Origin of the sequence: Streptomyces sp. NPDC050619 (assembly GCF_040654815.1) — a bacterium.
Lineage (GTDB): Bacteria > Actinomycetota > Actinomycetes > Streptomycetales > Streptomycetaceae > Streptomyces.
This window is the reverse complement of the sequence record NZ_JBFAIR010000041.1, coordinates 56,970-103,637: the sequence shown is the minus strand read 5'-3', so window position 1 is coordinate 103,637 and position 46,668 is coordinate 56,970. Positions and strand designations below refer to the sequence as shown.

Sequence of the window (46,668 nt, the reverse complement as noted above, 5' to 3'; positions counted from 1 at the left end):
GCCTCCTCCGGGCGGCGCGCCGGCCGCTGCGGCGCGGGGGCGCCGGGTGTGGCTGCTGCGCTCATGGTGGCTGATGTGCCAGGTGTGGCCGCTGCGGTGGTCCGTGTACGGCGTCGGCGCTGCGGCAGCCCGCCCGGGTCGCCCGGCGCGTGATGCCCGGACACGGCGGTGGAGGCGTCCTCGTCCCGTTCGGCCCGGTAGGCGTGCGAGGTGGCGGGCGGCGAGGCGGCGGGTGGCGAGGTGGCGGGCGCCTCCTTCGCCGTTGCGCGGGTGGAGCGCGGGGCGCTGGCCGCCGGCGGCTGCTCGACGGGGTCGATACGGCTGAGGAGATGACTGTCGACGCGCAGGACCGCCCGCACACCGCCGTACGGGGACGGCGAGGACAGATCCACGCCGAGGTCGAACTGCCGGGTCAGCTGACCGATCGCGGCGAACCCCATGCGGGGCGGATCGCCGAGGTCGGTGAGCAGGATCGGATCGGAACCGGCCGTCAGCCGCTGGGCGTGCGCCCGTTCGTCCTGCGTCATGCCCACGCCCACGTCGTCGACGCTCACGCAGACACCGTGATGGACCTGCTCCAGGTTGACCACGACATCGGTGTCCGGCGCGGAGTGCCGCAGGGCGTTGTCGAGGAGCTCGGCGACGATGATCGCGACCGGCTCGACGGCGTGCGAGACCAGAGCGGTCCCCGTCCGGAGGTGGTTGTGGACCCGGACCCGGTGATAGCCCGCGAGCCGGGCCTGTCCGCCGGTCACCGCGTCCACCACATGCGACTCCTCGCGGGCGAGTCCCACCCACGCCCCGCACACGACCGCGGCCACCTGCGCCCGGCGCAGCGACTGCTCGTTCTCGTGGTCCAGTTGGAACAGGGTCTGCGCCAACTCCGGGTCGTCGTAGCGCTGTTGCAGTACTCGCAGGGCGTCCTGAAGCCGGTACAGCGCCGCCTGGATCTCGCGGGTGGCCCCGCGCATACCGGCCTGCGCGGCCGCGTCGATCCGGGCGCGCTGGGCGGCCAACTCGTCGCGCAGTCCGCCGAGTACGTCCTCCAGGGCGGTACCCAACGGCGTTCCGTCCACCTCCGGCTCCAGGGGGCCCGGCACCGTCACGTGCGGATGGGCCAGCTGCCGGGCGGTGGCGGGAAGGCGCTGTGCGGCCAGATGCTCGATCTCGGCGGTGAACGCCTCCAGCGCGCCGTCGAGCCGGCCGCGTAACGCCGCGATCTCCGCGCGCTGCCTGACCTGTTGTCGCCGGGATCGCATCAGCCCGCCGGCGAGGGCGAGCGCGGACAGTGTGCCGGCGGTGAGACCACCGGCCACCAGGTCCGGTAATTCGATCATCGAATCGAGTCCAAGAAGGGGGTGGGGTGCAGGGCCTATGCGTGAGGCACTCGGAGCACAGTACACACCGTCATTGATCGATCTCGCACGGTTGAGGAAGACTTCACTCCGAAACTGCCCGGGCACTGTTCGCTTCTGTGGCAACTGTCTGAATTGCCTTAGGGCAAAGGCGAGTTGATGCCGTCCGAAGGCCGTGGCGCCCGCCGTGTTCCGGAGCCGGTCGGAGGGGTACTCGACCGGCTCCGGAACGACAACCGCTGGAGGAGGTCCGAATGACCAGCGCCACGGAGACCGGCGGCGTGACGGGTACGCCGGACAAGGACTACAACCTGATCTGGTATGTGGAGGCGTGCCTCAACAACGCGCTGCGCCTGGAGACGTACATCCAGGACGCGGAGCGCGAGAAGGACACCGAAGTCGTCGACCTGTTCCGCAAGGCTCAGGCGGACAGCCGCAAGGGTGCCGAACTCGGCAAGGGACTCCTGCGCGCGCGACTGAACGGCGGCTGACACCGGCGCGTCGCGAAGACCCGGCCACCGGCGAAATGCCGGTGGCCGGGGGGTCGTTGACGTCGAAAGCTGGTGAACAGGCGGTCACGTACCCTTTGACACGCAGGATTTACACTGTCCCGACCGGCGCGGCCGAGCACCCTTGCTAGGGTGGGTTACCCGCCGGTAGCGAACTGCACGGGACCACGAGGAGCCGGTGGACGAGCGCCGCGACTCCTGGAATCGGATGGTGCCCTCGGACTACGGTTCCTCGCCCACCGATCCAGACAGGTGAGACTGCTCATATGGCTCGTTCTTTGGTCGATCTGCTGACCAAGCACGCCACACACCAGCCCGACCGGACCGCTTACCGGTTCCTCGTCACCGGCGACTGCGACGGAGAGATCGAAGACATCTCCTACGGTCGGCTGGCCGAGCGGTCCCGGGCCATCGCCGCCTGGTTGGAGGAGCGCGGTCTGGCCGGTTCGCGCGCCATGCTGCTGTACCCGCCCGGCCTCGACTTCATCTGCGGCTACCTGGGCTGCCTCTCGGCCGGCGTGGTCGCCGTACCCGGCGTGCCCCCGCAGGGCCGGTCGCAGAACCACCGTGCCCTGACCCGGATGAAGCGCCTGGTGGCCGACGCGGACGCCAAGGTGATCCTGGGCGGCCGTGACGTGATCGGCGCCCTGGCCGGCATGACGGAGCACCTGCCCGAACTGGCCGACATCACCTGCGTGGCCACCGAGGACATCCCCGACGAGGCCGCCGCCTCCTGGCGCGAACCCGACCTCACCGCCGACTCGGTCGCCTTCCTGCAGTACACCTCCGGCTCCACCTCCGCCCCGCGCGGCGTGGTCGTCACGCACGGGAACCTGCTGGACAACGAGCGGGTCATCACGGAGCGGATGGGGCACACCCCGGACGTCATCGCCCAGTACGACCACGAACTCATCGTCAGCTGGCTGCCCGTCCACCACGACATGGGACTCATCGGCCCGGTCCTGAACACGGTCTACCTCGGCCTCACCACCACCCTCTTCTCGCCGCTGCACTTCCTCCAGCGGCCCGACCGCTGGCTGAAGGCGATCAGCCGCTACCGCCCGCACACCAGTGGTGGCCCCAACTTCGCCTACGAGCTGGGCCTGAAGCACGCCACCCCCGAACTCGTCGACGGCCTCGACCTCAGCAGTTGGAAGGTCGCCTTCAACGGCGCCGAGCCGGTACGCGCCGCCACCCTGCGGCGGTTCGGCGACACCTTCGCCCCGGCCGGCTTCCGCCGTGAAGCCTTCTATCCCTGCTACGGCCTGGCCGAGGCGACCGTGATGGTCACCGGCGGCTCGGTGGACAGCCCGCCCGCCCTGGTGGAAGCCGCCGGGTCCGGGCCGCACGCCGGTGCCGCCGACGCCGCGGCCGTCGGCTGCGGCCGCCCCGGCTCCGGCCTGACCCTGGCGATAGCCGACCCCGAACGCCACGAAGAACTCACCGAGGGAGAGATCGGCGAGATCTGGGTCAGCGGCGCGAGCGTCGCCAAGGGCTACTGGCGCAACACCCTCGCCACCCGCGAGACCTTCCGCGCCACCCTGGCCGGCCACGAGGGCCGCTTCCTGCGCACCGGCGACCTCGGATTCCTGCGCGAGGGCGAACTGTTCGTCACCGGCCGGCTCAAGGACCTGATCGTCATCGACGGCCGCAACCACTACCCGCAGGACCTCGAGCTGTCCGCCGAGATGTCCCACCCGGCCCTGCGCCCCGGCTGCACCGCCGCCTTCTCCGTCGAGGGGGGAGCCGACGGGGGAGCGGACGGCGAGCAGGTCGTCCTCGTCGCCGAGGCGGCCCCTGAGGCCGCGGGCGAGACCGAGAAGATCACCGACCTGATCCGCAGCACGATCGGCGAGGCCCACGGCCTCGCCGTGCGCGACGTCGTCCTGGTCCGCCCCGGCACGATCCCCAAGACGTCCAGCGGCAAGATCCAGCGCCACGCCTCCCGGGCGGCCTATCTCGGCGGCGCCCTCTCCACGGTCGCCGCACCCGCCACGCGCTGACCCCGCCCGCCGCCGGCGCAACAGCCGTACGCCTGCCGCCGCCCGTTCGGCCATACGCCGGCCATGTCGCCGTATCGCCATGGCTCGTACGGGACACGCACCCGAGCCCGAGTTCACGAGGACACCTGCCCAGATGCCTGCGAACGAGTCCCCGAAGCAGTCCGCCGAGCCGTCCATCACCACACCTCAGGGCGTGCGGGCCTGGCTCGTGCCGGCCGTCGCCGAGGCGGCAGGGCTCGACCCGCTGACCGTCGACCCGCACCGGCCGATCGCCGAATTCGGCCTGGGCTCCCGCCAGTTGGTGACCCTGGCCGCGGACCTGTCCGAACAGACCGGGCGGATCCTGAACCCCTCGCTCGTCTTCGACCACCCCACCGTCGCGGCGCTGGCCGAAGCCGTCTTCCACGACGCGCCCGCCCCGGCCGCGGACCCCGTGCTTTCCGACGCCCCGGTGCGCGCGGACGACGACATCGCGATCATCTCCATGGCCTGCCGGTTCCCGGGCGGCGCCGACGACCCCGAGGCGCTGTGGCGGCTGCTCGCCGAGGGCGAGGACGCCGTCACCGAGGTGCCGCCCGGACGGTGGAACACCCAGGGCCTGTACGACCCCGACCCGGCGGCCACCGGCACCGCGTACTCCCTGCGCGGCGGCTACCTCACCGGCATCGACCGCTTCGACGCGGCCTTCTTCGGGATATCCCCGCGCGAGGCCGCGGCCATGGACCCGCAGCAGCGCCTGCTGCTCCAGACCGCGTGGGAGACGATCGAACGCGCCGGAATCGTCCCCGACACGCTGAACGGCAGCTCCACAGGCGTCTACGCCGGCCTGTACGACAGCGGCTACCTCGCCTCGGCGCCGCTCGGCCAACTCGACGGGCATGTCGCCACCGGCTCGGCGTCCAGCGTGGCCTCCGGGCGCATCGCCTATACCCTCGGCCTCCAGGGCCCGGCGGTCACCGTCGACACCGCCTGCTCCTCCTCCCTCGTCGCCCTGCACCTGGCGGCGCGGGCGCTGGCGGGCGGCGAGTGCGACCTGGCGCTGGCAGGCGGCGCGACGCTGCTGGTGACGCCGCGCGGGCACGTCGAGTTCAGCAGGCTGCGCGGACTGTCGCCGTCCGGGCGGTGCGGGGCGTTCTCCAGCGACGCGGACGGCGTGGTGTGGGCCGAGGGCTGTGGCCTGGTCCTGCTCAAGCGGCTCACCGACGCACGCCGGGACGGCGACCGGGTCCTCGCGGTGATCAAGGGCTCGGCGATCAACCAGGACGGCCGCAGCCAGGGCCTGAGCGCACCCAACGGCCCGGCACAGGAGCGGGTGCTGCGCGCCGCCCTGGACGCCGCGGGACTCCGCCCCGACGACCTGGACTACGTCGAGACACACGGCACCGGCACCCCGCTCGGCGACCCCATCGAGGCCGGCGCACTCGCCGCCGTGTTCGGTCCCGGCCGCCCCGCCGACCGCCCCCTCGGCATCGGCTCACTGAAGTCCAACATCGGCCACACGCAGGCCGCCGCGGGCATCGGCGGCATCATCAAGACGGTGCTGGCCCTGGGCCACGAGGTACTCCCGCCGTCCCTGCACGCCAACACCCCGACCAAGCACATCGACTGGCCGCACAGTGGCTTGCGGCTCCTCACCGACGCCGTGGCCTGGTCCCGGAGCGGAGAGCGGGTACGGCGGGCCGGGGTGAGCGCGTTCGGGATCAGCGGCACGAACGCACATGTGGTGCTGGAGGAGACCCCGGTGGGCAGCTCGGTGCCGGCACGGCCGCGTGTCGAGGGCCGGCCCGCCCTGAGTGCCGAGAGCTGGCCTGTGCCGAGTGCGGAGGACCAGCCTGCGCCGAGCGTCGCCGACCGGGGCGCGCCGAGCGACGCGGACCGGGGCACGCCGACCGCAGCAGACCGGCCCGCCCGGACCCTCTTCCCGCTCTCCGCCCGCACCCTTCCCGCCCTCCAGGGGCAGGCCGACCGCCTCCACAGGGCCCTCGCTGCCCAGCCGCAGGCACCGCTGCCCTCGGTGGCCGCCACGCTCGCCCACCACCGCACGCACTTCGAACACCGCGCCGTCGTTCAGGCCGGTGACCGCGACGAGTTGCTGGCGGCGCTGCGCGGGCTGGCCCAGGAGCAGCCGGACCCGGAGCGGGTGGTGGGTCCCCAACTCGCCCTGCCGCACGGCAAGGTGGCCTTCGTCTTCCCCGGTCAGGGATCCCAGTGGGCCGGCATGGCCCGCGACCTGCTCGACCGCGACCCGGTGTTCGCCGACGAACTCGACCGCTGCGACGCCGCCCTGCGCCCCTTCACCGGCTGGTCGGCGGCAGCGGTCCTGCGCGGTGACGCGGGTGCCCCGTCCCTGGACCGGGTGGACGTCGTGCAGCCGGTCCTGTTCGCGGTGATGGTGTCCCTGGCCGCCGTATGGAAGGCCCGTGGCATCCGGCCCGACGCGGTGATCGGGCACAGCCAGGGCGAGGTCGCCGCGGCCTGTGTCGCCGGGGCGCTCAGCCTCAATGACGCCGGGGCCGTGGTCGCCCTGCGCAGCCAGGCCCTGACCGAGCTGTCCGGCAGCGGCACCATGGCCGTCGTCGCGCTGCCGCACACCGAGCTCACCGCCCGCCTCGCCGGCCACGGCGGCCGTATCTCGATCGCCGCCGTCAACAGCGGCCGTTCCACGGTGCTCTCCGGTGACGTGGAGTCCGTGGAGACCCTGCTCGCCGACCTCGACCGGCAGCAGGTCTTCGCCCGCCGCCTCGACGTCGACTACGCCTCCCACAGCGCCCAGGTCGAGCCGGTCCGCACGACGATCCTCGACGAACTCGACGGCGTCACCACCTACCCGACCTCCGTCGCCTGGTACTCCACCGTCACCGGCGAGCCGGTCACCGACGAACTCGAGGCCGACTACTGGTACACCAACCTGCGGGAACCCGTCCGTTTCGCGCCCACGGTCGAGCGCATGGCCGCCGACGGCTACCGCCACTTCGTCGAACTCAGCCCGCACCCAGCTCTGTTGACCGCGGTGCGCACCGTAGCGGAGGACTCCGGCCACGAGCTCCTCGCCGTCGGCTCACTGCGCCGCGACGAGGACGGCCCCGCCTGTCTCGACCGCGCCGCCGCCGAACTCCACGTCCACGGACGGCACATCGACTGGCGCCGCCTCGTCCCCGACACCCCACAACCCGCCGACCTGCCGACCTACACCTGGGACGCGCAGCGCCACTGGACCGAACCCGCCCCGGCCACGGGCACCCCCGGCCTCTTCGACCGCGCCGCCCACCCGCTGCTCGGCATCCAGCTCCAGTCGGCGGACGAGACCCGCTGGACCTTCCGCAACGAGTGGTCCACGGCCACCGCCGACTGGCTGCCCGACCACACGGTGTTCGGACGGACCGTGGTCTCGGGCACCACCCTGATGGAGCTGTGCCGCGCCGCCCTCGCCGTGGCCCGCCCGCATGCCCCGGGCGACATCACCGGCCTGCTCCTCCTCGCCCCCCTCACCCTGCCCGCCGCCGGCCCGGTCGAGGTGTCCGTCGAGGTCTCGGGCACCGGCCCGGTACCGGAGATCACCGTGCACAGCCGTCCGCGCGGCCAGGAGGCCACGCCCTGGACGCTGCACGCCACCGCCTCAGCGGCCGAACCCGCCCCGGAGCTCATCGGCGAGCCCCCGACGTGGCCGCACCCGGCCGAGCAGACCTGGAGCGGGCGGACGTACGAACGGCTGTCCGCCCTCGGCCTCGGCTACGGCCCGGCCTTCCAGGGTGTACGGGAAGCGGTCCGCACCGGCGACGGCGCACTGCTGGCCCGTCTGTCACTGCCCCACACGGCCCGCGACACGGACGACCCGTACCCCGTCCACCCGGCGCTGCTGGACGCCGCGCTGCACGTGGCCGCAGCGTTCGACGGCTCCGAAGAAAGGTTGCTGCTTCCGGTCGCGGTCGGCCGCTGCGTCCTGCCGCCCGGCGGCGCGACCGAACTGACCGCGTCCGTGCGCCGCACCGGCGCCTCCGGGACGGACCTCACGCTGGACGTGACGCTCTGGGACGCCGACGGCCTCCCGGCCGGCCGCCTGGAGGCCGTACGGCTGCGGGCCGCCGACCCGGCCGATCTGCGGGGCGGCCCGGAGAACGCCCGCCACCTGTACGAGGTGGCGTGGACGGCCGTGGACGCGCCGTCGGCCGAGGCACCGGCCGGCGCGTGGACCCTCGTCGGAGACCGGTCGGATCCCGAGGTCGCCGCCGCCCGGCGCGGCCTCGACGCGGCCGGGATCCAGGTGCGCGAGCAGGACGCCGACGTTCTCGTGCGGTTCTGGCCGCGCCCGGTGACGGACGACACCGAAACGGCCGCCGCGGCAAAGGAGTTGGCGGCCACCGCCCTGGCCGAGCTGCGGGAGCTGATCGCCCTCCCGCCCGAGGAGACGCCCTCCCGGACGGTCTGGGCGACGCGCGGCGCGGTCGGGGCCGCCGACGGGGACCCCGTGCCCGGCCTCGTCCAGTCGGTGCTGTGGGGCCTGGCCCGCAGCGCCCGCACCGAACACCCCGACCTCGGACTGACCCTGCTGGACCTCGACGACTCGGCTCCGGCCGAGGCGCTGGTAGCGGCCGTCACGCAGTCCGACGAGCCCGAACTCGCCGCCCGCGCGGGCACGTTGCTCGCCCCACGGCTGGTACGAGCCCGCACCGCGGACGCGCTGCGGATCCCGGCCGGGGACCGGTACGAGCTGACCGGACACCCGGACGACATGACCCTGCGTGCCGTGGCACCCAGGGCTGTCGGTCCGCATGAGGTGCGGATTCAGGTCCACGCCGTCGGCCTTCACCTCAGCCCGTACGAGACGCAGTGCGCGGGGGTCGTCACCGAAGTCGGCGCCGACGTCGACGGCGTGCCCCTCGGCCTGCGAGTCGTCGCTCTCACCGACACCCCGCCCGGCTCCGAGGCGGTGACCGACGCGAGCCTGGTGACCGTGCTTGCGGACGAGATGCCGTTCACCGTCGCGGCGGCGGGACCCCTCGTAGCGGCCGACGGCCATGTGCGACTGTGGCCTACGCGTCGTCCCCTCGTGCTTCCCGTGTCCGCCGCACGCGAGGCACTTCGGCGCCGGACCACTCCCGACCGCCCCGTCGTCCTCGACCTCGTGGGCCGCCCCGCCCCCGTACCCACCGACGGCACGGTGCTGATCACCGGCGGCCTGGGCGCCGTGGGCCGGCACATCGCTCGGCTGCTGGCGGAACTCGGCGTCCCTCGCCTGTTGCTGACTTCCCGTCAGGGCACGGACGATCCCCGCACCGCCGAAGTCACCGCCGAACTGGCCGCGTTCGGCGCCGAGGCCGAGGTCGCGGCGTGCGACGTCGCGGACGCGGCGGCCCTGGCCGACGTACTCGCCCGGATCGGCGACGAGTTGCCGCTGCGCGGCGTCGTGCACTGCGCCGGCATCCTGGCCGACGGGGTGATCGCCGACCTGACCCCCGAGCGCCTCGCGCAGGTCCTGCGCCCCAAGGTCGACGGCGCCGCCCACCTGCACCGGCTCACCGCCGACCGGCCGATCGACCTCTTCCTGCTGGTCTCCTCGGCCGCCGGCGTGCTGGGCACCGCGGGCCAGGGCAACTACGCGGCCGCTAACGCCTTCCTCGACCAACTGGCCCACCACCGCAGGGCCTCGGGCCTGCCCGGCGTCTCGGTCTCGTTCGGCGCGTGGGCGGGCGAAGGACTGGCCGCCGCCCACGCCGACCTGGACCGCATGGCCCGCCTCGGCCACCGCGCCCTCACCGCCGACCAGGGCCGCGACCTCGTCGACCTCGCCCTGCGCCGGGGCACCGCGCACCTCGTCGCCTGGTCCCTGGACCTGCCTCGGCTGCGCGAGAACCCGGCCATGGCAGGCGGCCCCGCGACCGCCCTGTGGCGCACGCTGCTGCCCGCGCCCCGCACCGGACAGGGCACCGCTGAAGGCCTCGCGGACCGCCTGGCCCGGCTTCCCGAGTCCGAACGGGCCGCGCGCGTCCTGGCCCTGGTCCGCGAGGAGACCTCCCACGCCCTCGGCCTGCGCTCGCGGGACGCAGTCCGCCCCGACCAGCCGTTGCGCGACCTGGGCATGGACTCCGTGACGGCCGTCGAACTGCGCAACCGCATCAGCACACGCATCGGCGCCAAACTCCCCGCCACCCTGCTGTTCGACCATCCCACCCCGGCCCGGCTCGCCGACCACCTGCTGACCACCGCCCTCGCGACGACACGCCGCACCACTCCCGCCCCGCAGCCCGCACGCAGGACGACACGCGCGACCGACGAGCCGGTGGCACTCGTGGCCATGGCCTGCCGACTGCCGGGCGGAGTCGGCGATCCGGAGAGCCTGTGGTCTTTGGTCGCCGAAGGCCGCGACGCCGTCGGACCCTTCCCCGCCGGACGCTGGGGGGACATCGAGTCGCTCTACGACCCCGACCCCGAGGCCCCGGGCAAGTCGTACGCCCGCGAGGGCGGCTTCCTCGACGACATCGAGTCCTTCGACGCGGGCTTCTTCGGCATCACCCCGAAGGAAGCCGCCGCCATGGACCCGCAGCAGCGGCTGCTGCTGGAGACCACCTGGGAAGCGCTGGAGCGGGCCGGCATCGTGCCCGCCGACCTCGCGGGCAGCACCGCCGGTGTGTACGTCGGCATGTTCGGCAGCGAATACCTGGCCGGCACCCGCCTCGACCAGCTCGACGGGTACGTCGGCACCGGCTCCGCCCTCAGCGTGGCCTCGGGCCGCCTCGCCTACACGCTCGGCCTGAACGGCCCCGCGCTGACCGTGGACACCGCCTGCTCCTCGTCGCTGGTGGCGGTCCACCTGGCGGCCCAGGCGCTGCGCGCGGGCGAGTGCGATCTCGCGCTCGCGGGCGGTGTGACGCTGATGGTGACACCGCAGACCTTCGTCGAGTTCAGCCGCCTGCGCGGCCTGTCCCCGACCGGCCGCTGCCGCTCCTTCTCGGACGCCGCCGACGGCGCCATCTGGGCCGAGGGCGCGGGCATGGTCGTACTGAAGCGGCTCAGCGACGCCCGCCGCGACGGCGACCAGGTACTGGCCGTACTGCGCGGCACCGCAGTCAACCAGGACGGCCGCAGCCAGGGCCTGTCCGCGCCGAACGGCCCGGCACAGGAACAGGTCATCCGGCGGGCCCTGGAGCTGTCCGGTCTGGAGCCCGCCGACATCGACTACGTGGAGGCCCACGGCACCGGGACGACCCTGGGCGACCCGATCGAGGCGAACGCGCTGGCCGAGGTCTTCGGCGCCGCACGTCCGCAGGACCGCCCGCTGTACCTGGGCTCGCTCAAGTCCAACATCGGGCACGCGCAGGCCGCTTCGGGCGTGGCCGGTCTCATCAAGGTGGTGCAGTCGCTGCGGCACGAGACGCTGCCGCGCACCCTGCACGCCGACACGCCCAGCCGCCACGTGGACTGGGCCGACAGCGGGCTGCGCCTGCTCCACGAGCAGGCGGCCTGGCCGTCGGGGGAGCGGACCCGGCGCGCCGGACTGAGCGCCTTCGGCATCAGCGGCACCAACGCCCACGTCATCGTGGAGGAGGCCCCGCGTGCCGAGCCCGAGCCCGAGGTCGAGGCCACGGCCACGCGCGAACCCGCGCCGGGCAGGCGGCTGTTCGTCCTCTCCGGACGCGATGACATCGCCGTACGGCAGCATGCGGCGCGGCTCGCCGCGCACCTGACCGAGGACACCGCCCTGACTGAGGACACCGCCCTGCCCGACGTCGCCCACACCCTGGCCCGGCACCGCAGTCACTTCGAGCGGCGTGCGGCCCTCGTCGCGGGTGACCGCGACGAACTGCTGGCCGCCCTCGACGCGTTGGCGACCGGGCGGACACCGACGGCGCCGCCTCGCGAGGAGCAGACGGGCAAGGTGGCCTTCGTCTTCGCCGGGCACGGCGGTCAATGGCCGGGCATGGGCAGGGAACTGTCGGCCGAGTCGGACGCGTTCCGCGAGGAGCTGGCCCGGATCGACGAGGCGGTGCTTCGGCAGGCCGGCTGGTCCGTCCTCGACGTCCTGCGCGACGCCGAGGACACCGCCAAGGACCCCGCCGACCCCACCCCCGCCCGTCTCGACCGCACCGAGATCCTCCAGCCGGTGCTGTTCGCCGTCAACGCGGCGCTGGCCGCCGCCTGGCGCTCCCTCGGCGTCACCCCCGACGCGGTGATCGGGCACAGTCTCGGCGAGATTGCCGCCGCGTACAGCGCGGGCGCCCTCACCCTCGACGACGCCGTCACCGTGGTGACCGGGCGCGCCGAGGCCGTCGTACCGCTGGCGGGCAAGGGCGGCATGCTCGCCCTGGACCTGCCCCGCCCGCAGGTCGAGGAGCTGCTGGCGCCGTACGCCGGCCGGCTGTTCGTCGCGGCGGTCAACAGCCCCCACTCCACGGCTGTTTCCGGTGCGGCCGAGGCGCTGGCCGAGCTGGAGCGGCAGCTGGAGGAGCAGGGGATCTCCGCCCGGCGGCTGTCGACGGCGTTCGCCTCGCACACCCCCTTGATGAATCCGCTGCGCGAGGAGCTCCTCGACCGGTTCGCCGAGGTGCGGGGCACGCGTACATCGACTCCGCTCTACTCGACCGTGACGGCCGAGCCCCTGCCCGGGGAGCGGCTCGACGCCGGCCACTGGTTCGCCAACCTCGGCGAGCCGGTCCGTTTCGCGGACACGGTCCGGCGGATGCTGGACGACGGCTACCGCTACTTCGTGGAGCTGAGCCCCCACCCGTCCCTCGGCGCGTCCATCGAGGCGGTGGCGGCCGAGGCCGGCGTCGACGCCGTGAGCGTCGCCTCCCTGCGCCGCCAGGAGGAGGGCCACGACGTACTGCTGCGCAGGCTCGGGGAGTTGTACACGGCCGGGCACACCCCTAACTGGCCGACGCTGTTCCCGGCCGGGCGCCGGGTCGACCTGCCCACCTACGCCTTCACCCGCGAACGCCACTGGCTCGCGCCCGCCCCGACCGGCCTCACGGACAGCGGAATCCCGCTGCTGGGGACGCACATCGAGTCGAGCGACGAACCCGGCCGGCACCTCTTCCAGACCGACATCGACCTCGGCGACGCCCGTTTCGCCTACCTGGCCGACCACCGCGTCGGGGGCGAGGTCTGGCTGCCCGCCGCGGCCTTCCTCGACCTGGCCCTGGAGGCGGCGTCGGCATTGCGTGACGGCGGCGAAGTCGCCCTGGCCGACGTCGGATTCCTCCAGCCGCTGCGCCTGGGCGCGGACAAGCCCGTACGGCTGCAACTGGTCCTGCGTCCCGCCGAGGACGGATTCCGGGACTTCACGATCGCCTCGGCGGCCGTGGGCGAGCGGCGCGCCGTGTGGGAGCGGCATGTCCACGGTCGCGTCGCCGTCGGCGCACCCGGGGACACGGGCGAGAGGCTCGGGGACACGGGCGAGGGTCTCGCCGTATGGCGCGAGCGCTGCGACGAGCCGGCCGACCTGCCGTCCGTCTACGCCGGCCTCACCGCCCTCGGCATCGACTACGGCCCCGCCTTCCGCGGCCTGGAGGAGGGCCACCGTACGTCCTTGGCGGCACTCGGCCGACTGACCCGCAAGCCCGCGGCCGGTCACCTCCTGCACCCCGCCGTCCTCGACGCCGCCTTCCACACGGCCGCTCTGCCCGGCGACGCGCCTCAGGGCCGGGCGTTCGTGCCCGCCGGCGTCGGCCGGCTCCGCTTCACCGGACGCGGCACCCCGCCCGCCTGGGTGACCTGCGAACTGCGTTCCATGGACGGCGACAAGGCCACACTGGACCTGCGCCTGTACGACGAGGACGAACAACTCCTGCTGGCGGCAGAGGAGTTCGAGCTGGCCGCGCTCTCCCCGCTGGACAGCGCGCTGTTCGAGACTCGCTGGCAGCCGCGCCCGCTCGCCAAGGAGCCGCCCGGCCACGGCAGTTGGCTGCTCCTCGCGGACGGGACGGGTGTGGCCGACGCGCTCGCCGAGCGACTCATCTCCGCCTCGGTACCGCACGTCATCGCCCGCAGCGGCGAGGCGTACGGCGCCGAAGGCCCGGGCCGCTACGTCCTCGACCCGGCCGATCCGCGGCAGCTGGCGCGACTGCTCGACGAGGCCTTCGCGGACGGACCACCCGAGCGCGTGATCCAGCTGACGGCGCTCGACGCTCCGGCGATCGGGGACGCCGGCACCGCACAGCGGGCGGCCCGGCTGTGCTGCCTGAACACCCTGCACCTGGTGCGGACGTTCGCCGAGCGCGCCCAGGGCCGCTCGCCCCGCCTGTTCGTCGTCGTACGGGGCAGCCAGGCCGCCGGGGGCAGCACCGAGGTGACCCGCCCCGAGCAGGCGCTCGCGTGGGGCTTCGGGCTCACCGTGGCGCAGGAGCACCCCGAACTGGCGACCACGCTGATCGACCTGCCGCCCACGGACGGCCTCGACGCCCTGTGGACGCAGCTGCGGCACGCCGACGACGAGCGGCTCGTCGCACTGCGCGGGGCAGACCGCCTGGTACCGCGCCTCACCCGCACCCGGCCGGACGACGGCGGCCACGGCACGATCACTCCGGACGGCGTGTACCTGATCACCGGTGGTCTGGGCGGCCTCGGCCGGGTCGTCGCCGAGCGGCTGGCGGGCCGGGGAGCGCGCCGTCTCGCCCTGATGAGCCGCGGCGCACCCGACGCGGACGCCGCGCGCTGGATCGAGGGGCTTGAGCGGCGTGGGGTCACCGTGCACCTCGCCCGCGCCGACGTCGCCGACCGCGACGGACTGACGGCCGCCCTGGACGCCGTACGACACGAGGCGGGACCGATCACCGCGGTCGTCCACGCGGCCGGTGTGCTCGACGACGCCACGGTGACGAACCTGACGGACGAACGCGTCCTGCGCGTCCTCGCCCCCAAGGTCCTCGGCACCGCCCTGCTCACCGAACTCGTCCCGGAAGCTGAGGACTTGGTGCTGTTCGCCTCGGCGGCCGGCCTGCTCGGCTCGGCCGGGCAGAGCCCCTACGCGGCGGCGAACGCCTTCCTCGACGCCTGGGCGCACCACCTTGCCCGCACCGAACGCCGGGCGCTGAGCCTGGACTGGGGCGCCTGGGCACGCGTCGGGATGGCCGCCGACACCGGCGGGGCCGGCCTGGTCGCGTTCTCCCCGGAGGAGGGCGGCGAACTGTTCGAGCGGGTGCTCTCCACCTCCCGGCGCCAACTCGCCCCCCTCGCCCTGGACCGGGCGCTGCCGGCCCTCGACCCGGACGCGGCGCGCACCCGGCCGATCCTGGCGGACCTGGTGCCCGCCGCGACGGACGGGCCGGGCTCCGACGAGGACGGCCTGGCCGAGAGGATCTTCGCGGCGACGACCGACCAGGAGCGTGCCGAACGGCTGGAGGCGTACGTCCGGGCCCGGGTCGGGGAGGTCTCCGGCGGTGCCGAGGACGTGTCGGCGACCACCGCCCTGAAGGAACTGGGCCTGGACTCCCTCATGTTCGTGCGGCTGCGCAACACCTTCGCCCGCCAGCTGGGCGTCGAACTCCCGGCCGCCGCGGTCTTCTCGGCGGCCGACATCCGCGGCCTCGCCCGCGCCCTGGGCCAGGCCCTGCCCGAGCGGAACGCCGAGGCGCCGGCGCGGCAGCGGCCGGCCGTCACCGAGGTGCCGGACACCGAACTGCGCCCGGCGACCCGCGACGTCGTACGGCTGTTGCGCAGCGCCCATACGGACATGCCGGACGCGGCACACGCCGTCGGCCTGGCCCTCCGGCTCACCGAGCCGACCACCCAGGAGACGCTCACCGCCATCCTCACCCGCCTCGCCGCACGGCACGCGGCCCTGCGCACCGCTGTCGTCAGCGGCGGCGAGGGCGGGCGACAGCTGCGGGTGGAACGGGAGCCCACGCGGCCGATGCTGCGCTGGACGCCGGTCCCCGCGGACGGCGAACTGGACGCCGCCGACCGGCTGCGACGACTCCTGGAACCCCCGTTCGACCTGGCGAGTGCACCGCTGTGGCGGTTCGAGGCGCTGGACGCCGGCGTCCGCGGCCAGATCCTGGCGTTCGGCGCGCACCACGCGGTGAGCGATCTACAGTCCCTGCTGCTGGTCGCGGCGGAGATCGACGCCGAACTGTCCGGCACCTCGCTCGGCGACACCGTCACCAACCGGGACATCGACCTGCTGATCGAGGCCCAGCAGACCGGAGTGCCGGGCGCCGGCGCGGCCGAGTGGCGGGACGCGTTCCAGGGCAGCGCCCGCCTGGACCTGACCCTGGCCCGGCCCCGACCCGCCCAGCGGTCCTACCGGGCCGGCAGCGCGACCGTGACGATCCCCGACGGGCTCATGGCACGCGTGTCGGCGGCGGCGAGCGCACTCGCGGTCACACCCGCCGCGTTCTGCCTCGGCACCCTGACCGTGCTGCTGGCCAGACGGCGCGAACGCGAACGCTTCGTGCTCGCCGTACCCGTCGACACCCGCATCCACGCCGACGCCTTCGACGCGGTGGGCTTCTTCGGCGTACCCGTGCCGTTCCCGGCCGAGGCCCGGGCCGACGAGCGGATCGAAGAGGTACTGCGCCGCACCGACGGCAGGCTGGAGAAGATCCTCGCGAAGGGCGCGATGTTCACCGACGTCCTGCCGGTGCTGGCCAAGCAGGGGCTGTACCGGGCGAACGCGCCTCTCGTGGAGGTGTACTTCAACTACGTACGCTCCACCGCGGGCCGCCTGGCCAACCTGGAAGTGCTCCCGGCGGGGACGGGCTACTCCGACCTCGACCTGATGATCACCATGACCCCGGACGCGGGCCGGATCCGCCTCGACCACAACCTCGACATTCTGGATAGGGCGACCGCCGTCGAACTGGGGGAGGAGCTGGTGCGGTTGCTCGCGGAGACGGTCGAGGATCCGACGGGGGTGGTGCGGGGGGATGGGGACAGGCCCATGACGGCCGAGGCTTCGGTCGGCGTCGAGCCCGCCGTCGCCCCGCACCGCTCGCTCGCCCTCGCCGCCACCTTCGCCCTCGGCAACCTCCCGGCGCTGTGCGAGGCGGCGGTCGACGAGGGAGCACCGGGCGGCGGTGGCCTGACGGTGGCGGAAGCCCCGTACCACCACGTGCTCGCGAGCCTGCGTGACCCCTCCGGTGTCTTCGCCGACCCCTCCACGGCTGTGGGCGCCGTGCTCCTGCGCGCGGCGGACTTCCAGCGGTTCGGCCCGGTCGACGCCGCGCTGCTCGCCGAACTGCGCACCGCTTACCCGGCCGCGCTGCGCGCCCTGGCCGAGCGGACCCGAGGGCCGCTGATCGTCGGCTTCCTGCCGTACGCGCACCCCGAGGACCGCTTCACGCACTGGGAGCGCGAAGTCGCCGCAGAATTGGCCGAGTTGCCAGGGATCGCGGTGCTCGGTCCGGACCACTGGACCCGGTACCACGCCGTTGAGGAACGCTTCGACGAGCGGACCGAACGGCTCGCCCATCTCCCCTTCACCCCGCACTTCCAGGCGGCGGTGGCGCTGTCCCTGGCCGAGGTCGTACGCGCGGTTCGGCGGCCCGCGCCGAAGGCGATCGCCGTCGACGGCGACGAGACGCTGTGGGGCGGGGTGGCCGCAGAGATCGGCCCGGAGGCGGTCGACCTGACCGGTCCGCGTGCCCTGCTGGCCCGCAGACTGCTGCGGTGGCGGGAGGCGGGCGCACTGCTGGCACTGGTCAGCAACAACGACGAGGACACCGTCCGCGCCGTCCTGGACCGCCCCGACAGCCTCCTGAAGGCGGAGCACTTCAGCGTGCTCTCCGCCGCCTGGGGCCCCAAGCCGGTGCGCCTGGCCGACGCGGCGCGCACCCTCGACCTCGGCCCGGACAGCTTCCTGTTCCTGGACGACAACCCCGCCGAGATCGCCAAGATGCGCTCCGCCCAGCCGCAGGTGCTGTCGGTGACCTGCCCCCCGACGGCCGAACTGGCGGAGTTTCTGGGCCGGTTGTGGCCGCTGGTGCCGACGGCTGCCACGGCCGAGGACGCGCTGCGGGCACGGTTCTACGAGCAGGAACGCGAACGGGACGCGGTGCGCGAAGAGGCTGGCTTCGAGGAGTTCCTCGCCCAGCTGGACCTGGAGGTCGACATCCGGGCCCTGTCCGAGCCGGACTTCCGGCGTGCCGAGCAACTCGTGCGCCGCACCAACCAGTTCACCCTCCGCGCCCGGTCCGCCGACGGCGGTGACCTCGCCCGGTGGCGGGAGCACGGCGAGGTCTGGACGGCCGCGGCCCGCGACCGCTTCGGCGACTACGGCCAGATCGGCCTGCTCGCGATCCGGGCCGACGACGACCAACTCGACGTCCTGGCCTGGTTGATGAGCTGCCGGGCGCTCGGCCGGGGCGTCGAGGAGCGCCTGCTGCAATGGCTCGCGGATCGCGCCGAAGAGCTGGCCTGCACCAAGATCCGGCTCACGTCGGAGCGCACCCCGCGCAACGCACCGGCCCGACGTCTGGTGGCCGCCCTCGGCGGCGGCGACCAGGACGACGAGCGCCTGGAGACCGTGGTCACGCCCGAACACCTGCGGGCGTTCCGCTCCTGGCGGCAGCAGTGATGAGCAGTGACGAAAGGACAGCGCACACCTTGAAGGGCTCCCATGCGTGACGTGAACGACGGATACGACGTGAACGAGGCAGCGTCGGCGTACGCCGGACAGCGCGCGACGGCGGAGTCGATCGAGCGGGGCGGCGGCGGGCTCAGCGTGAGCGACCTGCTGGCCAAGGTCATGCCGGTGGAGTCCGGCTCCGCCACGGAATCCGGTCCCGGCACCACCCCGCACCAGGATGTCGACGGCCTCGCCGACGTCATCGCCACGATGGCGGGCCGCCATCTGCCCGCCGGTCACCTCTCGCCCGACGCCGACTTCTTCGACGCGGGAGGCAGCTCCGTCAACGCGGTGGAGCTCGTCGCCGCGCTGGAGGACGAGCTGGGCATGGAGATCGACCTGGACGAGGTGTTCGCGGACGCCCGCCCCCGCAGCATCGCCCAGCGCTGGGCGCGGACCACCGGGAGCGCGCCCCTCCCGGCACCCCCCTCGATCACGGCCCCGGCGTTCACCGCAACCGCAACCGCAACCGCAACCGCAACCGCAACCGCGACCGCCCCCGCACCCGCCCCCTCCCCACTCCCGACCCCCGCCGCCCCCTACACCACCGCCCGCCGCGAGGACCTGGACCAGATCCTGGCCGACCTCGCCCTCGCCGACCGCCTGCCCTTCACCGGCGCCCCCGAGCCGCTGCCCCCGCGCCGGATCCTGCTGACCGGTGCGACCGGCTTCCTCGGCAGCCACATGCTGCTCGACCTGCTGCGGCACAGTGACGCCCACGTCTACTGCCTGGTCCGCGCGGCCGACGAGGAAGCGGCCGTCACCCGGCTCGGCGAGGCACTGCGCAGCCACCGGCTGCCCTGGTCCTCGGAAGTCCGCCGCCGCATCACCGTGCTGCCCGGCGACATACGCAGCCCCCACCTGGGCCTGTCGGACGACCTGTGGAACACACTCGCCCACGAACTCGACAGCGTCGTGGGCGTGGCGGCGGCCGTCGACTTCCTGCGCGGCTACCAGTCACTGCGCCAGAGCAACGTCCTCGGCGCGCTGACCCTGGCCGAACTGGCGGTCACCGGCCACCCCAAGCCGCTGCACCACATCTCCTCCATCGCCGTCTTCAACGAGGTCGGCATCACCTCCATGGGCGAGGACGACCCGCTCGCCCACGCCGACCGCCTCATCGCGGGCTACGACCAGACGAAGTGGGCCGCCGAGGTCGCCCTGCGGCGGGCCCGCGACCACGGACTGGTCGTCACCGCCCTGCGCCCGGGCGGCATCGGCGGCCACACCAGGACCGGCGCCTACAACCCGCAGGACCTCAGCAGCGGACTGATCTCGGCCTTCGGCCGCTTCCGCACCGTCCCGGCCTTCCGCTACCTGAACGCCGCCCCGGTCGACTGGGTGAGCCGTGTCGCGACCGCCGTCGTCTGCGAACCCGACGCCTGGGGCTACGACTACAACCTCACCGGCGTGCCCAACACCCTCGACGACGTCGCATCGGACATGGCGCTCGGCGGCATGCACGTGCGCGTACAGGACTGGGACGAGTGGCGCACCGACGCGCTGGCCCGCCTCGAAGCCGACCCGGTCCCCGAACTCACCTTCCTGACCAGGGTGTTGCAGAGCCCCACCGCCCTCAAACTCTGCGAGGCCACGCTGAAGGGACCGGCGGCCGAGGCGGACCGCACGGCCGCGCTCGTCGAGGCGCTCGCCCTGCCGCCCGCCGCCCGCTACGACGCGCGGGCCCAGCTGAAGACCTTCGAACGGCTCGCGGACGACGGTCTGGCCCGCCTGCCGCAGAAGAACGACCAGCCCTACCTGTGGGTCACCGAGACGACCGAGGGCAGCGTGGGCCCGGTCGGCGCCGCCGCCGACACGCCCTGCGCGATGACCCTGACCCTCTCCATCGCGAGCATGCACCAGCTCGTGACCGAGCGCCGGGTGGACGTACGCGGTGAACTTCGGTGCCCGGCCGTACACCGCGCGCCGCTGGTCGTGGAACGCGGCGACGTATGGATCCGCCCCGAGGAGGGCATCCCGCAGCAGCACGGCCTGGACCACCAACTCCTCTCCTACCGCCTGGAGTTGCGGGACGCCGACGGCGGAAGCTGGTGGCTGGAGGGCCGCAAGTACGCCCGGGCCCGCCGGGACGTGTGGCGCCAGACCCGCGCACTGACCGTCGAGATCGGCCGGGAAGGCGAACCCGTGAGCCTGGCCGGCGAGGTCGTCGTCCCCCCGAACAGCTACGTACGCGACCAGATCGACGGCATCAAGGTCGACCCGCGCCTGACCAGCCAGGAAAAGCGGGCCGCGAAACTGACCTGGCTCGCCTGGTTCGGCCTGGAGATGGGCCGCGGACTGCTCGGCCCCTTCGCCCGGGCCGCCGCCGACCTGCTCGACCTGCGCCGCACCCAGACCCCCACGGAGCCCCGCCGCTGATGTTCAGGACGACGACCACCAGAGGGAACAGGCCGGCACTGCGCAAGGTCCGCACCAGCACGGCCCTGCGCCCGCTCCGCCACCGTCTCGACCCGACACGAGTCGAGGAGATCCCCTTCCGGGCGGCCGACGGTGTCCGCCTCGGCCTGACCCGCGTCGACAGCGGCGAGCGGGACCGTCCCGCCGTACTGCTCCTGCACGGCCACACCGCCTCCGCCGACATGTTCCTGCTCCCCGAGACCCGCAACCTCGTCGACGTCCTGCTCGACGCCGGCTACGAGCCCTGGCTGCTGGACTGGCGGGGCAGTTGCCGGCTGCCGTACAACGAGACCGGCAGCCGCTACACCTACGACGACGTCGCCCTGTACGACATCCCCGCGGCCGTCTCCCACATCCGCGCCCGCATCGGCGACGACCGGCCCCTGTTCGCCGTCGCCCACTGCATCGGCTCCCTCACGCTGTCGCTGAGCATGACGGCCGGGCTGGTGCCTGGCCTGGCGGGCGTCGTGTCGCAGGGCGTGTTCCTGACGCCCAAGCTCGCGGGCCGCACCTCCCTGCGCATGACGCTGGCCGGGGAACTGCTGAAGAACCGCATCGACCACATCCCCGTCGACATCCGCAAGGTCGGCCTGTGGTCGAAGTACACGCCGCTGTTCGCCCTGGCCTCCCGCAAGGCGGACTGCCCCGACCCGACCTGCCAGATGCTCCACAACTCGGCCTGGGGCACGGGCGCTTCGCTGTTCGTGCACGAGCACCTGACCGAGACCACCCACGACCGGCTGGCCGAACTCCTCGGCCCCGCCCCCCTGTGGATCCTTCCGCACCTGCGCCGCATCGAGCTCGCCCGCACCGTGGTGCGCTGGCACGACACCGACCTGCGCTACCGGGCCCTGCCGCAGAACGCGCTCGACGCGGCGGCACGTATCGACACCCCCGTCCTGCTGTTGTCCGGCAGCGAGAACGGGCTGTGGCTGGACTCCCAGAAGCTCTGCCACCAGGTCCTCGCCCGCCGGCAGCCCCAGCTGGACGTGACCTACACCGAAATCCCCGGCTACGGCCACCTCGACACGTTCCTCGGCCGCGGCGCCGCCCTCGACGTGTTCGGGCACATCCTGGACTTCCTCGGCCGGCCACGTCGACCGTGAGCCGGGCATGAGACTTCCACCTTTCCAGGTACATACCTGGATTTCCGACGAAGGGAGGCCCAACTCGGTAAAAATCGGCTCCGGGACATCATCCGCCGTCAGGAGAGACGCATGGAGCACTACGACCAGTACTACGACCTCGGCTCCCACAGCCGCCCGGTGACCACCTCGTCCCCTCAGGCCCAACTGTGGTTCGACCGCGGACTGGTGTGGACGTATGCCTTCCATCACGAGGAGGCCGTCTCCTGCTTCGAGGCGGCGGCCGAGGCCGATCCCGACTGTGCCATGGCCTACTGGGGCATCGCCTACGCGGCCGGCCCGAACTACAACAAGCCCTGGGAGTTCTTCGACGACCAGGACCTGGCCACGACCGTCGACCGTACCCACGCCGCCGTCGAACTGGCACACGAGAAGGCCGCCCATGCCACCCCGGTGGAACGGGCGCTGATCGAAGCGTTGCGCGCCCGCTATCCGCGCGCCAAGCCGGTGGAGGACTGCTCGGTGTGGAACGCGCCCTACGCCGACCGCATGCGCCCCGTCCACGAACTCGCCCCCGACGACCCGGACATCGCGACCCTGTACGCCGACGCGCTGATGAACCTCACCCCCTGGCAACTGTGGGACCTGCGCACCGGCGAACCGGCCGAAGGGGCCCGCACCCGCGAAGCGAAGTCCGTCCTGGACCGCGCACTCGCCACCGACGCCGGCAGGCTGCATCCCGGCGTCCTGCACATGTACATCCACCTGATGGAGATGTCCCCGACCCCCGAGGCGGCCCTGCCCGTCGCCGACCGGTTGCGCGGACTGGTGCCCGACGCCGGCCATCTCCAGCACATGCCGTCGCATCTGGAGGTGCTCTGCGGCGACTACCGGCGCGTCGTATCCGACAACAGCCGCGCCATCGCCGCCGACGAGAAGGTCCTCGCACGTACCGGGCCGATGAACTTCTACACCCTGTACCGGGTGCACAACCACCACTTCAAGATCTACGGTGCGATGTTCCTCGGCCGGCGCGAAGTCGCCCTGGAGGCCGCCGAGCGGCTCGAAGCGGCCGTCCCAGAGGAACTGCTGCGCGTACCGAGCCCGCCCATGGCCGACTGGCTGGAGGCGTTCCTCGCCATGCGGGTCCACGTCCTGATCCGCTTCGGCCGCTGGGCCGACATCCTGAGCCTTCCCCTGCCCGCCGACCCCGACCTGTACTGCATGACGACCGCGATGCTCCACTACGGCCGCGGCGTCGCGTACTCGGCCACCCACCGCATCGCCGAGGCGGAGTCCGAACGCCGCCTGTTCCGCGAGGCGGTCCTGCGGGTTCCCGAAACCCGCATGCTGTTCAACAACACCTGCGCGGCCATCCTCGCGATCGCCTCGGCGATGCTCGACGGCGAACTGGAGTACCGCAAAGGCCACTACGACGCCGCCTTCGCCGCACTGGAACGGTCGATCGAACTCGACGACACCCTTCCCTACGACGAACCCTGGGGATGGATGCAGCCCACCCGCCACGCCTACGGCGCCCTGCTCCTCGAACAGGGCCGCGTCGCCGAGGCCGAGGCGGTCTACCGGGCCGACCTCGGCCTCGACGGCACCCTTCCGCGCGCCTTGCAGCACCCGGGCAACGTCTGGGCCCTGCACGGACTCCACGAGTGCCTGGTGCGCCTCGGCAAGACGGGGGAGGCGCAGATCGTGTCCCAACAACTGCGCCTCGCCGCCGCGATGGCCGACGTTCCGATCGAGGCGTCGTGCTTCTGCCGCCTCGGCACGGTCTCCGCAGCAGCGGCCGACGCGGCGGGCGGTTGCTGCGCTACCTGACGGCAGCCGAGTGTCTCCCGGCCCTGACGCGGACCGGCCCCACGCCCCGCATCGGCGTGCGAGGATCGACGAGCGAAGCGGCGTGCGAGAGGTGGGGGGGGGAATCGTGCTGATCAGGGCGGCGCGGACGGAGGAGGCCGCGTTTCTCAGCGAGCTGGCACTCCAGTCCAAGGCGTACTGGGGCTATGACGAAGCGTTCATCGCGGCCTGCCGGGAGGAACTCACCGTCCATGAGTCGGAGGTCGAACCCCGACGGACCACGGTGGCGGAAGCGGACGAGCGAATCCTGGGCTTCATCACCCTGGAAGGAGAGCCGCCAGAAGGGATCCTGGGCATGATGTTCGTCGATCCGGATGCCATCGGGCGGGGCATCGGCCGGCTTCTGTTCGCACACAACATCGCCACCGCACGGAAGTTGGGGTTCGTCCGTGTCACGATCGACGCGGACCCGAACGCCGAGCCGTTCTATCGAGCGATGGGTGCCGTACGCATCGGGACGACCCCGTCCGGTTCCATCCCCGGGCGGGTACTTCCCCTGATGGCTGTCACCGTCACGGATTACCAGGCAGGGAACCACGCACCAGCGCCGCGGTCACCCGCTCGGTGAGGTCATCTTCGGTCATCGTGGTGTCGACCTCGATGGTGTGCAGGTGAAGTCGCTCGGCCTCCTCCTGGAGGCGCCTGGTGAACACGCGATCACGTTCGGCGATGTTCCGGCCGGCCCGGTCCGGATCACTGGTCTGCCAAACGAACCCTTTCCCCGGTGTGGCCCGGCTCTGAAACGCGGCCCGGCGGAACTCCGGCGTGGGCAGGAGCCAGACGGCGTGACTGGGCACCGCAAGGAGAGGCTTCACGAGGCGTGGCAACAGCCGGAAGCCCTCGACGACGACACATGGTTCCTGGGGCAGGCGAAGGAGGTCCTCGACGATCAGACCGAAGCCCTCACCCCGAAACCAATGGAATGTCTCCAGCATGGTCTCCGGAGACCGGTTCACCCATCGCTCGTCCATATCCATGGCGAGGAACTCGTGCAGGAACGGGGCGCCTTCGGGGGTGGTCCGTCGAGCATGATCCGACATCACGTCGTCGGTCGCGTAAAGCCGCCAACCGTATCGCTCCGCCAAGCGGCGAGCGATCGTCGACTTGCCCGCGCCGCTCCCGCCGCCGATCCAGTAGACGTGCCGCAGCTGTGCGGGAAGCTCTGCGGCGTCGAGCACTTCTTCGAACCGTTCCGGCTGCATTCTTCTCCTGACCAGTGCGACGACTGCGACGACCGAGGCGACAAGGCCACAGCCTAGGGAGAACGATCCGGCTGTCGTAGCCACGCACTAACGTGCTGTCATGCGCGATGAGGCGATCACCCTGGAACTGACCGAACGGCTGAGCCGCGAACTGCCGACAGGGCGGGTGCTGACCGATCGCGGTGTGACCGAGGGGTACGCCCATGACGAGGCCGAATGGGCGCCGTACGGGAAACCCGTCGCGGTGGTCCGCGCGCGGACGGCCGAGGAGGTCCGGCGGACCGTGCGGGCCTGTCTGAGTCATGGCGTGCCGATCGTCACCCGGGGCGCGGGCACGGGGCTGTCCGGCGGGGCCAACGCCGTCGACGGCTGTGTCGTCCTGTCGACCGAGGCCATGACGGCGATCAAGGAGATCGACCCGCTGGAGCGGCTCGCCGTGGTCGAACCGGGCGTGGTCAACGAGGACCTGCGCACGGCCTGCGCCGAGCACGGCCTGTGGTACCCGCCGGATCCCGCCAGCGCCCGCTGGTCGACGATCGGGGGAAACGTCGCGACCAACGCGGGCGGCCTGTGCTGCGTGAAGTACGGCGTCACCCGCGACTACGTGCTCGGGCTGGAGTTCGTCACGGGTACCGGAGAACTCGTGCGCGTGGGACGCCGTACGGCCAAGGGCGTGGCCGGGTATGACCTCACCGGCCTGATGGTCGGCTCCGAGGGCACCCTCGGAGTGATCACCGAGGTGACGCTACGGCTGCGACCGCGCCGCCCGCCCGAGCACACCGTGGCCGGTTACTTCGCCTCGATCGTCGACGCCGGCCGGGCCGTCGCCGCCGTGGCCGCCGCGGGCGTGACCCCCTCGGCGCTGGAACTCGTCGACCGGCACTGCCTGGCGGCCGTCGACGCCTGGAAGCACATGGGGCTGTCGACCGAGGCCGAAGTCGTCCTGCTGGGGCGCACCGACGCTCCCGGCCCCGCGGGCGATGAGGAAGCCGACGTCATGCGGGACTGCTTCGCCGAGGCCGGGGCGACCTACGCCGTCCGCTCCACCGACCAGCAGGAGGCGGACGCGCTGTTCGAGGCCCGGCGCCTGGCCTACCCGGCCCTGGAGCGGCTGGGGCCGGTGCTGACCGAGGACATCTGTGTACCGAAGGGCGCGGTGCCCGAGATGCTCGCCCGGATCCACGCGATCGCCGACCGGCACGACACGCTGATCGCCAACATCGCCCACGCCGGCGACGGCAATCTGCATCCTCTGCTGATCACCCCGGCCGACGACGAGGACGCCAGGCGCCGGGCGCAGGCCGCCTTCCACGACATCATCGCCCAGGCCCTCGACCTCGGCGGCACGGTCACCGGCGAGCACGGCGTGGGACTCCTCAAGCGCGACGGACTGCGCGACGAGGTGGGCCCCGAGGTGATGGCCCTCAACCGGGCCATCAAGGACGCCCTCGACCCGCGGCACCTGCTCAACCCCGGCAAGGTCGTGTCGTACGCCGAGCCGGGGCCGGGGCAGTGACGTCGGCTCAAACCGAAGGTGGGGCGGAGACCCCCCGCACAGGATGCTTGCTCATGATCGACACCCGGTTGAACGCGTTCATGGTGATCGCCACCCAGATCACCGCCGATATCTCCTCGTCGGTCAGAACGGACCGGGCCTCGGCGTAAGCGGCGTCCTGTGCCGGACGGTCCGCCGGGCAGGTCGTCGCCTCGGCCAGGGCGAGCGCGGCCCGCTCGCGGGGCGTGAACAACTGGGTGTCACGCCAGGCCGGAAGGACGCCCAGGCGCTGGGTCGTCTCGCCGGCGCGCAACGCGGCCCTGGTGTGCAGGTTCAGGCAGTACGCGCAGGCGTTGATCTGCGACACCCGGATGTTGACCAGTTCGACGAGGACTCGGTCCAGCCCCGCGGCGGCGGAGACGCCTCGGACGGCCTCGGCCGTGGCGGTCAGCGCGTGGTACGCCTCGGGGCTCTGCTTGTCGACGAAGACGCGTACGCCGCCTGCCGCCGCTGCCGTTTCTGTCACGTGCACTCCTTGATCGCGATCTCTCGTCGTTCGTCCTATCACCCTTCCGGGAAATTCCGTGAACCCTGCGGGCTTGCGGGCTTGCGGGAGGAAGGCTCGATGCCGCGGACCCCGGCCGCTTCGAGAGGCGGCCGGGGTCCGTCGAGCGGGAGCGGGTCCTCAGCAGTCCGGGACTCCCTCGATCTTCTCGCCGCCCCGGAGGTACAGGTTGTTGACCCAGGCGATGTCGCTGCCGGCGAACTCCTGGACCGCGGTCCACCAGTTGTTCGTCCCGACCGCGGGGTCGTTGACGGTCTGGCCCTGCTTCTGGCACACGGCGTCCAGCCAGTACGTCGAGCGCACCGCCAGCACGTTGGAGTCGGTGGTCGGCTGTTCGCGCAGGTTGACGTCCGTCGCCCAGATGTAGACGTCGGTGAGGGCCGGATCGCCGTCGTTCGGCGCGGCCGGGGCCGCCTGGGCCGTGGTGGCGAGGGCGCCGGCGGTGAGCGCGGCGGCGGCGAACGCGGTGGCGGAACGGAGTAGCAGCCTCTTCATGTGCGGATCCCCCTGAGTTGATCGTGTGCTGGTGAGTGCTGGTTCCGGCTCAGCAGGTCGCGGAGGCGGGCAGGTCCCCGTACTCGTTGCCCTTGAGGTAGACGGCGCTGACGTAGCCTTCGAGGAGCTGCACCCAGACGTTGTTGGTGTAGCCGTTGTCGGTGATCGTCTCGCCGCGCGTCCAGCAGTAGGCGCCGCGCGGCTGGTTCGCCGCGACGCTGCCGACCTTGTCGTACGAAGTGGCCGGTCCCGAGCGGACGTTGACGGTTTCGTACGGCTCCACCGCGTACGGCGCCGCCAGGACCTGGGCGGAGCCCCGGTCGCTGTCGGAGGCCGCGACGGCGGAGGTGGCGGTGAGCGAGCCGAGCAGGGCGAGCGCGCCGACGCCGACGACGGCGGCCCTGGCGAAGGATCGAGTGGGCATGACCTGTTACCCCCTGTGGTGATGTGCTGGTGCGCGGCATCTGGCCGGCACTCAGGACTCTAGGGAGAGGCGAGGTCAGACGGTCCCTGACACTTGTCAGGGCGTCACGCGTGGGCCGTCGGGCGACACGACTGTGCCGTGCGCCGGGGCAACAGGCCCAGGTGTTCCTCGCGCACCAGATCGAACCGCAGGGCGAGCGTGACGAGATCCTCGCGTTTGGCACCCACCCGGGTGCCGTCCTTGGGCGAGTACGGCGATGGGTCGTCGTACTCGTCGGTCCGCAGCCGGAGTTTGACCGACGTCAGATAGTCGATGTGGTAGTTCACCGCCGAGCGGGTCAGGTCGCGGCACGACTCCAGGGGACGCAGACGCTCCACGATCTCCCCGGCGCCGGGCAGCGCCACACCGGCGGACGTGCGCAGCCTGGGCTCGCACAGAGCGACCAGGACGAGGAAGTACTTGGAGGTCGGGTCGAGGGAGAAGGGGCTGACGGTCCGCTCACCGTAGTCGGGTCCCATGTCGCCGTGCGCGTAGGCGTGTTGCGGGGCGAAGACCTTGAAACCCGCGGTGCCGTCCAGCGCGGGCAGGACCACCCTGGAGAATTCGAAGGGGACCGGCGCGCCGAGACGCCCCGGCGCGACCTTGAGGTATTCGCCCGCCCCTTCGAGATTCTCCACCACATAGGTCGACGTCGTGCTGAAGTTCGACAGCCGCCAGAAGTCCCCGGCGGCCTCGATCCGCCCGGCGTGGCGAGACACGCCGGGGTCGGTCAGGGCGATGGACAGCGCGCTGTCCGGCGTTCCCCGGCCGAAGTCCCTGGTCTCACCCGGCCCCATGTGGAGGAGCCGTGGTGTGCGGCGCATTCCTCCGAGCGGAGAGATCGGTTCGTCGGGCAGCTGCACGATGACTGTGTCCATGGCTCTTTCCCCCGTGCCGTTCGTCAGGAATTTATGCTCGGCTGATGCGTGCGCTGAAACACGGCTATACCAACCACACCGTCGGCGACGGCGCGACCGTGGAAAAGACGTACGACGGCCCTGACGCGGCCGACCGACTCCAGCGGGAGCAGAGCCTGCTGCTCCGACTGCGGGGCAAGGTGCCGGTCCCTCCGGTCCTCCGAGCCGACGAACGCACCCTCACACTCGGCTTCGCCCCCGGCGTTCCCGGCCAGGACCTCATCGACGCGGGCCACGCGGAGGGAGTGCTTCGCTCCTGCGGCGAGGTACTGCGCCGTATCCATGCCCTCCCGCGGGACCTCCTGGACGCCGGGGCGCAGAACACGGACGACGTGCTCGTACATGGTGACTTCGGGCCGCACAACGCTCTCTTCGATCCCGTGACCTTTCAGGTCACCGCCGTGGTCGACTGGGAGTTCGCCCACCTCGGCGACCCGGTGGAGGATCTCGCCTGGTGCGAATGGATCGTACGGACGCACCACCCGGAGCACGCGGACGCCCTCGGCCGTTTCTTCGGCGCGTACGGCGAGGCGGCAGTACCGCCCTGGACGATCCGCAGGGCCGCCATGCTCGCCCGCTGCGCTTCCCTCAGGGAGTTCTGCGAGCGCCGGGATCCGACCGGTCCCGGTGTCCGGCAGTGGCAGGAGCGGGCCAGGATCACCGCGGCGTGGCAGGGGACTTGAGGCTCACCGTCCGCAGGTACGCGCCGAGACGGGCGATGGCCGACGGATTGCGCGGGCTTTCCACCAGGTCGACGTAGTCGAGGACGAAGATCCGCCGGTGCTTGACCGCGGAGACGTCGCGCAGTGGAGCGTAGGAGAGCAGGAACTTCTTCTTCTGGGCGGCGCTCACGTCCCCGTAGTCGCAGATCACGATGACGTCCGGGTCGCGCTCGACAACGCTCTCCCAGCCGACCGTCGTCCAGGAGTCGTCGACGTCGTGCATGACGTTGACCCCGCCGGCCTCGCTGATGATCTGTTCGGGAGCGGCGTAGCGTCCCGAGGTGAAGGGCTGGTCCTGGCCGCTGTCGTAGAGGAAGACCTTCGGCCGGGCCTCACCCCGGGGTGCCTTCGCCCGGACGGAAGCGATCTCCTTCTTGAAGCCGGCGATCAGCGAGGCCGCACGCTTCTCCACGCCGAACAGCTTCCCGAGGTTGGTGAGGTCGGTGTACAGGGCCTGCAACGGCGGCATGATGCCCCGCGAGGACTCCGTACGCCCGTTGCGGCAGGATTCGGTGAGGATGTACGAGGGGACGCCGAGCTTCTTCAGCGCGTCGGGGGTGAAGCCGCTGTCGTCGCGGAAGCCGTAGTTCCAGCCGGCGAAGACGAGGTCGGCGCGGGCGTCGAGGACGTTCTCCTTGGTGAGCTGGTCCTTCGACAGCCACTTCACCCGGTCGTAGCCGTCCTTCCAGGGCACGCCGTTCAGGTCGCCCTTGTCGTCGGGCATGGCGAACCCGGCCATGCGGTTCTCCAGACCGAGGGCGAACATCAGCTCGGTGATGCCGACGTCGTTGGTGACCACGCGCTCCGGGACCTTGTCGTAGGTGACCTTCCGGTCGCAGTTGGTGAGGGTGATCGCGGCGGACTTGGCGTCCCCGGAGGACTCGAGTTTCGCACCGCATCCGGTGGCGGTGACGGTCGTGGCGAGACAGAGGGCGGCGGCGAGCAGTTTGCGCATGGGAGTTCCCACGTTCCTTACGGGGTGGTCGGGAGCCGGTCGAACAGGAGCTGGACGGCGCCGGTCTCCGGATGCCGTACGGGATGCGCGCGGACCCCGAAGACCTCGGCGAGCAGGGCCGGCCGAAGGACATCGCGGGGCGGGCCGGAGGCGACGATCCGGCCTTCGGCGATCACGTACAGGACGTCGCAGTGCGCGGCGGCCAGATTGAGGTCGTGCAGCGCGGCCAGCACGGTCAGGCCGCTGGCCCGGACCAGGTTCAGGACGTCCAACTGGTGGGCGACGTCGAGGTGGTTGGTGGGTTCGTCGAGGACGAGGACCCTGGGCCGCTGGGCGAGCGCGCGGGCGATGAGCACCCGCTGCTTCTCTCCGCCGGACAAGGCGAGGAAGCCGCGGTCGGCGAGGTGGGCGACGCCCGTGCGTGTCATGGCGTCCGCACACACGGCACGGTCCCCGGCGGCCGTCCGGTCACGGTGCGGCAGCCGCCCCATGGCGACCACCTCGGCGACGGTGAAATCGAACTCGGCCGACCCCTCCTGCGGCAGCGCGGCCAGCGCCCGGGCGGCGGCCCGGGGCGGCATGGCGTGCACATCGTCCCCGTCGAGCCGCACCGTCCCGGAGGCCGGGGACAGCGCGCGGTACACACAGCGAAGCAGGGTCGACTTGCCGCTGCCGTTCGGGCCGACGAGCCCGACGAACGCCCCACTGCCCACGGCGAGTCGAATGTCGTCGACCAGCCGGGCGCCGGCCACTTCGACCGACACACCCTCGATGTCGAGGTTCATACGCACGCACCTCTCAACGACCGCATCTCTCAACGCCCCCCGAACGCATATCCGCCGCGCCGCATGAGCAGCAGGAACGCGGGAACCCCGACCACCGCGGTGATCACCCCGACGGGCAGTTCGGCGGGGGCGAGCAGCAGCCGGGAGAGCAGGTCCGCCCAGACGAGCAGCACGGCCCCGGCGAGGGGAGCCACGGCCAACACCCGCCGGTGATCGGCGCCCACCAGCATCCGTACGACGTGCGGCACCATCAGCCCGACGAACCCGATGGCCCCGCTGACCGCGACCACCGTCCCGGTCACGGCGGCGGTGACGAGGAACAGCTCCCGGCGCAGCCGCCCCGGCGGGACACCGAGCGCGGCCGACGTCTCGTCCCCCATCGCGAGCGCGTTCAGCGCCTCGGCCCGCCACCGCAGCCACACCCACCCGGCCGCCACGGTCACGGCGGCGAGCGGCACCTGCGCCCAGGTCGCGCCGCCCAGACTCCCCAGCAGCCACATCATCGCCGACCGCGCGGCCTCGCCCCGGGCGGCCCCGAACACCATGACGGTGGTGACGGCCTCGAAGCCGTACGCCAGTGCCGTCCCGGTCAGGATCAGCCGCAGCGGGGTGAGCCCATACGGCGACCGGGCCACCGTGTACACCAGCGCCATGGCCGCGAGCGCCGACCCGAACGCCGACACGGACAGCGCCCACACCCCGAGCCCCGCGAACGCGCCGAGGAGAATAACGGCGTTGGCGCCCACTGCCGCACCTGACGAGATACCCAGCACGAACGGATCGGCGAGCGCGTTGTGGACCATCGCCTGCACGGCCACGCCGACCGTCGCGAGCCCCGCCCCGACGACGGCGCCGAGCACGACACGCGGCAGCCGGATCTCCCAGACGATGGTGTACGAGGCGACATCGGCCGTGTGCACGGTCCCGCCGGTCACCCCCGCCCACAGAAACCCGAAGACGTCCGGCCAGCCGATCCCCGCGGCCCCGAGCCCCACCCCGCACACCAGCGACACGACAAGCAGCACGGCCAGCCCAAGGGCCAACGGCGCGACGGGTATCCGGCGGGAGGGCGGGCTTCGATGCACGGTCGGGCGGTCCTTCGCATAGGGCCGCCTGAGGAACGTCACGCAAGGAGACGGCCCGTACGGCACGAAGGCCGCGCGGTCCCCTCTCGCAGTCCACGGCGAGCAATCAACGGGTCGCGACCTCGCCGTGGGCAATCGGGCTCGCGCGAGCGACCATCGGTCCCTCACGCACACCGCTGCGGGTCAGCGCCGGACTCTCACCGGCTTCCCCCGCGGGAGGCTCCGGGAGCGTAGCAAACGAGGGTGACGAGACAAGGGCCGAGGCGTATCAACAGCCGTGACCTGCGCCGGACGACGAGACCGGCGCGGGCGATGTCGAGAGAAGGGCGCAAGTGTGGTCGGCGCGAGCCCAGATGGGCAGTCCCATCCGCCGAACAGGACGAACCTCCCGAACATCCCGAAATCCGTGGCGAAGCTGCCCCGCCAGGTCCGCGCGGACCTGACCCGGTGGCTGAACCGGAACAAAGGTGCCTTCCGCGAGGAGGACGTCCAGGTCGTCGAGCCGCCCTTGCTCAGGCGCGCGGTCGGCGCCTCCGCGCTCGGCAACTGCATGGAATGGTTCGACTTCGGCGTCTACAGCTATCTCGCCGCCACCATCGGCAAGGTCTTCTTCCCCGGCGCCTCACCGGCCGCCCAGGTGGTCTCCTCCTTCGCGACCTTCGCCGCGGCGTTCGTCGTCCGTCCGCTCGGCGGCCTGGTCTTCGGCCCGCTGGGGGACCGTATCGGCAGGCAGAAGGTGCTGGCCACCACCGTGATCATGATGGCGGCCGGTACCTTCGCCATCGGCCTGATCCCCGGCTACGGCACCAGCGGCATGGCCGCCCCGATCCTGCTGCTGCTCGCCCGCATGCTCCAGGGCTTCTCCACCGGCGGCGAATACGGCGGCGCCACCACCTTCGTGGCCGAGTACTCCCCGGACCGGCGCCGGGGCTTCCTCACCAGCTGGCTCGACTTCGGCACCTTCGTCGGCTACGCCCTCGGCTCCGCACTGGTCATCCTGCTGAACCTGATGCTGACCGACGCCGAGATGCTCTCGTGGGGGTGGCGCATCCCGTTCCTGATCGCCGGACCGCTCGGCGTCATCGGCCTGTACGTGCGGCTCAGGCTCACGTATTTCCTTAGGTATCCGTAGCGATTCGTCATCCGCCTGCGTCATGCCGTGTGCTCGGTGTTGGTGTCGTATGTGAGCGCGTGGATCGAATGCGTGACCTTCCGCGGGGGGTGTCATTGACCGGATGACAGCATCGCGGACGGGAAGGGGGGCGCGGGTGAGCCGGAATCTGCCGCTCGCCGGGGGTGAGACCGCCCGTACCGCCTGTGCCCGCGGTCTGCTGCGTACCGGCGTGGAGGAGAAGAGCGGCGAACTCCTGCCCGCTGCCGTGCTGGCCGAGAGGGTGGGCTGGGCTGCCGATCTGGTGTCGGGCATGGTCGCCGCGCTGCTGGCCGGGCACTGGAACGCCGCCGATGTGGACGTGCTGGCCGCCGGTGAGGACGCCACAGGCCACCCGCTGCCGTCGAACGCCTGGATGGCCCTGCGCCGCCTGGGCTGGACGGTCGGCCCGGCCGGGGGCATCCGGGTCAACGACCGCATCGTGCGCATCGCCCAGGAGGCGGCCGGGCGGACGCTGCGTGCGGCGAAGTGGCGCGCCGACCTCACCGCCGGGGTGCTCGCGACCTGGCCCGCCGACCCGGTCAGGCGCACCCCCAAGGAGTGGGACCAGGTGCGTGCGGCGGTGCCCGGCGGGGAGTACCTGCCGTCCAGCGTCATCAAGGGCCGTACCCGGCAGATCACCGCCTTCGCGAAGAAGCACGGCCGGATGCCGGCCAACGTGTTCGAGCTGGAGAGCGCGCCCCGGATCGCGCGGATGCTGCTGCTGTCCGCCTGCGACGGGCAGCAGGCCACCCTCGAACGCGCCGACGAGCCGGGCCGGGCGTTGCTGCGGCTGCAACTGCCCACCCGCCCGGACCCGCGGTCCTACGCGGACTGGACGTGGGTGGCCTGCCCCATCAAGCTGCCGCCGACGGTCCCCGCGAACGCGGTGCTGCACCTGCCCACCCTGCGCATCCGCCGGGGCCAGGTGCGGGCCGACCTCGCCTACAGCCACGCCGTCCCCAAGACACGGCGCAGCGGACACACGGTCGCGCTCGGCGTGGACTGGGGACTGAACACCCTGCTGTCCGCCGGGGCCGCCCGGCTGCACGCCGACGGAACCATCACCGCCCTCGGCAGCGGCGGCATGTTCCGGGCCGCCGGGGTCCTGGCGAAACAGCACCGGCTGCGCCGCCAGGGCGAGCACCTGCACACCAAGGCCGGTCGCTACCGGCGGCTCATCGCCGAAGACGAACAGCACGACCTGACGGCCAGGCACCAGGTCCTCGCCGAGGAGATCCGGCACGTGTCCGGGCGCCGGTCGAACCTGAACGACGCCCTGGCGTGGGCTGCCGCCCGCTGGGCTGTCGATCAGGCTCTCGCCGCCTCGGCGAGCGTGATCTACGTGGAGGACCTGCGCTCGATGGAGGCCCGGGGCATGGGCCGCACGATGAACACCCGGCTCTCCCAGGCCGTGCGCGGACAGATCGTGGACCGGAGCGGCACCTGGCCGCCGAGACCCGGTATCGCCGTGGTCACCGTCCCGGCCCGCAACACCTCCAGGCACTGCCCGCAGTGCCTCGTCCCGCTGCGGCGGCGCAAGGCCCCCGACCGGCCCACCATTGCGGGCTGGAAGTGGGCGCTGTGCGGCTCCTGCGGCTGGCAGGGCGACCGCGACCAGGGCGCCTGGAAGCGCATCGCCGCCCGCGGCCTGACTCACCAGACCAAGACCGTCACCGACCGCACCACCGGTGCCATGGCCATCCGCACCGTGATCGACAAACTCGAAGCGGGCGCGGTCATCACACCCGTGCCGAAGTCCAGCCGGGACCGGTCCAAGACCGGACCCACCCGGCACCGCACCACACGTCCGACGCCCAGGCGACGCCGGACACCCTCCCCCACCGGCCCTTCGGGTCCGGCGGGCCAGCGTCCGGAGGGACACGCTCACACGGACCGGAGACGGCTGCCCCGCGCAGCTGACCGGCACCAGGGCGTGACGACGATCAGCACACCCACCAACCGGCATCGGCCACGAGGGACACCACTGGGCGCGGGCTTCCACCGGCACGCCCACGCCACCCCTCCACGGTGGACAGACCCCATACCGGATACCACGTCTGACATGGGATCACTAGGCTGATCAGAGACGCTACGACAGACCGTCCGGCCGCCGGTCAGCCGGCCGACGGTGCGGGCGTCGGCGAGGCGGTGTTGATGTTCAGGTCCGGGCGCGGCTTGAGGACGAGCACCGGTGATCCCCCCTGCGGCGGGGGCGGGGTGAGCTGGTCCTTGGGCAGCTTCGGCGGGGTGGTCTGCTGGAAGTTGACCTGTTCGTGATTGACCAGGCCGGTGTTCTCCAGCACCGTGATGTGGTCGAGGACGGTGTCGTTGGCCAGGTCGGCCAGCTGGCGGATCATGGTGTTCCGGGTGTTGGCGCGGGTCTTCGCGATGACCGGGAAGATCTGGCCGTGCGTCACACGCATGATGGAGACTGCGGTGGAGTCGAACTCCTTGCCGGTGCTGGCGTCGACGGTCGCCACGAACTGCTGCTGCTGCGGGCTCGCCTGGTTGGGCAGGGTGACGCCGAGTTCCGGCGCGATCTTGCGGCACAACTCGTCGAGTCCGGCGTGCCCGACGATCAGGTGCTTGCCGGCCTCCTTCATCGCCGGCGTCGTACCGCGCTGCATCACTATCTCGCCGAGGGGGTACTCCCACAGCCCGGCCGCACGCACCTTCACCACGAAGTCGCGGTCCGCCTCGGTGAGCGGCCCGTAACGGGTGTTGGCGATGATGCGTTCCGAGGTGCTGGACGTGGTCTCCACCCCGAGCATGGCGGGGTACGCGAGGGCGGTGAGGGTCAGACCCAGCGCACCGACCACGAACACGGTTCCCAGCTTGTTGCGGGAGATGGGCATGGAACCTCCTGGCGCGAACGACTCGTACGCCAGGAGATACGGATGGGGAAGCCGGATCCGTCACTGCGCGGGGAAGTTTTTGCGACCTGCTCCGAGCCGCGTGTCACATGATCGGCTTGTGGGTCACATGATCGCCGCCATCGGTCATCGCGCGACGCGGCCCAGGCGGGCGTCCGCCCGGGCCGGCGCGTAGAGGAACTCGACCACCATGGCCGCCGCTCCGACGACTCCGGCGTGGTCGCCCAGCCGTGCGGTGACGACCTGGAGGTTGGCGGTGGTCCGGGGAATGGCGCGTTGGTACAGCAGTTCGCGGACGCCGGTCATGAACGGGGCTCCGGAGAGCTCACCGGCGAGCATCAGCACCCCCGGATTGAGGAGGGTGACCACGGTCACCAGGACCTCGCCCGCGCGGCGTCCGGCCTCCCGGGCCAGCCGGATGGCGTCGGGATGCCCCTCGGCGAGCAGGCGACTGACATCGGACCCCGAGGTGGTCTCGACGCCCAGCGCGGACAATTGCCTGGCCAGGGCCCGGCCGCTGGCCACGGCGGCCAGGCAGCCGTGGGAACCGCACATGCACAGGGCGTCGGGCCGGTCGTGGAGACGGATGTGACCGATGTCCCCGGAGCCGCCGTCGATGCCGCGGTAGACACTGCCGCCCACGACGACACCGGCGCCGATGCCGGTGGAGACCTTCACCAGGACGAAGGCCGAGCAGTCCCGGTGACCGGCCTGGTGCTCGGCCAGCGCCATGAGATTGGCGTCGTTGTCGACGACGACGGCGACCGGGCCGTCCTCCAAGCTGGGCCCCACATGATCGGCGTACGCCTTCTGGAGACGTTCCCGGATGGGGTACTGGTCCCAGCCGGGCATGATCGGCGGTTCGACGACCCGCCCCGTCTCCCAGTCGACCGGCCCGGGCACCGACAGCCCGATGCCGCAGACGTGGGTGGCCTCGACGCCCGCGGCGGCGATCAAGTCGGGGAACCAGCCCGCGAGCCGGTCCAGCACCTGGTCCGGGCCCTCGCTGATGTGCAGCGGACCGGTGTGCTCGGCGAGGATGGTGCCGCCGAGATCGAGCACCGCGGCACGGGCGTGCCGGGTTTCGAGATCGACGGCGATGACCGAGGCGTGCGAGGGATCGAAGACGATCCGGTGCGAGGGGCGGCCCCCGGTGGAGGTGCCGGTGGTGTGGCGCAGCCAGCCGGCCCGGTTGAGCAGGTCCAGCCGCTGCCCGACGGTCGAACGGGACAGCCCGGTGACGTGTTGCAGATCGGCGCGGGTGTGCGCGCGACCGCTGCGGATCAGCTGCAGCAGTTCCCCCGCGCTGAACTGGCTCGGCATCATCATGAATCCCCATCGCTCAGCTCTTGTCCGCGCCACTGGTCAGGCCCTCGGTGAGCAGGCGTTCGGCGGCGAAGAACAGAAGTACCACGGGGATCGTCAGAACGACGGAACCCGCCATGAGGATGGTCTTGGGCACCTCGACGCCGTTGGACAGCTGCGCCAGGCCCAGGGAGACGGTCCACTTGTCGGGGTCGGCGGCCAGGAAGAGCAGCGCGAAGAGGAACTCGTTCCAGGCGATCATGAAGACGTACAGGCCGGTCGCCATCAGGGAGGGCAGGGCGAGCGGCAGGACCACCTTGCGGACGGTCTGGAGCCGGCCGCAGCCGTCGAGCGCCGCAGCCTCCTCGATGGAGTAGGGGATCGTCGCGAGGTAGTTGCGCAGCATGAAGATCGACACCGGCACGGTCTGCGCGACGTAGACGATGGCGAGGCCGACCAGGCTGGAGGACAGTCCCAGCCGGGCGAAGATGACGAAGAGCGGGACGGCGAGCAGGGTCGCCGGGAACAGGTAGACGGCCAGGAAGAGCGCGCTGATCTGACGGTGGCCGAAGAACTTCAGACGGCTGACGGCGTAGGCGCCCGGCACGGCCGCCAGCAGGGTCAGGGCGACGGTGCCCAGGGACACCAGGGCCGAGTTGAGCAGGAACTTCACAAAGCCCTGACCGCCGTCGTCGGTGGACCGCAGCACGTCGCGGTAGGTGGAGAGAGTGAAGTCCTTGGCCGAGACCCACAGGGATCCGGGGTCGAGCAGGAGCGCGTCGATGGGCTTCACCGACAAAAGCAGCATGTAGTAGATGGGCAGCAGGGTGATCACGGCGAGGAACGCGATGACGAACCACCGCAGGACGCCGAAGAGCCGTTCCTCGAACTGGGCCCTGGTCAGGGCGGCCTTGCCGGTCACGATTCCTCCTGCACCCGGTTGCCGAAGAACTTGAAGTAGAAGCCCAGCAGGATCATCAGGGACGCGGCCAGGACGAGCGCCTGGGCGGCCGCCGCTCCCACGTCGTAGCGGGCGGTGAGGAAGTCGTAGACCCGGACGGCGGCGACGTCGGTGCCCGCGCCGCCGCCCGTCAGCAGGTAGACGTCGTCGAACTTGTTGAACGTCATGATGAATCGCAGCACGCACAACAGCGCGATGACCGGCATGAGTTGGGGCAGCAGGATGTGGCGGAACCGCTGGGAGATCGTGGCCCCGTCGACCGTGGCGGCCTCCTCCAGCCCGTCCGGTACGGCCTGTAGCCGGGCCATGATGAACAGGAAGGCGAAGGGGAAGTAGCGCCAGCACTCGAAGGCGATGACGGTCAGCAGGGCCAGCGGGATGTCGAAGTGCAGGCCCAGCAGGTGCACTTCGTAGGAGCGGGTGGACAGGAAGGCGACGGGGTCGTCCCAGCCGAACAGGCGCCGGCCCCAGTCGTTGACCACGCCGTACTGCGGGCTCAGGGCGACCTCCCAGACGAACGCCACGGCCACCACGGGGGCGACGTACGGAAGCAGCATCGCCGCGCGGAGCAGTCCGCGGCCGTGGAAGGGCCTGCGGAGCGCGAGCGCGGCGATCAGGCCGAGGACGACCGAACCCAGCGTGGTGCCCGCCGTGTACAGCAGGGTGGTGGTCAGGCTCGACCAGAAACCGGCCGAGTCGAAGACCTGCGTGAAGTTGTCGAGGGTCCAGTTGCCGAACACGCCCATGCCCTGGATGTCGACCAGTCTGGCGCTCTGGAACGCCAGCAGCACGGTCCACAGGATGGGCAGGACGACCACCACGAGGACCACGAGGAAGGTGGTGGAGACGAACGCGAGACCCGCGCGATTGGCACGCCGGGCGGCCGTCATCGGCCGGCGCTCCCGGGAGGCGGGCCGTTTGGCGGACCCGGGGCCGGTGTCCCGGCGCTGCGGTGCGCCGGCAGGGGCTGTAGTCATGAGGAGACCTTCGTGACTGGCATGCGGGCGGCTATCGCAGGGACTTCTGAAGAGCGGCGACCTCGTCGTCGGCTTCCTGTGCAGCCTCGGAGGGGGAGGTCTGTCCGCCGGTCATGGCGCTGATGGCCTTGGGGACGGGCAGTTCGCCGTTGGTGGCGCCGACGAGCGCTCCTTCACCCTGGCTGATGCCCCAGCGCCGCATCTTGCCGACGCCGTCGGCGAGTTGGTCGAGCAGGCTCGCCGGATAGACCTGGTCGAAGGGCTTGCGTGTGCCGACGCCGATGTCGCTGTGCCGCCAGGCGTCGAGATAGCGCTCGGGCTGGGCGGCCGTGCCCTCCCGGACGGGGATCTTGCCTTCGGGCGCCATACCGAACCAGGGCTCGTAGCCGGTGCCCATCATGTACTCGATGAACTCGCGGGAGGCCGCCGTCTCGGCCGTCTTGGTGGTCACCCATGAGGTGACCTCGCCGAACTGGGCCGCCTCCCTGGCGTCGGGGCCCTTCATCGCGGTGACGATGCCGCTGCCCCGCGCGAGATACTCCGGGTCCTTCTCGCAGGCGGGGCAGCTGGGCAGGGCGTCCGCGCGCAGACCGGCCAGCTCGTCCAGCAGGAACGAGGACCAGATGATCATGGAGGAGCGGCCCGCGAAGTAGGTGGCCCGGGTGGAGTCCACGGTCTGGGTGCCGGGAGCGCCATAGTCGCGGGCGAGCTTGTCGTACGTACTGAAGGCGGTCTCGCACTGCGGGGACCGAAGCGCGACGTCGTGGCGGTCGTCGACGAGCTCGCAGCCGTTGGCCAGGGCCAGGCTCTCGAAGCTCTGCGAGGTGAACACGTCGGCCGGATCGGTGGCCGCCGAGACGCCGTCGTGGCCCTGGGTGGTGAGCGCCTCGGCGGCGGTCAGGGCCCGCTCGTAGGTGTCGGGGGCCGCCAACCGCTTCTGGTCGAACTGGTCCTTGCGGTACACCAGCAGCTGCAACCACGCGTCGGAGGGCACCCCGAGGCTGGTGCGGCCGTCGGTCGTCAGCTCGAGCGCGTTGGCGTTGAAGGTGCCGCGCCCGAGCTTGTCGACGATCCCCTTCGGGATGTCGGTGTTGAGCAGCCCGTTCGTGTACATCTGCCAGATCTGGCTCAGCGTGACCGCACCCATGACGTCGGGCAGCGTGCCGGAGGCCGCCGCCGACATGATCAGCTGAGGCAGCTGGGCCTCCTGTACGCCGACCAGATGAACCTTGATCCCGGTCTTCTTCTCGAACCCGTCGACGATCTTCTGCGTCGCCGCGACCCGATCCGGGAGGTTCTCCTGGGACCACACCGTGATCTCGCGGTCCTGCTTTCCGGGCCCAGTGCTGCCGGAACAGCCCGTCAGCAGCCCTAACCCCAGGGCTGCGGTAATGCCCACCGCGGTCGTCCTCGACCGCCGGCTCTTGGCGCGCATGGCGTGTCCTCGATGTCGACTTACGTCTAGTCAGAACGCATCACAGCACCAGTTTTGCGTGTTGACAAGACATAAGTCGGAGCTATTGTCGACCCAACCGACACCCGCAACCCTTCGGAGCCATCCGTGGAACGCGTTGTCCAGTTCGCCGGCCCACGCCAGGTGGAGGTCGCCGACAGCCCCATGCTCAAGACGGCCGTCCAGGAACAACTCCTGCCCCAAGGCACCCTCCAGGCCAAGTGGGACGTCGCTCGGGCAGCCGGCTACGACGCCATCGAACTGTGCGCACAGGGCGCCTTCCACTTCGCCTCCCGCCTCGAGGAACTGCGGCAGGCCCGCAAGGACGGCGTGGTCATGGCGACGGTGTGCGCCGACCTGACCCACTTCTTCGGCGCCTTCGACGAGGACCTGCGCCGCGACGCCCTCGCCCAGACGAAGTCCCAGCTCAGCGTGATCGCCGAGATCGGCGGCCGGGGCGTCCAGACCCCGGCCTCCTCCGGCATGTCCGAGCGCCGCCCGGCGTCCTGCGAAACCCCGCGCACCGAGGCGGAGGACCGCGAGGTCCTGCTGACCGGCCTGACCGAACTCGGCGAGCACGCGCGAAAAGAAGGCGTCACCCTCTTCCTGGAGCCCGTCAACCGGTACGAGGACCACATGGTCAACCGACTCGACCAGGCCGCCGACCTCATCCGCGCGACCGGCCTGGACTCCCTCCGGATCGGCATCGACAGCCACCACATGAACATCGAGGAGAGCGACCCCGCCGCCGCGATCCTCGCCCACGCCGACCTGATCGGCCACGCCCAGGTCGCCGACTCCAACCGCTTACAGCCCGGCGCCGGCCACCTCGACTGGCCCGCCTGGCTCGGCGCCCTGCACACCATCGGCTACGACGGCCACCTCGCAGCCGCATGCCGGCTCACCGGCGATCCCGTCGAAGCCGTCCGCTCCATCCCCGCCTTCCTGCGGAGGTCCGGCGCGTGACGGCAATACTGGACCGGCCCGCGCCCACCGCTGCCGCGGCCCTGACACTGCGGCGCGGTGCGGCGCGGGTCCTCATCGACAACTGGACCGGCAGCTCCACCGTCCCCTCCCGCACCCTCTACCCCCACCAGTGGAGCTGGGACTCCGCCTTCATCGCCATCGGCCTGCGCCACCTCTCGGCACGCCGTGCCCAGCGGGAACTCGAATCCCTGCTGGCCGGGCAGTGGGCCGACGGACGTATCCCGCACATCGTCTTCAACCCCGCCCTGCCGCCCGACGCCTACTTCCCCAGCCCCGACTTCTGGCAGTCATCGAGCACCGGCCGGGCAGCGGGCGCGCCGCCGTCCCCCGAGACATCCGGCATCGTCCAGCCCCCGGTGCACGCCCTGGCGGCCTGGCTCGTGCACCGGGCCGATCCCGCGGAGTCCCGGCGACGCGGCTTCCTCACCCGTGTCTACCCGCGCCTGGTCGCCTGGCACGACTACCTCCTCACCCGCCGCGACCTCGGCGGCGCGGGCCTGGCGGCCGTCGTCCACCCGTGGGAGCCCGGCATGGACAACAGCCCCTGCTGGGACCGCGCCCTGCAACGCGTCGAGCCCGCCGCGCCCGACGCCTTCCACCGCGCCGACCTCAACCACGGCAACCCCGCCGACCGGCCCACCGACCTGGACTACGGCCGCTACGTCCGCCTCGCGGCGGACTACCGCGAGGCCCACTACGACGACCGCGTGGCACGGCACCGTTTCGCCGTCGAGGACCCCTGCTTCAACGCCCTGCTCATCGTCAGCGAACTGGCTCTCGCCGACATGGCCCGCGACCTGGGCCGGGACGGCGCACCGCACCGGACGCGCGCCGACGAGCTGACCGGACGGCTCGTCAGCCGCCTGTGGGACGACACCGCGGGCCTGTTCCGCGTCCGTGATCTGGCCACCGACACGCTGGTCGACGAGCGCAGCGTCACCGGCCTCGTCCCGCTCGTCGTACCGCACCTGCCGGACGACCTGGTCAAGCGCCTGCGCGAGGCACTCGACGGGCCGCACTTCAAGGCGGCGTCCACGTGGCTCGTCCCCAGCTACGACCTGACCGGTCACGCCTTCGACCCCCAGCGCTACTGGCGCGGTCCGGCGTGGTTCAACACCGCCTGGCTGATCCAGCGCGGTCTGCGCACACACGGTCTGGGCACGGACGCCGAACGCCTGCGCCAGGGCTTCCTCGCCGAGGCGGCACGCTCCGAGTTCGCCGAGTACGTCGACCCCGCCACGGGCGCCGCCCGAGGAGCCCGACGGTTCTCCTGGACCGCCGCCCTCACACTCGACCTGCTCCGCTCCGACCCCGAGGAGTCCACGCCGTGACGTGGTAGCACGTGTCTGCCGACCTAGTCGGGTGGCCTTTGTGAAGGTCGTCAAACAGGCGCGCTGGTACGCCTGTTGACGGTGGGGCTGGTGATAAGATCATCATACTTTTCAGTGGACTGACCACGCGTCATGAACGCGTACGGGGGACAGTCTCTAGGGCCCCATCGCGAAGGAGTGGTTGCTGGTCCGCACCTGAGGGCCGCGCGGCTGTACAAGGCCGAACGAGCCCGATGGGCCTGCGGACTGTCACGTCCCCGGCGCGAGGCGACTTGAAGAGAGTCTCATGACGTCTTTGATCCAGGATCCCGCACTGTGGATCCTGCTTGTCGTGGTCATCGCCGCGGTTTTCGCGATGATGCGCGCACGGAGAACCAACATGGCTCTCCGTACCAACAACAACAACCTGCAGAGCAGCCTGGTGGCCGCGCAAGGCCAACTGGGCCATGTGCAGTCGAGTTACGAAGCGCTCACCGACCGACATGTGGAGGACCTTGCAGAGGTCAGGGCGGACGCCGAGTCCGCGACCAAGGCCGTACTGAAGTCCGCGATGGGCACCTTGCAGTCGCTGGCCGAAGAGCAGCAAGTCCTGCTGGACAGCCTCCAGAAGGACTACGGCGACGATGCGCGCGTGCTGGCCGACCTGATGCTGATCGACCACACGAGCAGCCAGTTCAGCCGCCGTACCAAGGGAATCTCGGTGCTGTGCGGCGGCTGGCTGGGGCGCCGCGAGGCCAGCGCCTCCGTCTACGACGTCGCGCGCAGCGCACAGGGCCGGATCAAGGACTTCGACCGCGTTCGCGTCCACGCACAGGTCAACATCTCGATCACGAGCAAGGCGGTCGAGCCGATCGCCGTCGTCCTGGCCGAACTTCTGGACAACGCGACCAAGTACAGCGCACCCCAGTCACCGGTGGAGATCAACATCCAGTCGGTGCCCACCGGCGTGTGCCTGGTCGTCGACGACGCCGGCGTGGGCATGAGCCAGGAGACCAAGACCCGGGCGGCGGCCCTGCTGTCCCCCGACAGCGCCGTCGACATCACCGGCCTCGGCGATCCGCCCAAGTTCGGCTTCGCCGTGTGCGGGATGCTCGCCTCCCGCTACGGGTTCTCGGTGTCCGTCGATTCGGTCTCCCCCTATGGCGGAGTGCGCGCCGTGATCCGTGTGCCGGAGGGCCTCTTGACGACCGATGCCCCCCAGCCCGCCCTGCAGGACGACGACGAGCCCGAGGACGAGCCGGCAGCGCAGCCACGTGCCACCGCGGCCGTGCCCGGACCGACCCTCGTCATCGGCAAGACGTCCGGCGGCCTGCCCAAACGCAGGCGGCGCAGCGGGACTGTCTCGGTGGTTCCCTCGCCGGGCCAGGCGGAGCCCGCCGGGGCGGCGCCCGATGCGGAGATCGGCGGCGAAGTGACGGCTTCGCGTCTTGGTGCGTTCGCGCGGGGCACGCACCGGGGCCGGGTCTCGAACAACACGGAAGGACCAGACGACCAGTGAATCCCGACCTGTCGTGGGTGCTGAACGGCGTGCTCGAAGTGCGCGGTGCCCGCCACGCGATCCTTGTGTCGGCAGACGGCCTGCTGATGCAGCGCTCCGACGACATCAGCCGCGACGAAGCGGAGAAGAACGCCGCCGCGATGAGCTCCATACAGTCACTGTGCCGGGCCGTCTCGGGCTTCGTCGGTGGAGGGCAGGGAACCTGGAAGCAGACGCTGGTCGAGTTCGACGGCGGCTGGATCTTCCTCGTCGCCGCCGGCAGCGGCGCCTACCTGGCCGTCTCGGCAGCCCTCGACGTCGACATGGAAGCCATGTCCTTCCGGATGCAGAAGACGGTCAGCGCGCTGCGCGAGGCGATGAGCGCGGCGCCCCGGCAAAGCGCCGGTGCCGGCGCATGAACACCCCCGGCGAGGAAGCTCAGGTCACCAGCGACTTCGTCCGCTCCTATGTCATCACCGGCGGACGGCGCATTCCGTCCGCGGATGACCTGGCGCTGCACACCCTCGTCACACTGGCGCCCGAGCGGGAGATGCCGCTGGGGTCGAGCCCCGAGGTGCGGGCCATCTGGGAGCTGTGTGCGGGGGGTTACCTGTCCGTGGCCGAGGTCGCCGGCCATCTGGAGCTGCCCGTAGGTGTGGCGCGACTGCTGCTGACCGATTTATTCGAACAGGGGCATCTCCTGCGCCGCGCCGAGCCGCCCCGCGCCCAGAACGTTGACAGAGCGATTCTTGAGAAGGTTCTGCATGGACTCGAAAGCCTCAGCTTCGGTTGAGACGTCGGCGACTGGGCCGATATACGTCTCCAGCGCGGTGACCACGGCCGCGAAGATCCTGGTCGTAGGGCATTTCGCGGTGGGCAAGACGACCCTCATCGGGTCGCTGTCGGAGATCACTCCGCTGCGCACGGAAGAGAAGATGACGCAGGCGTCCATGCACGTGGACGACCTGCGAGGCGCACCCGACAAGGTGACCACCACCGTGGCACTGGACTTCGGCCGCCTGACCCTGAGCGAAGAACTCGTGCTGTACCTCTTCGGTACTCCCGGGCAGCAGCGCTTCATGCAGCTGTGGGAGGACATGGCGCGCGGCGCACTCGGCGCGCTGCTCCTGGTCGACCCCGCCAGGCTGGAAGAGACCTTCCCCGTCATCGACCTGATCGACGAATACGGCCTCGAATACGCCATCGCCGTCAACAGCTTCGACGCGGCAAGCCACTTCGAGGAGGCAGAGATCCGCGAGGCTCTCGACCTGCTCCCCGACACCCCCGTCATCTACTGCGACGCCCGCGACCAGCGCTCCTCCGCACAGGCGCTGGTCACGCTGGTACGTCACCTGCTCCGCCGCGCGGCCTGAACCCGCAACCTCCGCTGTCCGGCCGCACGGCTCGGACACCCCAAAGGACACCCCCATGGACACTCAGCACACGGCAGCCGGCCCCGGCGCCAGATGCCCCATGCACGACGGTGGCTTCGCCGCCGACCCGCACCAGGTCTACGAGCAGGTGCGCGCCCACGGTCCGGCCGGACCCGTCGAACTCGCCCCCGGCGTGGACGCCACCTTGGTCGTCGAGCACGAAACGGCCCTGAAGGTACTCCAGAACCCCACCGTGTTCGTCCGCGACGCCCGCCGCTGGACGGCGCTGAAC

At 71.6% G+C, this 46,668-nt stretch carries 31 protein-coding genes, 1 pseudogene and 1 riboswitch (1 of these 33 cut by a window edge); of the genes and pseudogenes, 18 read left to right on the top strand and 14 right to left on the bottom strand.

The genetic code is table 11. From position 1 onward, the window contains the following. On the bottom strand, positions 1-1,337 hold a 1,337-nt coding region (locus tag AB0I77_RS44115), incomplete at its 3' end, for an ATP-binding protein (RefSeq protein WP_363288519.1). Between the two features lie 272 nt (positions 1,338-1,609). Here AB0I77_RS44115 and AB0I77_RS44110 point away from each other — a divergent pair. From AB0I77_RS44110 to AB0I77_RS44080, 7 genes are all read left to right on the top strand, one after another. Continuing rightward, entirely contained in the window at positions 1,610-1,846 is a 237-nt protein-coding gene (locus AB0I77_RS44110; RefSeq protein ID WP_363288518.1) for a hypothetical protein, read from the top strand. A 284-nt stretch (positions 1,847-2,130) separates the two neighbouring features. Next, positions 2,131-3,867, top strand: coding sequence for a fatty acyl-AMP ligase (locus tag AB0I77_RS44105; RefSeq protein WP_363288517.1), 1,737 nt, complete (start codon positions 2,131-2,133; stop codon positions 3,865-3,867). Positions 3,868-4,000: 133 nt separating this feature from the next. Beyond that, positions 4,001-18,376 carry an SDR family NAD(P)-dependent oxidoreductase gene (locus tag AB0I77_RS44100; RefSeq protein ID WP_363288516.1) on the top strand — a complete coding sequence of 4,792 codons (14,376 nt, stop codon included), beginning with the start codon at positions 4,001-4,003 and terminating at the stop codon, positions 18,374-18,376. Positions 18,377-18,418: 42 nt separating this feature from the next. After that, positions 18,419-20,806 (top strand): thioester reductase domain-containing protein, encoded by a 2,388-nt coding sequence (locus tag AB0I77_RS44095; protein WP_363288515.1) that lies wholly within the window; start codon positions 18,419-18,421, stop codon positions 20,804-20,806. Beyond that, entirely contained in the window at positions 20,806-21,951 is a 1,146-nt protein-coding gene (locus tag AB0I77_RS44090; protein ID WP_363288514.1) for an alpha/beta fold hydrolase, read from the top strand. The genes AB0I77_RS44095 and AB0I77_RS44090 overlap by 1 nt, the downstream gene beginning before the upstream one ends. Positions 21,952-22,062: 111 nt before the next feature. Further along, positions 22,063-23,763 carry a hypothetical protein gene (locus tag AB0I77_RS44085; RefSeq protein ID WP_363288513.1) on the top strand — a complete coding sequence of 567 codons (1,701 nt, stop codon included), beginning with the start codon at positions 22,063-22,065 and terminating at the stop codon, positions 23,761-23,763. Positions 23,764-23,866: 103 nt separating this feature from the next. Next, a complete protein-coding gene (locus AB0I77_RS44080; protein ID WP_363288528.1) occupies positions 23,867-24,370 on the top strand; it encodes a GNAT family N-acetyltransferase in 504 nt (167 codons plus the stop codon). On the opposite strand, the gene AB0I77_RS44075 is transcribed toward AB0I77_RS44080, so the two are convergent. Continuing rightward, positions 24,315-25,004, bottom strand: a complete 690-nt coding sequence (locus tag AB0I77_RS44075; protein WP_363288512.1) for a shikimate kinase — start codon at positions 25,002-25,004, stop codon at positions 24,315-24,317. The two genes, AB0I77_RS44080 and AB0I77_RS44075, sit on opposite strands and share 56 nt — an antisense overlap. Positions 25,005-25,104: 100 nt before the next feature. Between AB0I77_RS44075 and AB0I77_RS44070 the strand changes: the two genes are divergently transcribed. Continuing rightward, entirely contained in the window at positions 25,105-26,520 is a 1,416-nt protein-coding gene (locus AB0I77_RS44070; RefSeq protein WP_363288511.1) for an FAD-linked oxidase C-terminal domain-containing protein, read from the top strand. A 7-nt stretch (positions 26,521-26,527) separates the two neighbouring features. On the opposite strand, the gene AB0I77_RS44065 is transcribed toward AB0I77_RS44070, so the two are convergent. The 4 genes from AB0I77_RS44065 to AB0I77_RS44050 form a co-directional block, all read right to left on the bottom strand. Continuing rightward, the gene (locus AB0I77_RS44065; protein WP_363288510.1) at positions 26,528-27,031 is read right to left on the bottom strand and encodes a carboxymuconolactone decarboxylase family protein; all 504 of its coding nucleotides are present in this window, start codon (positions 27,029-27,031) and stop codon (positions 26,528-26,530) included. 153 nt (positions 27,032-27,184) lie between these two features. Then, positions 27,185-27,559 carry a peptidase M23 gene (locus tag AB0I77_RS44060; protein WP_363288509.1) on the bottom strand — a complete coding sequence of 125 codons (375 nt, stop codon included), beginning with the start codon at positions 27,557-27,559 and terminating at the stop codon, positions 27,185-27,187. Between the two features lie 49 nt (positions 27,560-27,608). Then, positions 27,609-27,983: an SH3 domain-containing protein gene (locus AB0I77_RS44055; protein WP_363288508.1), complete on the bottom strand. Its 375-nt coding sequence runs from the start codon at positions 27,981-27,983 to the stop codon at positions 27,609-27,611. 104 nt (positions 27,984-28,087) lie between these two features. Beyond that, positions 28,088-28,900 carry a serine/threonine protein kinase gene (locus AB0I77_RS44050; protein ID WP_363288507.1) on the bottom strand — a complete coding sequence of 271 codons (813 nt, stop codon included), beginning with the start codon at positions 28,898-28,900 and terminating at the stop codon, positions 28,088-28,090. Between the two features lie 44 nt (positions 28,901-28,944). Between AB0I77_RS44050 and AB0I77_RS44045 the strand changes: the two genes are divergently transcribed. Continuing rightward, positions 28,945-29,622, top strand: coding sequence for a phosphotransferase (locus tag AB0I77_RS44045; protein WP_363288506.1), 678 nt, complete (start codon positions 28,945-28,947; stop codon positions 29,620-29,622). Here the strand turns inward: AB0I77_RS44045 and AB0I77_RS44040 are convergent. From AB0I77_RS44040 to AB0I77_RS44030, 3 genes are read right to left on the bottom strand one after another with little or no spacing between them, the layout of a single operon-like run. Beyond that, on the bottom strand, positions 29,597-30,616 hold the full coding sequence (locus AB0I77_RS44040; RefSeq protein ID WP_363288505.1) for an ABC transporter substrate-binding protein: 1,020 nt from the start codon (positions 30,614-30,616) through the stop codon (positions 29,597-29,599). The two genes, AB0I77_RS44045 and AB0I77_RS44040, sit on opposite strands and share 26 nt — an antisense overlap. 17 nt (positions 30,617-30,633) lie before the next feature. Beyond that, entirely contained in the window at positions 30,634-31,401 is a 768-nt protein-coding gene (locus AB0I77_RS44035) for an ABC transporter ATP-binding protein (RefSeq protein ID WP_363288504.1), read from the bottom strand. A gap of 29 nt (positions 31,402-31,430) precedes the next feature. Further along, positions 31,431-32,486, bottom strand: a complete 1,056-nt coding sequence (locus tag AB0I77_RS44030) for an iron ABC transporter permease (protein WP_363288503.1) — start codon at positions 32,484-32,486, stop codon at positions 31,431-31,433. Between the two features lie 129 nt (positions 32,487-32,615). After that, positions 32,616-32,697: riboswitch (cobalamin riboswitch) on the bottom strand. 183 nt (positions 32,698-32,880) lie between these two features. On the opposite strand from AB0I77_RS44030, the pseudogene AB0I77_RS44025 reads away from it, so the two are divergent. Next, positions 32,881-33,594: pseudogene (locus AB0I77_RS44025) on the top strand (MFS transporter); the annotation flags it as partial. 160 nt (positions 33,595-33,754) lie between these two features. Further along, complete coding sequence (locus AB0I77_RS44020) at positions 33,755-35,719, top strand: transposase (protein WP_363288502.1); 1,965 nt, start codon at positions 33,755-33,757, stop codon at positions 35,717-35,719. Positions 35,720-35,753: 34 nt separating this feature from the next. Here AB0I77_RS44020 and AB0I77_RS44015 read toward each other — a convergent pair whose 3' ends face one another. From AB0I77_RS44015 to AB0I77_RS43995, 5 genes are all read right to left on the bottom strand, one after another. Continuing rightward, on the bottom strand, positions 35,754-36,494 hold the full coding sequence (locus AB0I77_RS44015) for a DUF4142 domain-containing protein (protein WP_363288501.1): 741 nt from the start codon (positions 36,492-36,494) through the stop codon (positions 35,754-35,756). A gap of 144 nt (positions 36,495-36,638) precedes the next feature. Further along, entirely contained in the window at positions 36,639-37,838 is a 1,200-nt protein-coding gene (locus tag AB0I77_RS44010) for an ROK family protein (protein ID WP_363288527.1), read from the bottom strand. Positions 37,839-37,854: 16 nt separating this feature from the next. Beyond that, entirely contained in the window at positions 37,855-38,739 is an 885-nt protein-coding gene (locus tag AB0I77_RS44005) for a carbohydrate ABC transporter permease (RefSeq protein WP_363288500.1), read from the bottom strand. Next, a complete protein-coding gene (locus AB0I77_RS44000) occupies positions 38,736-39,755 on the bottom strand; it encodes a sugar ABC transporter permease (RefSeq protein WP_363288499.1) in 1,020 nt (339 codons plus the stop codon). Before AB0I77_RS44000 ends, AB0I77_RS44005 begins: the two co-directional genes overlap by 4 nt. A gap of 31 nt (positions 39,756-39,786) precedes the next feature. Continuing rightward, a complete protein-coding gene (locus AB0I77_RS43995) occupies positions 39,787-41,190 on the bottom strand; it encodes an extracellular solute-binding protein (RefSeq protein ID WP_363288497.1) in 1,404 nt (467 codons plus the stop codon). A 183-nt stretch (positions 41,191-41,373) separates the two neighbouring features. Here AB0I77_RS43995 and AB0I77_RS43990 point away from each other — a divergent pair, with 183 nt between their 5' ends. From AB0I77_RS43990 to AB0I77_RS43960, 7 genes are all read left to right on the top strand, one after another. After that, complete coding sequence (locus tag AB0I77_RS43990) at positions 41,374-42,174, top strand: sugar phosphate isomerase/epimerase family protein (RefSeq protein WP_363288526.1); 801 nt, start codon at positions 41,374-41,376, stop codon at positions 42,172-42,174. Positions 42,175-42,179: 5 nt separating this feature from the next. Next, complete coding sequence (locus AB0I77_RS43985) at positions 42,180-43,526, top strand: trehalase family glycosidase (protein WP_363288525.1); 1,347 nt, start codon at positions 42,180-42,182, stop codon at positions 43,524-43,526. Positions 43,527-43,812: 286 nt separating this feature from the next. Further along, positions 43,813-45,024 (top strand): ATP-binding protein, encoded by a 1,212-nt coding sequence (locus AB0I77_RS43980; RefSeq protein WP_363288496.1) that lies wholly within the window; start codon positions 43,813-43,815, stop codon positions 45,022-45,024. Next, entirely contained in the window at positions 45,021-45,422 is a 402-nt protein-coding gene (locus AB0I77_RS43975) for a roadblock/LC7 domain-containing protein (protein WP_363288495.1), read from the top strand. Before AB0I77_RS43980 ends, AB0I77_RS43975 begins: the two co-directional genes overlap by 4 nt. After that, positions 45,419-45,796: a DUF742 domain-containing protein gene (locus tag AB0I77_RS43970; protein ID WP_363288494.1), complete on the top strand. Its 378-nt coding sequence runs from the start codon at positions 45,419-45,421 to the stop codon at positions 45,794-45,796. The genes AB0I77_RS43975 and AB0I77_RS43970 overlap by 4 nt, the downstream gene beginning before the upstream one ends. Next, positions 45,768-46,376 (top strand): ATP/GTP-binding protein, encoded by a 609-nt coding sequence (locus AB0I77_RS43965; RefSeq protein ID WP_363288493.1) that lies wholly within the window; start codon positions 45,768-45,770, stop codon positions 46,374-46,376. The genes AB0I77_RS43970 and AB0I77_RS43965 overlap by 29 nt, the downstream gene beginning before the upstream one ends. Before the next feature lie 100 nt (positions 46,377-46,476). Beyond that, a protein-coding gene (locus AB0I77_RS43960) for a cytochrome P450 (RefSeq protein ID WP_363288524.1) crosses the window boundary here: on the top strand, positions 46,477-46,668 show its 5' end (the start). Its footprint extends 1,113 nt past the window's final position; 192 of the gene's 1,305 nt are visible here — the first part of the coding sequence; it begins with the start codon at positions 46,477-46,479; its stop codon lies beyond the right edge, outside the window.

Excerpts from the sequence above, each read along its gene's own strand:
- AB0I77_RS44110 (WP_363288518.1), top strand. The coding sequence starts at position 1,610 with ATGACCAGCGCCACGGAGACCGGCGGCGTGACGGGTACGCCGGACAAG.
- AB0I77_RS44105 (WP_363288517.1), top strand. The coding sequence starts at position 2,131 with ATGGCTCGTTCTTTGGTCGATCTGCTGACCAAGCACGCCACACACCAG.
- AB0I77_RS44100 (WP_363288516.1), top strand. The coding sequence starts at position 4,001 with ATGCCTGCGAACGAGTCCCCGAAGCAGTCCGCCGAGCCGTCCATCACC.
- AB0I77_RS44095 (WP_363288515.1), top strand. The coding sequence starts at position 18,419 with ATGCGTGACGTGAACGACGGATACGACGTGAACGAGGCAGCGTCGGCG.
- AB0I77_RS44090 (WP_363288514.1), top strand. The coding sequence starts at position 20,806 with ATGTTCAGGACGACGACCACCAGAGGGAACAGGCCGGCACTGCGCAAG.
- AB0I77_RS44085 (WP_363288513.1), top strand. The coding sequence starts at position 22,063 with ATGGAGCACTACGACCAGTACTACGACCTCGGCTCCCACAGCCGCCCG.
- AB0I77_RS44075 (WP_363288512.1), bottom strand. The coding sequence starts at position 25,004 with ATGCAGCCGGAACGGTTCGAAGAAGTGCTCGACGCCGCAGAGCTTCCC.
- AB0I77_RS44070 (WP_363288511.1), top strand. The coding sequence starts at position 25,105 with ATGCGCGATGAGGCGATCACCCTGGAACTGACCGAACGGCTGAGCCGC.
- AB0I77_RS44060 (WP_363288509.1), bottom strand. The coding sequence starts at position 27,559 with ATGAAGAGGCTGCTACTCCGTTCCGCCACCGCGTTCGCCGCCGCCGCG.
- AB0I77_RS44055 (WP_363288508.1), bottom strand. The coding sequence starts at position 27,983 with ATGCCCACTCGATCCTTCGCCAGGGCCGCCGTCGTCGGCGTCGGCGCG.
- AB0I77_RS44050 (WP_363288507.1), bottom strand. The coding sequence starts at position 28,900 with ATGGACACAGTCATCGTGCAGCTGCCCGACGAACCGATCTCTCCGCTC.
- AB0I77_RS44045 (WP_363288506.1), top strand. The coding sequence starts at position 28,945 with ATGCGTGCGCTGAAACACGGCTATACCAACCACACCGTCGGCGACGGC.
- AB0I77_RS44040 (WP_363288505.1), bottom strand. The coding sequence starts at position 30,616 with ATGCGCAAACTGCTCGCCGCCGCCCTCTGTCTCGCCACGACCGTCACC.
- AB0I77_RS44035 (WP_363288504.1), bottom strand. The coding sequence starts at position 31,401 with ATGAACCTCGACATCGAGGGTGTGTCGGTCGAAGTGGCCGGCGCCCGG.
- AB0I77_RS44015 (WP_363288501.1), bottom strand. The coding sequence starts at position 36,494 with ATGCCCATCTCCCGCAACAAGCTGGGAACCGTGTTCGTGGTCGGTGCG.
- AB0I77_RS44010 (WP_363288527.1), bottom strand. The coding sequence starts at position 37,838 with ATGATGCCGAGCCAGTTCAGCGCGGGGGAACTGCTGCAGCTGATCCGC.
- AB0I77_RS44000 (WP_363288499.1), bottom strand. The coding sequence starts at position 39,755 with ATGACTACAGCCCCTGCCGGCGCACCGCAGCGCCGGGACACCGGCCCC.
- AB0I77_RS43995 (WP_363288497.1), bottom strand. The coding sequence starts at position 41,190 with ATGCGCGCCAAGAGCCGGCGGTCGAGGACGACCGCGGTGGGCATTACC.
- AB0I77_RS43990 (WP_363288526.1), top strand. The coding sequence starts at position 41,374 with ATGCTCAAGACGGCCGTCCAGGAACAACTCCTGCCCCAAGGCACCCTC.
- AB0I77_RS43980 (WP_363288496.1), top strand. The coding sequence starts at position 43,813 with ATGACGTCTTTGATCCAGGATCCCGCACTGTGGATCCTGCTTGTCGTG.
- AB0I77_RS43970 (WP_363288494.1), top strand. The coding sequence starts at position 45,419 with ATGAACACCCCCGGCGAGGAAGCTCAGGTCACCAGCGACTTCGTCCGC.
- AB0I77_RS43965 (WP_363288493.1), top strand. The coding sequence starts at position 45,768 with ATGGACTCGAAAGCCTCAGCTTCGGTTGAGACGTCGGCGACTGGGCCG.